We start from the raw sequence: 43,176 nt of genomic DNA, 5'->3' as shown, positions 1-43,176 counted from the left end.
GTTGGTTGGTTGGTTGGTTGGTTGGTTGGTTGGTTGGTTGGTCGGGAGAGGAGGGGGGGAGTGATAAGTTGCAGATAAAAAAAAGCCCGCGCAGTGCGCGGGCTTGGTATCTCAGTCAGATGAGATTACTTGGATTTTTTCTTGCTTTCAGCTTTGGCTTCAACCGGGGCAGCTACAGGAGCAGCGGCGCCTTCGGTGAACGGACGGCCGTAGTAGGTGTCCATCAGGATGGCTTTCAGCTCGCTGATCAGCGGGTAGCGCGGGTTGGCGCCGGTGCACTGGTCATCAAAGGCTTCAATAGCCAGCTGGTCAACCTTGGCCAGGAAGTCAGCTTCAGACACGCCAGCTTCACGGATGGAAGCTGGGATGCCCAGAGTTGATTTCAGTTCGTCCAGCCAGGTCAGCAGCTTCTCGATCTTGGCGGCGGTACGGTCACCGGCAGCAGTCAGACCCAGGTGGTCAGCCACTTCGGCGTAACGACGGCGAGCTTGCGGACGGTCGTACTGGGAGAACGCAGTCTGCTTGGTCGGGTTGTCGTTGGCGTTGTAGCGGATCACGTTGCTGATCAGCAGGGCGTTGGCCAGACCGTGCGGAATGTGGAATTCAGCACCCAGTTTGTGAGCCATGGAGTGGCACACACCCAGGAAGGCGTTGGCAAACGCGATACCGGCGATGGTAGCAGCGTTGTGTACTTTCTCGCGAGCAACCGGGTCGTTGGCACCGTTCAGGTAGCTGGACGGCAGGTACTCTTTCAGCATTTTCAGGGCTTGCAGCGCCTGACCGTCGGAGTACTCGTTGGCCAGTACGGAAACGTAGGCTTCCATGGCGTGAGTCACGGCATCGATACCACCGAAGGCACACAGGGACTTCGGCATACCCATGACCAGGTTGGCATCAACGATAGCCATGTTCGGGGTCAGCTCGTAGTCAGCCAGCGGATACTTCTGACCAGTCACTTCATCGGTTACGACCGCAAACGGAGTCACTTCAGAGCCGGTACCGGAAGTGGTGGTGATACAGACCAGTTCGGCCTTCACGCCCATTTTCGGGAACTTGTAGATACGCTTGCGGATGTCCATGAAGCGCATGGCCAGATCTTCGAACGCAGTGTTCGGATGCTCGTACATCACCCACATGATCTTGGCAGCATCCATCGGTGAACCACCGCCCAGCGCCAGGATAACGTCCGGTTTGAAGGAGTTGGCCATCTCGGCACCCTTGCGAACGACAGCCAGGGTCGGATCAGCTTCTACTTCGTAGAACACTTCCACTTCCATATTCTGTGCTTTCAGCAGACGGACCAGCTCATCGGCGTAGCCGTTGTTGAACAGGAAGCGGTCGGTCACGATCATGGCACGCTTTTTACCTTCCAGGTCGCTCAGAGCGATCGGCAGGGAACCACGACGGAAGTAGATGGATTTCGGAAGTTTGTGCCACAGCATGTTTTCTGCCCGTTTTGCGACTGTCTTCTTGTTGATCAGGTGCTTCGGACCCACGTTCTCGGAGATAGAGTTACCACTCCAGGAACCGCAACCCAGGGTCAGGGACGGTGCCATTGCGAAGTTGTACAGGTCACCGATACCGCCTTGGGTAGACGGAGTGTTGATCAGGATACGCGCAGTCTTCATCTTGTCGCCGAAGTACTTGATGCGGTCAGCGTTGCGGTCCTGGTCGGTATAGAGACCTGAGGTGTGGCCGATACCACCGATGTTGACCATGTCACAGGCCATCTCAACGGCGTTTTCGAAGCTGCTTGCACGGAACATACCGAGCAGCGGGGACAATTTCTCGTGAGCAAACTCATCTTCTGCACACAGCTTGGCGCCTTCACCGATCAGGATCTTGGTATCAGCCGGTACAGTCACGCCTGCCATCTCGGCAATCTTGGTGGCTGGTTGGCCAACGATGTTGGCATTCAGGGCACCGTTGATCAGGATGACTTTACGTACCTTGTCAGCATCTTCTTTGGAGAGCACGTGGCCCTTGTGGGATGCAAAGCGCTCTTTAACCTGGTCGTAAATGGCATCAACAACGATGACGGCCTGCTCGGAAGCACAGACAACGCCGTTATCGAAAGTCTTGGACATCAGCACGGACGCAACAGCACGCTTCACGTCGGCGGTCTCGTCGATAACGATAGGCACGTTACCGGCACCCACACCGATAGCAGGCTTACCAGAAGAGTAGGCTGCTTTCACCATGCCCGGGCCACCGGTGGCCAGGATCAGGTTGATGTCTTCATGCTTCATCAGGGCGTTGGAGAGTTCAACAGACGGTTGGTCGATCCAGCCGATGATGTCTTTCGGTGCACCGGCGGCAACAGCTGCATCCAGTACCAGCTTGGCTGCGGTATTGGTGGAGTTCTTGGCACGGGGGTGCGGGGAGAAGATGATGGCGTTGCGGGTCTTGAGTGCGATCATGGATTTGAAGATCGCAGTAGAGGTCGGGTTGGTGGTCGGAACGATACCACAGATGATACCTACCGGCTCGGCGATGGTGATGGTGCCCATCTGAGAATCTTCGCTCAGAATGCCGCAGGTCTTCTCTTCTTTGTACTTGTTGTAGATGTATTCGGAGGCGAAGTGGTTCTTGATAACCTTGTCTTCGATGATACCCATACCGGACTCTTCCACGGCCATTTGGGCCAGGGGGATACGGGCGTTGTTGGCGGCCAGGGCGGCGGCACGGAAGATCTTGTCTACCTGCTCTTGTGAGAAGCTGGCGAATTCACGCTGGGCTTCTTTAACGCGGGCGACCAGTGCATCCAGTTCAGCCAAATTGGTTACTGCCATGTTTATCTCCTGATTATTTGAAAACTGTTTAGTAAGACGTTGGCAATGCCCGGCAATTATAGTCGCCCTGTCAAGACGGTATCGTTGCAACAGCTTTTTCACATGCCTTACTAAATCGCTTTCTGAGTCGATTATAGAGCGGGGCTGACTCAGAAAAACTTGATCTGGATCATGTGTAACAAAAGAACAAAAGAAATTTTATTTCACAATCCTTGTTTGACTGATGTTACCGGAATGTGCTTCCAAACGAAAGGCGAGATGTTTGTTAGAAGAAGGTAATAAACCACATTTATCAAATGGTTAATTGGCCGTATGGGCAGATTTACGGGGCTGTTTGAGTGGTAATGGTTAGCAAATATGAGTGAATTGGTTTCAGAATCACCGACAAGAGCACGTTATTCCAGCATTTGTTGCAAAAATGATTGTTGTTTTAATTCATGACTAATTCGATTTATGGCCCGAGAAGGCCATTTATGCCATATCCCCACTCTATTCTGGTGGTGGGGCATTGCTTCGGGTGGTGTGGCGGACATGCCAACTGCTCCCTCGATCTCGCGCCTGGCCGCGCATGATGGGTTCTCTGTCGGTGATCGTCAGCAATGATGACCGTGATGGCGCCCGAGTGTCCAACGCTCATGTGTCATAACGGTTGCCATGATTGAGGGCGGATTGGGATTTGGTACAGGTTTATGCCAGTCAGGGACGATGCATTAGATGAACTAACTAAAAACCCCTCAAAACAGTGAGATTATTTGATTGGTGCCCGCTCTGGCTATGAGGTAAATTTACGCACGAAATTACTGGACTGGCCCGGTGGGCCCGAAACTCTTTTGGAAGGCGCCTATGGCAGCAATTGACGTCTCGTTGTATCTGAAGTTTTTTGTCGGTTTGTTCGCAATCATCAACCCGCTCGGTTTGCTGCCTGTCTTTGTCAGCCTGACCAGCCACCATACCCAGGCCGAACGGATGAAGACCAACACTACCGCCAATATTGCGGTGATGGTGATCCTGCTGGTCTCCATGTATATGGGGCAGCTGATCCTCGATGGTTTTGGCATCTCACTGGCGTCGTTTCGCATCGCCGGTGGCTCGCTGATTACCCTGATCGCCTGGTCGATGCTGCAGGGCAAGTTGGGCGAGGTAAAGCACAACAAGCAGGAGAAAGGTGAGCTGGCGGTTCGCGAGTCCATCGCCGTGGTGCCGCTGGCGCTGCCACTGATGGCGGGCCCCGGTGCCATCTCCTCGGTCATCGTTTATGCCAGCCAGAGCCATTGGCAGCAACTGCTCGGCATGTCGGTGGTGGTGGTACTCTTCTCGTTCTGCTCCTGGCTTATCTTCCGTGCCGCGCCCTTGCTGTTCAAAATCATGGGCAATACCGGCATCAACGTGGTAACCCGTATCATGGGTCTTATCATGATGTCCCTCGGTATCGAGATCATGGTGGCAGGGATCAAGGGGGTTTTCCCCAGCCTGATGTGAGCCAGGTCTGTTTTATGAAAGCCGGTCCTCGTGACCGGCTTTTTATTGGTTGCTTTTTACCCGGTCTTTTCTAGAATCGGTCGTTTGTATAAAAAGCGAGCGTGACGGTGGTGTTTTCACATTGAAAAATGTCGCCAATGCTGATTATTTGACCAGAAAAGGCCGCTCTCCCTGATAATATCTGTTGCATTATCAGAATTGGCAGGGAATTATGCTGGGAGCGGGTTTCAACCCCGTCACTTTAAAAAACGCATGGAATGTTCTTGTTGGAGTAGGGAAATGACTCATAAAAAAACAATGATTAACACATTGCTGATGGCTGCACTGTTTGGTGGCGTCAACGTAGCACAGGCTGCTGATGTCCCGGCGGGAACCAAGCTGGCGGATGTCCAGCAATTGGTAAAAGGTAATGGCTCGGAGCCAGCAACCTTGGACCCGCAGAAAGTTGAAGGTACGCCTGAGTCTGCAATCTTGCGTGATCTGTTTGAAGGTCTCGTGACTTCCGGTTCGAAAGGGGAAGTTGTTCCGGGTGTCGCCGAATCTTGGGAAACCAAGGATAACAAACACTTCATCTTCCACCTGCGCAAAGATGCCAAGTGGTCCAACGGTGAGCCGGTCACCGCTCATGACTTTGTATTTGCCTTCCAACGTGCGGTGGATCCGAAAACCGCCTCTCCTTACTCCTGGTATCTGGAGATGCCGACCATCGCCAATGCCACAGAGATCATTGCCGGCAAGAAGCCGTCCGATACTCTGGGTGTGAAGGCGACTGATGATTACACCTTCGAAGTACAGCTTGAGAAGGCCATCCCTTATTTCGTCACCATGCTCTCTCACACCACTACCTACCCGGTGCCGAAGAAGGTGATCGAGAAGTATGGGGAAAAATGGACCCAGCCGGGCAATATGGTCGGTAATGGTGCCTACGTATTGAAGGAGTGGGTTGTTAATGAGCGCATTGGTTTGGAGCGCAACAAAAACTATTGGAATGATGCGAAAACGGTGATCAATAAGGTTACCTATCTTCCGATCCAATCTACCAACGCTGAGTTGAATCGCTTCCTGGCTGGCGAAGTCGACATGACATGGAACGTGCCAATCGAACGCTTCAAGCAACTCAAAAAAGATTATCCGGCTGATCTGAAAGTTGAAGGGCTTGTTTCGACTTATTACTACCAGTTCAACATCAAGAAGAAGCCGTTTGATGATGTCCGGGTACGGACAGCACTCTCTTATGCCGTCAATCGCGACGTGATTGCCGACAAGGTCATGGGTCAAGGGCAAAGGCCTGCATACGGATTGACCCCTGACTATGTTGATGGCTTCAAGCCGGTTGCCCCCGAGTGGTCAAAAATGACCCAGGCCGAGCGTGATGCCAAGGCCAAGGCGCTGCTGGAAGAGGCCGGTTTCGATGCCAGCAAGCCGCTGAAGTTTGAACTGCTCTACAACACTGATGACAACCACAAGAAAGTGGCTGTTGCTGTCGCTTCCATGTGGAAAAAACTGGGCGCAGAAGTCAGTTTGGTGAACCAGGAGTGGAAAACCTATCTGGAAACCAAAAAGCAGGGCCAGTTTGATGTGGGTCGTGCCGGCTGGAGTGCTGACTACAACGAAGCCTCTTCCATGCTGGATCTGATGCAGACTACCCATGGCAACAACGACGGCAAATACTCCAATTTGGCATTTGACAAGTTGATGACTGACTCCCGCGATCAGGTCGATGCAGAAGCACGCAACAAACTCTATGTTCAGGCCGAAGCCATTTTGGCCAAAGACATGCCGATTATCCCCATCTACCAATATGTTCAACCTCGGATGGTCAAATCTTACGTGGGTGGTTACCCGAGCAATCCGCTGGATAACCTCTACAGCAAAGATATGTACATCATTGCTCACTGATTTAAAGCAACAAGTCGCATAACAAGCAGGGCCCGCCAGACGGCGGGCCTTTATTACAACCGCGACCATTTGGAAGCAGTTCAGGACAGGTAATGTCTATGTTGAAATTCATTTTTAAACGGCTATTGGAAGCGATCCCGACTCTGCTGGTCTTGATCACCGTCTCTTTCTTCATGATGCGTTTCGCCCCGGGTAACCCCTTTAGCAGCGAGCGCACACTGCCCCCCGAGGTTATCGCCAACATCGAGGCCAAATACGGGCTCGACAAACCCATTGGCATGCAATATCTCACCTACCTGGGCAACCTGGTACAGGGGGATTTGGGGCCCTCTTTCAAATACAAGGATTTCACCGTCAATGATCTGGTGAGTCAGGCATTGCCTGTTTCCGCCAAGATCGGGACCTCGGCCTTCTTCTTCGCCGTGCTGCTGGGGGTCACTTTCGGCACCATAGCGGCCTTGAAACAGAACACCATCATCGACTATCTGCTGATGTCGTCGGCCATGGCCGGGGTAGTGATACCGGGCTTTGTGCTGGCGCCCTTGCTGGTACTCTTTTTCAGTATCCATCTGGGTTGGTTCCCGGCCGGTGGCTGGCAGGGGGGCGGCATCCAGTTTATGGTGCTGCCGGTGTTCGGCATGATGATGTACTACATCTCTGCCATCTCGCGGATCATGCGGGGCAGCATGATCGAGACCATGAACTCCAACTTCATCCGTACCGCCCGTGCCAAGGGCTTGCCGCTGCGCCACATCATCCTGAAACACGCGCTGCGTCCGGCTATGCTGCCGGTGGTCTCCTATCTGGGCCCGGCCTTTGTCGGCATCATCACGGGTTCCGTGGTGATCGAGACCATCTTCGGTCTGCCGGGGATCGGCCAGCTGTTCGTCAACGGTGCCCTTAACCGTGATTACTCCATGGTGCTCGGTCTGACCATTCTGGTCGGCGCCCTGACCATCACCTTTAACGCTGTGGTCGATATTCTCTACGCCTTTATCGATCCCAAGATCCGTTACTAATTCGGGAGTTCATCATGGTTGTTTCAACTGAAAAACGCGATGCCGTCGAGGCGTTCGCGCAAAAAGTGGAAGTGGTGGAGGGTCGCTCCCTGTGGAAGGATGCCCGTCGCCGTTTCCTGCGCAACAAGGCTGCACTGACCAGCCTGATCATTCTGACCATCATCGGTCTGGCGGTCATTGTCGGCCCCCATCTGTCCCAATACACCTTTGACGATCCGGACTGGGGTGCCATGCAGTCGCCGCCGGATATGGAAGCGGGTCACTACTTCGGTACTGACAGTCTGGGGCGCGATCTGTTCGTGCGCACCCTGTTGGGCGGCCGTATCTCGCTGATGGTCGGCATCATGGGTGCTATGGTGGCGGTCATCATCGGTACCCTCTATGGCGCAGCCTCCGGCTTTATCGGCGGGCGGGTCGACAGCCTGATGATGCGGGTACTGGAGATCCTCAACGCCTTCCCCTTCATGTTTTTCGTCATCATGCTGGTCACCTTCTTTGGCCGTAATCTGGCGCTCATCTTTATCGCCATCGGGGCGGTGAGCTGGCTCGACATGGCGCGTATCGTGCGCGGCCAGACCCTGAGCCTCAAGAGCAAGGAGTTTATCGAGGCGGCCCACGTCTGTGGCGTCTCCAAGTGGAAGATCATTACTCGTCACATCGTACCGAACGTACTCGGTATCGTGGCCGTCTACGCCACCTTGCTGGTGCCGGGCATGATCATGTTTGAATCCTTCTTGAGTTTCCTGGGCCTTGGGGTTCAGGAACCGATGACCAGCTGGGGTGCCCTGCTGGATGAAGGCTCCAAGTCGATGGAAGTGGCCATCTGGCAACTGCTGTTCCCCGCCTGCTTTATGGTGGTGACCCTGTTTTGCTTCAACTTCCTCGGGGATGGTCTGCGTGACGCCCTCGATCCGAAAGATCGTTAATCGAGCATCGGATCGACAGAAAAGCATCACACAAGATCGATAAGGAGTTTTTATATGAAGTTACTGGATGTGAAAGATCTGCGGGTCGAGTTCAAGACCCCGGACGGCAATGTGGTGGCGGTCAACGACCTCAACTTCTCCCTCGCTGCGGGCGAGACCCTGGGGATCGTGGGTGAATCCGGCTCCGGCAAGTCCCAGACTGCCTTTGCCATCATGGGCCTGCTGGCCAAAAACGGCATTATTACGGGCTCTGCCAAGTTTCAGGGGGAGGAGATCCTCAACCTGCCGGAGTCCAAGCTCAACAAGATCCGCTCCGAGAAGATCGCCATGATCTTCCAGGATCCCATGACCTCGCTGAACCCCTACATGAAGGTGAAGGATCAGCTGATGGAAGTGCTGATGCTGCACAAAGGGGTGAGCAAGGCGGAAGCGTTCGAAGAGTCGGTGCGGATGCTCGATGCGGTGAAGATCCCCGAAGCGCGCAAGCGGATGGGGATGTATCCCCACGAGTTCTCCGGCGGCATGCGTCAGCGGGTAATGATCGCCATGGCGCTGCTCTGTCGGCCGCAACTGCTGATCGCCGATGAGCCGACCACCGCGCTCGACGTGACCGTGCAGGCCCAGATCATGACCCTGATGAACGAGCTCAAACGCGAGTTCAACACCGCCATCATCATGATCACCCACGACCTTGGCGTGGTCGCCGGTATCTGCAACAAGGTGCTGGTGATGTATGCCGGTCGTACCATGGAGTACGGCAAGGTAGACGATATCTTCTATCGCCCGAGTCACCCCTATACCGAAGGCTTGCTGCGCGCCATTCCCCGTCTCGATACCGAAGGGGAAGTGCTGCCCACCATCCCGGGTAATCCGCCCAACCTGCTGCGTCTGCCGACCGGCTGCCCCTTCCAGGAGCGTTGCCACCGGGTCAGCGAGATTTGCGGCCAGCAATCACCGATCCTCACGCCGTTCAACGACGGCCGCGAGCGGGCTTGCCACTGGGTTTCGGATGCCATCAACAAGGGGGCCAACTAAATGGGTGCCGACAAAAAATTGCTGTTGGAAGTGTCTGACCTCAAGGTCCACTTCAGTATCAAGAGTGGCAAGGCGTGGCCCTGGGCCAAGCCGTCTGACCTCAAGGCGGTCGACGGTGTGACCATGCGTCTCTACGAAGGGGAGACCCTCGGCGTGGTGGGGGAGTCCGGCTGCGGCAAATCGACCTTTGCCCGTGCCATCATCGGTCTGGTACCGGCCACCGATGGCAAGGTGGTGTGGCTCGGCGACGACCTTACCAAGCTTGACCAGAATGCCCTGCGGGAGAAGCGCAAAGAGATCCAGATGATCTTCCAGGACCCGCTGGCCTCTTTGAACCCGCGCATGACCATCGGCGACATCATCGCCGAGCCGCTCATCACCTTCTATCCCAACCTGCCACGGGAAGAGGTGAAGGAGAAGGTGCGCGCCATGATGAGCAAGGTGGGGCTCTTGCCCAACCTGGTCAACCGCTATCCTCACGAGTTTTCCGGTGGCCAGTGCCAGCGGATCGGGATTGCCCGGGCGCTGATCCTCGAGCCCAAGATGATCATCTGCGACGAGCCGGTGTCGGCGCTGGATGTCTCCATTCAGGCGCAGGTGGTTAACCTGCTCAAAGCCCTGCAAAAGGAGATGGGGCTGTCGCTCATCTTCATCGCCCACGATCTGTCGGTGGTCAAGCATATCTCCGATCGGGTGCTGGTGATGTATCTGGGCAACGCCGTGGAGCTGGGGACCCGCAAGGAGATCTTCGCCAACCCGTTGCACCCCTACACCAAGGCGCTGATGTCAGCGGTGCCGATCCCGGACCCGGAGCTGGAGCGCAACAAGGTGATCCAGATCCTGGAGGGGGACTTGCCCTCACCGATGAATCCGCCGTCCGGTTGCGTGTTCCGCACCCGCTGCCCGGTGGCAGGCCCCGAGTGTGCCAAGACCCGGCCCCAGTTGGAAGGCAACTTCGATCACGCGGTCTCCTGCCTCAAGGTCGACCCGCTCTGATGGCGATGTGTTGAATGGATTTACGGGGTGTCCAGGTGGCACCCCGATTAATTTTGGCCACAGATGAAGATGTCTCTTGGCGTTATCTTTTTCCGCTGTTAATATCCGCGCAACAAGGGGAGTAACTTCTCGCCGGTTTGTCGTCATTACGGTGCATCCATTGAGGTGTACCCGGCAGCCGGGCAGCTGATGCAAATCAGCTGTAAGTGAGACCTTGCCGAGAGGCAAGGTGTATCTGCTCTAAACGCAAACCCACGCCTCTCGGACGTGGGTTTTGTCGTTTTTGGGAGAAGTGAATATGGGTGAATGGTGGATGTGGACCGGTTTCTTCAGCATAGTGCTGGTCCTGTTATGGATAGACATACGCTTTGTCGGTGGCGGCAAGTCACACAAGGTATCTCTCAAAGAGGCGGGTGTCTGGTCCCTCATCTGGATCAGTGTGGCCCTGCTCTTCAACCTGGCTATCTGGCTCTGGCTGGATCACAGCGCTGGCCGTGAAATTGCCAACCAGAAGGGGTTGGAGTTCCTCACCGGCTACCTCATCGAGAAAGCGCTGGCGGTGGACAACGTCTTCGTCTGGCTGATGCTGTTTGGCTACTTTGCCATTCCGGCCGAGCTGCAGCGTCGGGTGCTGCTCTACGGGGTACTGGGTGCCATCGTGATGCGTGCCGGTATGGTGTTCGCGGGTAGCTGGCTCATCGAGCAGTTCCACTGGATCCTCTACCTGTTTGGCGCCTTCTTGCTGCTGACCGGTGCCAAGATGCTGTGGGCGGCCGACAAGGAGCCAGACCTCGCCAACAACCCGCTGCTGGGCTGGATGCGCCGTCGCTTCAAGGTGACCGAGACCCTGGAAGGGGAGAACTTCTTCGTCTGGCGTGACGGTGTGCGCTATGCCACCCCGCTGCTGCTCATTCTGGTGCTGGTGGAGGTGAGCGATCTCATCTTCGCGGTGGACAGTATCCCGGCCATCTTTGCGGTGACCACGGATCCCTTCATCGTGCTGACCTCCAACATCTTCGCCATCATGGGTCTGCGCGCCATGTACTTCCTGCTGGCTGGGGTGGCTGATCGCTTCGCCCTGCTGAAGTATGGTCTGGCGCTGATCCTGATGTTTATCGGGGTCAAGATGCTGCTGCTGGATATCTTCAAGATCCCGACCGGCATCGCATTGGGCGTCGTCGCGCTGATCCTGCTGGCCTCTATGGGGCTGAGTCTGTTTGTGACCCGTAAAAAAGCCGCTTAAACGCAACATCATTTAATACCAAACAACAAGGGCTCCCGCGGGAGCCCTTTTTCATAGCAGAGATTTGCTTAGCGCTTGATCTTCTTGGGATTGGTGTAGCCCCAGATGGTGTACATATCCGCCAGCAGGGCGCCGTTGTACTCCTCCAGATCGGCCTGCTTCACCTCGGCCTCACCCTGACGGCCAAACAGCACCACCTCGTCACCGGGTTTCACCCCTTTAAGGTCGGTCACGTCCACCATGATGGTGTTCATGGAGGTCTTGCCGACCACCGGCACCTTCTGACCCTGGATCAGCACATAAGCCTTGTTGCTCAGCGCCCGGCGGTAGCCATCGGAGTAACCGAGCGGCAGGTTGGCGAGCCAGGAGTCACGCTTGAGGGTAAAGGTGCGGTCATAACCGACGGTGTTGCCCGCCGGATAGTGGTTGACCGAGGCGACCTGGGTCTTGAACGCCATTACCCGCTTGTATTCGGTGTAGGAGGGGATGGAGTCGCCGTAGAGCAGGCCGCCCGGGCGCACCATGTCGAAGTAGGCGTCCGGCACTTCCAGGGTGGCGAAGGAGTTGGCGGCGTGGATGGTGATCTTGCTGCGATCCAGCTTGCCCGCTTCCAGCAGCCACTGGGAGTCCAGCTTGAACTGGGCCAGCCCCATCTTGACGTCCTCTTTCTCCTCAACCGGGAAGTGGGTCATGATGCCGACCGGTGTGATCCCCTTGAGCTTGAGCATGGCCAGCGCATCCTGCTTGGAATCGGCCAGCCGCAGGTCGATGCCGTTACGGCTCATGCCGGCGGAGTTGAGGGCGATATGCACCGGGATGTTGGTATGGTGGCGCTGGGCAATATCGGCGATGCCCCGGGCACTCACCAGACTGCCGATCAGCTCTTCCATCTTGTAGGGCAGGGCCTGCTCCACCTCATCCGGCGTGGCGGCCCGTACCCGCATCAGACGGCCGGTAAAGCCTTTCTCGCGGGCAACCCGCGCCTCTTCGTTGCTGGCGATGCCGATGCAGGGAATGTTGGCCTTGACCACGGAGGGGACCAGCAGATCGATGCCATGACCGTAGGCGTCGGCCTTCATGATGGCGCAGATCTGCGGACCCTTGTCACCGAGGCGATCCTTGAGGGTCTGGATATTGTGTTCAAAGGCACCGAGATCAACTTCCAGCCAGGCATTGCTGGCGGTCTGCTCCTGACCGTTGCGATGGTCCGTCGCAAGGGGCAGGTAGGGGGCTGCAACGGCTTGGCCTGCGAGCAGGCCGAAGATCAGGGTAGCCAGCAGAGTTTTCTTGTGCATGGAGATTCCTTTCGGTTATTGGCATGGGATAGTTTGTAGTATATCGGCCACATCGGCTGTGGATTAATTATAAACTATTGTTATTATTTTGGTTTTTCAACTTTTTGGCGCTTTCCCGGTGCGGCTCTGCCGCAACAGGGCGTCGGCCGACACTTGTCAGGGGCAGAAAATGGTCAATCTGGAGTTGCGTGTACCGCCACCGCTGATCTTCATGCTGTGTGCCGGTAGCATGTGGTGGTTGAGGGGGACGGGTGAGCTTGGGGGGTGGGCAATAGTGCTGCTTGCCGTACTGATCCTGGTGGGGGCCATCATGGGCTTTGGCGCCTTGCTCCGTTTTCGCCGCCATCAGACCACGGTCAGCCCGACCCGTCCACACCATACCCGCCATCTGGTGACCGGCGGCGTCTATCGCGTCAGCCGTAATCCCATGTATCTGGGGCTGCTCTGCTGGCTGGCTGCCTGGGGTTGTTATCTGGGGGGAGTGTGGGTCTGGGCTGGGCCGATTGTGCTGGTGGCCTGGTTGACCCGTTTCCAGATCTTGCCGGAGGAGCGGCTGCTGCGGGCCCGTTTTGGCGAGGAGTACGCCCGCTACTGTCAGCAGGTTCGCCGCTGGTGCTGAAGGCACAGTAAGCTGCGCGGGTTGATAAGCTGGATCGGCAGAGCAAGAGACGCAGAACCCCGAGCTGGCTCGGGGTTCTCGATAGTGGCAGGTTAGAAGAGATCGCCCTTCTCGTCCTTGGTGGGTTCGAGGCTCCAGCCGGTGGCATCGCTGCTGCTGGCAATCTGCCCCTTCTCTTTCCACAGCTTGATCTTGAGGCGCAGGTTGTTGGCCGAGTCGGCGTTCTTCACTGCTTCTTCCTCTTCGATCACCCCTTCCACCACCAGATCAAACAGGGCGCTGTCGAAGGTGACCATGCCGAGGGCTTTGGATTTCTCCATCACCTCTTTGAGACCACCAAATTCGCCGCGTTTGATCATGTCGCGGATGGTGTGGGTGCCGAGCATGATCTCCACCGCCGCGCGGCGACCGCCATCGGTGGTTTTTACCAGCCGCTGGGAGACAAACGCCTTGAGGTTGTTGCCCAGATCGTTGAGCAGTTGCGGACGGCGCTCTTCCGGGAAGAAGTTGATGATGCGATCCAGCGCCTGGTTGGCGTTGTTGGCGTGCAGGGTGGAGATGGCGAGGTGGCCGGTTTCGGAGAAGGCCAGCGCATGCTCCATGGTTTCGCGATCGCGGATCTCGCCGATAAGGATGACGTCCGGCGCCTGACGCAGGGTGTTTTTCAGGGCGGCGTGGAAGCTGCGGGTATCGACCCCCACCTCCCGCTGATTGATGATGCTCTTGCGGTGGCGATGGACGAACTCCACCGGATCCTCGATGGTGATGATGTGGCCGCCGCTGTTGCGGTTGCGGTGGTCGATAAGCGCCGCCAGCGAGGTGGATTTACCCGAGCCGGTGCCGCCGACAAACAGCACCAGACCCCGTTTCTCCATGATGGTGTCGAGCAACACCGGCGGGAGCTTGAGATCTTCAAAACGGGGGATTTCTGTCTTGATGTTGCGGGCCACCAGCGACACTTCGTTGCGCTGCTTGAAGATGTTGACCCGAAAGCGGCCGACCTGGGGCAGGGAGATGGCGAGGTTCATCTCCAGATCTTTTTCGAACTGCTGCTTCTGCTCGCCATCCATGATCTCGGCGGCGATCCGCGCCACTTCCCCCGGCTCCAGCGGTGTTTCGTTGAGGGGGCGCAGGCCGCCGTTGAACTTGGCGCAGGGGGGGGCGCCGGTCGACAGATAGAGGTCTGAGCCATCCTGCTTGGCCAGGATCTGTAACATGTCTCGCAATTCCATTTTTTTGCCTCGTCGATCAATGAGATGCCATGAGCGGGATGATATTGAGTGTACAGTGTCAGGCGCCGGTCAGTTTCTCGCGAAAGACAAAAAAGACCGCACCGAGAATACAGAGCCCTGCCCAGAGGTAGTCCCATTTCAGATCTTCTTTGAGATAGAAGATAGAGAAGGGGACGAATACGGTGAGGGTGATCACTTCTTGCAAGATTTTCAGCTGCCCCACGCTCAGCACAGTGTGGCCGATGCGGTTGGCGGGCACTTGCAGCAGGTATTCGAACAGGGCGATCCCCCAGCTCACCAGCGCGGCAATGATCCAGGGTTTGTGGTTCATGCTTTTGAGGTGGGCGTACCAGGCGAAGGTCATAAAGACGTTGCTGCAAAGCAGCAGACCGATACTGGCGAAAATCGGGTTCATAGGGTTCTCCTTGAAAATCCGGCGCATTTTATCCCTGAACCACGGGTTTTCATACGTGGTGCGGGAGGGTATTTTTAACCAACGGGATCAGGCCGTGCGAGGTATGCGACGGGATGGGCAAGTCAAGCGGGATAGTGTTGTTACTGTTATTTGCCATGCCGGTGTGGGCGACCCCGACGCTGACCGTGGCCACCGATCTCTGGCCGCCGTTTCGCATTTTGCAGCCGGATGGTCAGCTGCAGGGGATCGATATCGAGATCCTGTACCGGTTGCAACAGGCGAGCGGCATTGAGTTGCAAGTGCGGCGGATGCCGTGGGGCAGGGCGCTCAAGCAGATGCAGACCGGTCAGGTCGATCTGATGATTGGGCTCGCCTATACCGCCGAGCGGGCGCAGTTCATCGACTATCTGCAGCCTGCCTACTACCAGTGCTGGCCAGCTTTTTATGGTCAGCCGGCCAATGTGGCCCGGATCCACCAATACCGCGATCTGCAAGGGGTGAAGGTGGGCTATGTGCTCAACTCCGCTTACTTTGAGCCCTTCAACTCTGACCGTCACCTCGACAAGCATGGGGTACCCACCGAGGAGCAGTTGCTGCGCATGGTGCAGCGCGGTCACCTGCCGCTGATGATCGGTTCCGATTGCCAGGTGGACTATGCCCTGAGTCAAAGGAGTGGGAACCGGGTACACAAGGCGGACTATCGCCCTGACACGCCGGTGACCCTCTATCTGGGGATGAGCAAGCACTCACCCCACCAGTCGTTGCGCCAACCCTTGCTGGTAGCGCTGCAAAATCTGGTGGCCAGCGGCGAGATAAGCGGGATGGCCAAGCGTTACCAGCCTTGACCTTGGGTGGCAAGCCGCTGTTATCATGCCCCTTTCCTGCTTCCCCCGGCGCTGCGACAGGGCTGGGGACGAAGCCTAGTTATTGTCGGGGATCATCCTTGTACCTCTCCCTTATCGCCCGCCAGCGGCGCTGGCAGCGACGCTGGCTCTCTGGCCTGACGTTGCTGACGCTGCTGCTGTTTCTCTTCTCCCTCGTCTGGGGGGAGTTTGTGCTGCTGCCCTGGCAGCCCCTTGGCGATCTCGAACAGCGCATCCTGCTGGAACTGCGTCTGCCGCGTGCCTTGCTGGCCCTCTTGGCTGGCGCAGCCCTTGCCTGTGGTGGCGCCGTATTGCAGGTGATGCTGCACAATCCGGTGGCGGAGCCCGGGCTGCTTGGTGTCTCGAGCGGAGCGGGGCTGGCTGCCATGGTGGCGATGGCGGTGGCCAAATCCCTCGGCCTCTATCTGCCCGGTTGGGGGCTGTCGCTGGCAGCCTTCGGTGGTGCGTTGCTGGTGACCATGCTGCTCATTCGGCTGGCTCGCCGCGCGCGTCTCGGCCATGCCCGCTTGCTGCTGTTTGGCGTCGCCATCGGGATTCTCACCAATGCCGCCATGACCTGGCTGATGTACTTTGCCGACGACGGTTCCTTGCGTGAATTCATGTTCTGGATGATGGGCAGCCTCTCTTACGGCAGCCAGCAGTTCGCCTGGTGGTGGTTGGTGCTGCCGCTCACCCTGGGCTGGCTCTGCTGGCAGGGCAAGGCGCTGCAACAACTGTTGCTGGGGGAGACCCAGGCCCGCCTGATGGGAATGGATGTGGACAAGATGTGGGTGCGGCTGGTGCTGGCGGTCTGCCTGCTCACCGGTATCGCAGTGTCGCTGTGTGGCGTGATCGGCTTTGTCGGGCTGGTGGTGCCCCATCTGCTGCGGCTCTGTGGCGGCAGCGATCAGCGCTTCCTGCTGCCTGCGTCGGCACTCGGCGGCGGGGCCCTGCTGCTGGCGGCCGATCTGGTTGCCCGCTCAGCGTTAAGTGCCGGTGAGCTGCCTATCGGGGTGATTACCGCCTCGGTGGGGGCACCGCTCTTTATCTATCTGCTATTGAGGCAAACAGCTGATGGCTCTGCATGATTTGGTCGGGTCGCGCACTCTCCTTATTTACCCGTTGTTGAGGCAAGATGCCGATGTCGCCCGTTGATCCCATCTCTGTCGCTTCTCTTGCTGCTGCGCCGCTGCTGGAGGCGCGTGCACTCGCGATTGCCGGACGGCTCTCTCCCCTCTATATCCGCTGGCATGGCGGCCAGCTGGTGGCGCTGCTCGGCCCCAATGGCAGCGGCAAGTCGACCCTGCTCGGCGCGCTGGCGGGGATCTTGCCCGCCGAGGGCTCTGTGCTGCTGGGGGGGGAAGTGCTCACTGACCTGAGTTGGCCCGAGCTTGCCAAACGGCGCGCCATGCTGCCCCAACGCCAGCCCCAGCTGTTCCATATTCCGGTGTTTCAGGTGTTGAGCCTGGGGCTCGAACAGGGGGTTGAGCCCGCCACACAGAACGAGGCGATCAGGGCGCTGTGCGAGGCGCTGGAGCTGGATGCTTTGCTGGCCCGCGACTTCAGTCGGCTGTCGGGGGGCGAGCAGCAGCGGGTACTGATTGCCCGCACCTTGCTGCAGGTGTGGCCGAGCCTCAATCCGACCGGCAAGGTGCTGCTGCTGGATGAACCGCTGGCGGGGCTCGACCTGCATCATCAGCTGGCGCTGTTGCGTTTGCTGAAAAAACTGGCCGGTCAGGGGTTGTTGGTGGTGCTCGCTATCCACGATATCAATCTGGCCATCGACTGGGCCGACCGCATTCTCTGCCTGCAACAGGGGGCGGTGGTGCGCGAAGGGGGCGTCGAGTTGGTGGATGAGGCGCTGCTGGAGCAGGTGTTCCAGATCCGCACCGAGCGCATCGAAGCGGCAGGGCGGGTCTGGTTTATGCCCACGCTGTGAGTGACAGAGGCGCCGACAAGGGCGCCTCTGTTGTTGATCTTCTCTGTTTGCCTGCACAGCCCTGTTGCATGGCCTCCCTGCTTCACGATTTCCCACCTTATGCCGGTTGCCAATTCATCCCCTTGATCGGAGGGGGTTCTCTGCCTGAACGTTGTGACCAAGCGTGAGCTGCCAGAGTGGTCAATCGCTCGGTATAAGTAAAAGTGGGGTCATGTAGGGAAAATCCATAAATTCAATTTATGCATATCGTGTTGGCTGCGAGTCGGCCTTTTGCTGGCGGTGACGGGCCGTGTGAGCGGGTTGCCCGATCTGACGAGAGGGATTGTGCGAACGGATAAGAGTGGCCAGGCAAAAAGAAGGGCCGGATATCACGGATATCCGGCCCTTTCTGCATCTTGGGTAACGCGGGGCTAGCGAGCTGTTTGCTCAGGCGTACCTGAGCGGCCTCGGCCAGCATGGCCAGCAGGGTTTCGGTGTCACTCCACGCAAGATAGACAGGCATCGGTGATGCTCTGGCCAAAGCGTGATGCCGCAGCCGTTACCGCAGTTTTGCTTTGTTCAACCGTACCTGAGCGGCTTCTGCCAGCATGGCCAGCAGGGTTTCGGTGCCGCTCCATGCTCCACGCAAGATAGACAGGCATTGGTGATGCTCTGGCCAAAGCGTGATGCCGCAGCTGTTACCGCAGTTTTGCTTTGTTCAACCGTACCTGAGCGGCTTCTGCCAGCATGGCCAGCAGGGTTTCGGTGTCGCTCCATGACAGGCAGGCATCGGTGATGCTCTGGCCGAAGGTGGCGGCGCAGCCGTTCTCCACATCCTGACGCCCTTCCACCAGGAAGCTCTCGGCCATGATACCGGCGATACCGGTACGGCCGCGGCGCAGCTGATCGCAGATGTCTTGCGCCACCAGCAGCTGACGACGGTGATCCTTCATGCTGTTGCCGTGGCTGAAATCGACCACCAGCCGCTCGGGCAGGCCCACATCGGCCAGCGTTTCGCACGCTTCGTCGACACTGGCGGTGTCGTAGTTGGGACGGTGGCCGCCACGCAGGATCACATGACCAAAGGGGTTACCGGCGGTGCGGTAGATGGTCATCTTGCCGTCCTTGTCCGGCGAATAGAAGATGTGGCTGTGACGGGCGGCGCGCACCGCATCGATGGCGATGCGGGTGTTGCCGTCGGTGCCGTTCTTGAAGCCGACCGGGCAGGAGAGGGCGGAGGCCATTTCGCGGTGCACCTGGGATTCGGTAGTGCGTGCGCCGATGGCGCCCCAGGTGATGAGATCGCTAATGTACTGGCCGGTCACCATATCGAGGAATTCGGTGGCGGTGGGCATGCCGATCTCGTTGATGTCGACCAGCAGTTTGCGCGCCAGTTTCAGCCCTTCGTTGACGTCGAAGCTGCCATCGAGGCGGGGATCGTTGATGAGCCCTTTCCAGCCGACGATGGTGCGCGGCTTCTCGAAGTAGGTGCGCATCACGATGCAGAGGCTCTCTTTGTACTGCTCGCGCAGGGCATTGAGGCGCTGGGCATATTCGCGGGCGGCCGCAGGATCGTGGATGGAGCAGGGGCCGACGATGACCAGCAGGCGCTGATCCTCTCCGGCCAGAATGGTTTCCACTTCGCGACGGGCATCCAGCAGATTCTGGGCAATGGTATCGGTGATCGGAAACGCGTGGGCAAGCTCGCTCGGAGTGATCAGTGACTCCAGGCGACGGGTGCGCAATTCATCTGTGTGAATGGACATACAACTCAAGTCTCGAGTGGGTGGTGTCAGCCGCAAGGGGCGAAAAAGCAAAGAGATAAAATAAAGCAAAAGTCCACCGATTGAAACCTTGGGGGGCTCTGATAGGATGTGAAGCCAAAATTGATTTCAAATGAGGTAGATAGCGTGGCAAAGCCAGGGGCAACCGGGGTCACCCGCATCATCAACGCAACCGGTTACAGCATGAAGGGGCTCAAGTCAGCCTGGATCAACGAGGCGGCGTTTCGTCAGGAGCTGATGCTGATCCTGTTGCTGATGCCGCTGGCGTTCTGGATTGGCGACTCCCTCAACCAGATCCTGCTGCTCATCACCATCAGCTGGCTGGTGGTGATCGTCGAGATCCTCAACTCTGCCGTCGAGGCGGTGGTCGACCGCATCGGCTCCGAGCATCACGAGCTCTCCGGCCGCGCCAAGGATTTGGGCTCTGCCGCTGTCTTTATCGCGCTGGCCCTGAACGCCCTGGTATGGGGCGCGCTGGCAGGCCGCAATCTGCTGGGTTGGTGGTAAGTCAGATCTGGTTTTCTATCGCCTATTTTCCCTCTCCCTCTGGGAGAGGGCAGGGTGAGGGTGGTATTTTTTCGCCCCTCATCCCCAGCCCTTCTCCCGCGAGGGGAGGAGGGGGCAAAGGAGCAAAAACGCAGACGTGCGTTGAGCATCGCAGCATGAAAAAGCCCGTCATCACGACGGGCTTTTTGCTGCGCAGATAAGGGTTTATCAGTGGAGGATGCGGGCGCGGATGGTGCCGTTGATCTCCTTGAGCTTGGCGAGCGCCTTCTCGCTGTGCTCGGTCTCCACGTCGATCACCACGTAGCCGATATGGCTGCTGGTCTGCAGGTATTGACCGGCGATGTTGATCCCCTCTTCGGCGAAGATCTGGTTGATCTGGTTCATCACCCCCGGCTGGTTGCGGTGAATGTGCAGCAGGCGACTGGAGCCCTTGTGGCCCGGCAGCGACACTTCCGGGAAGTTGACGGCGGAGAGAGTGGAGCCGTTGTCGGAGTATTTGACCAGCTTGTTGGCCACTTCCAGCCCGATGTTCTCCTGCGCTTCATGGGTGGTGCCACCGATGTGCGGGGTCAGGATGACGTTCTCCAACCCACGCAGCGGGCTTTGGAACTCTTCGTCGTTGGACTTGGGCTCGACCGGGAAGACGTCGATGGCGGCACCGGCGATATGGCCGCTCTTGATGACGTCAGCCAATGCGTCGATATCCACCACGGTACCGCGGGCGGCGTTGATGAAGATGGCGCCCGGTTTCATCATCCGCAGCTGCTCGGCACCGATCATGTTCTTGGTGGAGGCGGTCTCCGGCACATGCAGGCTGATGACGTCAGACATATTGAGCAGCTCGACCATGCTCGGCACCTGAATGGCGTTACCCAGCGAGAGCTTGTTCTCGATGTCGTAGTAATAGACCTTCATGCCGATGCTCTCGGCGATGATGCCAAGCTGGGTACCGATATGGCCGTAGCCGATGATGCCGAGCTTCTTGCCGCGCGCTTCTACCGAGCGATTGGCCAGTTTTTCCCACACGCCGCGATGGCACTTGGCGTTCTTCTCGGGGATGCCGCGCAGCAGCAGCAGGATCTCACCCAGTACCAGCTCGGCCACCGAACGGGTGTTGGAGAAGGGGGCGTTGAAGACCGGAATGCCGCGGATCTGGGCCGCTTCCAGCTCAACCTGGTTGGTACCGATGCAGAAGCAGCCGATGGCGACCAGCTTGCTGGCGGCATCGAGCACCTTCTCGGTGATCTGGGTGCGGGAGCGCAGCCCGATGAAATGGACGTCGCGGATCTGCTCGATCAGCTCCTCTTCGGAAAGAGAGGTCTTGAGATACTCCACACTGGTGTAACCTGCGGCACGAAAGGTCTCTACGGTGTTGGGATGGACTCCCTCCAGCAGCAGCACCTTGATTTTATCCTTGTCCAACGAAAACTTGGCAGTCATGACGATCCCTCTGTATGTGCAAACGTAAGTGCAGATTTGGTGTGCGAAGAAAACCGTAAAGTAGCAAAAACGTTTGGGAGAGGGAATATTTGTGACGAAAGTCAAATTCTTTGAAGTTATCAACGATTGTTGTAAACATCCGTTTGCAACTTGTTGAGGCATAAATAAAAACGGCGCCATCAGGCGCCGTCATTTATTCACTGTGCAATTCTCGGGTTTGTATCCCATCCCGGGGACCAATCAACGTCGCTGCTGCGCCAGGGCAGGCAGTGTGGCGATGGCGGGCGAGGGGAGACACAGTTGCACCTTGTTGCCCGGGTCGGGATTACTGGGTAACCACGCCGTCCGGCGTACCGATCAGGACCACATCGGCGCCGCGTGCTGCGAACAGGCCGTTGGTGACCACGCCGACGATGGCATTGAGCTGAATTTCCAGCGCCTTGGCGTCGGTAATGGCCATCCCTTTCACATCCAGAATGTGGTTGCCGTTGTCGGTGACCACACCTTCACGCCACACCGGGTTGCCGCCCAGTTTGCGGATTTCGCGGGCCACGTATTCGCGGGCCATCGGGATCACTTCCACCGGCAGCGGGAACTGGCCCAGCACCTCGACGGTCTTGGTGTTGTCGATGATGCAGATGAACTTGTCAGCGACGGCGGCAACGATCTTCTCGCGGGTCAGGGCTGCGCCACCGCCCTTGATCATGTCGCGGGTTGCGTTGATCTCGTCGGCGCCATCCACATAGACGGAGAGGGCGTCGATCTCGTTGAGATCATATACGGTGATGCCGAAGCCCTTGAGGCGCTCGGTAGAGGCCACGGAGCTGGATACCGCCCCCTTGATCTCGTCCTTCATGGTCGCCAGCGCGTCGATAAAGTGGTTGACGGTAGAGCCGGTGCCCACCCCGACGATGGTGCCGGGAACCACATACTTGAGCGCAGCCCAACCGGCCGCCTTCTTCATTTCATCTTGAGTCATGATCGTTCCTTAAGAAAAAAGCGGGCGCATTATATCCAACCCGGTACCCCGTCGCGACCTTGTTGCTCACGTTCCGGGGCAAAAAGGGGTGACGGGTAAATCGTTTGCTTGTTTATTCTGCGTTTGCGCGCACAAACCGCGATGCGCTGATCCAACACCGCCTATTCAAAGCGCCAGCAGTGGCTCGGGGTGATGATCTGGGGCAGCGGTACGTCCCACTCCTCTTGCGGGACCACATCCACCTGTTGGCAGTCGTGGGCAATACCTAGCGGCTTGGGCCCCAGCTTGTGCTCATGCCAGATGGCGAGGGTGCGATCGTAGTAGCCGCCCCCCATGCCAAGGCGATTGCCCTGGGCATCGAAGGCAACCAGCGGGGTGCAAATCAGGTCGAGGGTGCTGTGGGGCACCACCTGCAGGACATCCAGCTCCGGCTCTTCGATGCCGTAGCGGTTGCGCACCATGGGGCTGGTGGCGGTGTAGCGCAAAAAGAGCAGGTGACCCGGGGTAAAGGGGTGGAGCACCGGCAGGTAGACCTCTTTGTGCTGGGCCCACAGCCAGTGGATGGTGGGCAGGGGATTGATCTCCCCGTCGTTGGCCAGGTAGAGGGCAATGCGTTTGGCGGCGAGGATCTCGGGGTGCTGCTTGAACTGGGCCAGCAGCTGTTGGGCCGCCGCTTGCTGCTCGGCCGGACTCAGATTTTTGCGGCGTTGACGAACCAGTTGGCGCAGGGATTGACGTTCGGGTTGGGACTCATGCATGGGGAACCTCTGGTATAGCTGCGCATCGATGGCTTGAACGCGCTCTACCTTAGCACATTCACTCTGGACATTAAGGGGGGGCAGGGGAAAACCGACCCGGATGGCTGATGCCCGGGGTGGTGGGATAAACGCTGGCGCATCCAATACTGGATCAACAGGGGCTGCGGTGTGCCCCTGTTGATGGGATATCGGCGTGCCAGCGTCAGATGTTATTGCTTGTCAGCCTTGCCGCGCATCTGGTGTTTCACGAACACGGCAATCAGTGCCGCTACAGCCAGCGCCATCGGGTAGAAACTCATGCTCACCACCGCCAGCGGCGAGAGGGCGAAGATGGAGCCCAGCAGCAGCGCCTGTGCGCCCCAGGGGATGAGACCCTGGATCACGCAGGAGAAGATATCCAGCATGGAGGCGGCGCGGCGCGGGGTGACGCCGTGATGCTCTGCCAGATCCCGGGCCACCTTGCTGGCGACGATAATGGCCACCGTGTTGTTGGCGGTGCAGAGGTTGGTGAGGCTCACTACCCCGGCGATACCCAGCTCGGCCGCTTTCTCGTTCTGTTCGCCGTTGTGTTCGCGGGTGAAACGGGCAATCAGGGCGCTGATGCGCTCACTGATCCAGGCCAGCCCACCCTGACGCTCCATCAGGGCGCCGAGGCCGCCGATCAGCATGGAGAGCAGGAAGATCTCCTGCATGCCGGTAAAGCCCTGATAGATATCCTTGCTGAACTGACCGATGGCGTAGCCGTTGACCATGCCCACCGCACCTGCGGCCAGAATGCCGATCCCCAGCACCACGAACACATTCACCCCGGCGAGCGCCAGCCCCAGAATGAGCAGATAGGGCATCACCTTGAACAGCTCGATGGCGTTGCCGTTGGCAGGAGATTCACCCACTGACCCCAGGGTCAGATAGAGCAGGATCACCGTGATGGCGGCAGGGGCGGCAATCTTGAAGTTTTCGCGGAACTTGTCCTTCATCTCGCAGCCCTGACTGCGGGTGGCCGCAATGGTGGTGTCGGAGATGATGGAGAGGTTATCGCCAAACATGGCGCCGGAGAGAATGGTACCCGCCATCAGCACCGGATCGATACCGGCCGCCTGCGCCACGCCAAGGGCCACGGGGGCTACGGCACCAATGGTGCCCATGGAGGTTCCCATGGCGGTGGCAATAAAGGCAGAGATCAGGAACAGCCCTGGCAGCAGACACCAGCCGGGGATGAGCGAGAGGCCGAGCGCCACGGTGGCATCGACGCCCCCGGTGGCCTTGGCCACGCTGGCAAAGGCCCCTGCCAGCAGATAGATGAGGCACATCGCCATGATGTTGTTGTGGCCGACCCCTTTGAAGAAGGTCTCCAGATTGCTGTTGAAGCCCTCCTTGCCAAGCAGCAGGGCCAGCATCACGGCAGGCAGGGCAGCCACGGGAGCGGGCAGCTGATAGAAGGCGAACTCGACCCCCTGCAGGGTCAGCCAGGTACCGGTACCGATAAAGAGTGCGAGAAAAACCAGAAGTGGCAGCAAGGCCCTGGCACTGGGTTGAGTCTGGATCATGTGTTCCTCTGAAATTGAACAATGACCTCCTGTCATGAACTGCTTTGTGCCTTTATCGGATAGGGATAGGGGGAAAACAGGGCGGGCATCCTGCCGCATTGGGGTGCCCACAGTAGTGAGTCAACCCCGCCCGGTCAAGATAGACGTCCAGATGGATAGCTGTTTTTGTTTGTCGATTTGGTTGCCGTGATTAAATCCGTTAAATGTTCGGATTAAATGAAATATCTCGTTGATTTGTCGGTGTGCTCTGCGGGCTCACAGTAGGCTTTTCAAAGCTGGCGCAGGCTGGTAAAACGGTCTCTTTCCATAATAAAGAGATGAGAGGGTGGAGATGGACAATCCGATCCGTGTGGCCGTGATGGGCTGTAATGGTCGTATGGGCAAGGTGCTGCTGGAGGCCATCACCCATGCCGATGGCGTGGTGGTCGGTGCGGCGCTGGAGCGGCCGGGCTCTGCGGTGATCGGTCTCGATGCCGGTGAGCTCAACGGTCTGGGCCATCTGGGTGTGGCGATCAGCGACAGCCTCGACAAGGTGCGTGACGAGTTTGATCTCATCATCGACTTCACCCGTCCCGAGGTGACCCTGGCCAATCTGGCCTTTGCGCTGGCACACCACAAGCAGATGGTGATCGGCACCACCGGCTTTGACGAGGCAGGCAAGGCCGCCCTTAAAGAGGCCGGCAAGCAGATTGGCATCGTGTTCGCCTCCAACTACTCGGTCGGGGTCAACCTGGTGTTCAAACTGCTGGAGCAGGCCGCCAAGGTGATGGGGGATTACACCGATATCGAGATCATCGAAGGGCACCACAGACACAAGGTGGATGCGCCGTCCGGCACCGCCCTCTCCATGGGGGAGGTGGTGGCCAAGACGCTCGGACGTGAGTTGAAAGAGTGCGCCGTCTATGGCCGTGAGGGGATCACTGGCGAGCGGGATCGCAACACCATCGGCTTTGCCACCATCCGCGCCGGCGATCTGGTGGGGGAGCACACCGTCATGTTTGCCGACATCGGCGAGCGGGTGGAGATCAGCCACAAGGCCTCCAGCCGTCTGACCTTCGCCAACGGTGCGGTACGGGCGGGCAAATGGCTTGGCCAGCAGGGTGCCGGTCTTTATGACATGCAGGACGTGCTCAATCTCAAGTGATGCCTCTGTGCGGCACGGTTGTGCAAATTGTACCCAGTGAAAAACCCCGGCTTGCCGGGGTTTTTGCTGTTCGGGATCTTGTTTGTGTATAAAAAACCGATCTGTCGACAATTTTCACCGGAATGCCTTATAAATCACACTATTGCTTTATCTCCCTGATTGCCCCCTCTTGAATGTCATCACCAGGTAACAGATTTGAGCGCGTTTATGGCGCGCACAGCCATTTATTTACAAAGACCATAAAAGACTAAAAATTCAAACAGTGAAAAACGTTTTCTATTTTTTACGTTCAATCTTGTTGTCAATAAAGCGAAAAATTCACCATTAATGGTTTTTATGTTGAAATATATTTCATTGTTTTTATTGTGATTTTTTGTGGTTTCTGTCGGTATTGCTGGCTTGGCGGCATCTTTTGGTGGTGGTTTTTTATTTTCTTTCGCGAGAGGGGGTTGCAAAGCAGTTGAGTGCATAGATAATGGGTAATGTTGCTTTTTTATTGAATTTAGATGCATTTCATCTGAGAAAAGACGTTGAAATGCCACTTTTTTTAAGTAGAATGCGCCCAATTTGCCAGAAATCTGCCGGGTTCGAGTCCTGTCCAAGACCGGAACCGAGCCCGCAACACCCAGGTAAATTGCTGAATTTAAAGCTAAATAACTGGAGGTTGTCTTGAATCACACTGCATTGCTAGTGCTGGAAGATGGAACTGTGTTCAAAGGCGTGTCGATAGGCGCCGAGGGATGTTCCGTTGGTGAAGTGGTTTTCAATACGTCGATGACGGGCTATCAGGAAATCCTCACCGATCCCTCTTATTCCCGTCAGATTGTCACCCTCACTTACCCCCATATAGGCAACACCGGCACCAACAGCGAAGATGAAGAGTCCAGTCAAATCCATGCTCAGGGATTGATCATCCGGGACCTTCCGATACTTGCCTCCAATTTCCGCAATCAGCAATCCCTCTCCGAATACCTCAAGTCTCACAACATCGTTGGCATCGCCGACATCGACACCCGCAAACTGACCCGCATCCTGCGCGAAAAAGGCGCTCAGGCTGGCTGCATTCTGGCCGGGAAACAGGTCGATGAAGCCTATGCTCTCGAACAGGCCCGCGCCTTCCCCGGTCTGAAGGGGATGGATCTGGCCAAAGAGGTCACGGTTAATGAAGCGTACAACTGGACCGAAGGGAGCTGGCAGCTTGGCAAGGGGCACGTCACCCCGGATGCCGACCAGCTCAAATACCACGTGGTGGCCTATGACTTTGGCGTCAAGCGCAACATTCTGCGGATGCTGGTTGACCGTGGTTGCCGCCTGACTGTGGTACCCGCCAAGACCCCGGCTGCCGAGGTACTGGCAATGAACCCGGATGGCATCTTCCTCTCCAACGGCCCCGGTGACCCCGAGCCGTGCGACTACGCCATCGAGGCCATCAAGGCTTTCCTCAATACCAACACCCCGGTATTTGGCATCTGTCTGGGTCACCAGCTGCTGGGTCTGGCCTCCGGTGCCAAGACCGTCAAGATGAAGTTCGGCCACCACGGTGCCAACCACCCGGTGAAGAGCCTCGATGACAACACCGTAATGATCACCGCCCAGAACCACGGTTTTGCGGTAGACGAGAACAGCCTGCCGGATTGCCTGCGCGCCACCCACGTCTCCCTGTTCGATGGCTCCCTGCAAGGCATCCATCGCACCGACCGTCCGGCCTTCAGCTTCCAGGGTCACCCTGAAGCGAGCCCGGGCCCGCACGATTGTGCCGGTCTCTTTGACCACTTTATTGAATTGATTAAGCAGTATCGCGCCTAAGGAATAGAGGAAAGAGCTTCATGCCAAAACGTAACGACCTTCAGAGCATCCTGATCCTCGGCGCCGGCCCCATCGTCATCGGCCAGGCCTGCGAATTTGACTACTCCGGCGCCCAGGCGTGCAAAGCCCTGCGCGAGGAGGGTTACCGCGTCATTCTGGTGAACTCCAACCCGGCCACCATCATGACCGACCCGGAGATGGCGGACGCCACCTATATCGAGCCCATCACCTGGGAAGTGGTGCGCGAAATCATCAAGAAAGAGCGCCCGGACGCCATCCTGCCCACCATGGGCGGCCAGACGGCGCTCAACTGCGCGCTGGATCTGGAGAAGCACGGCGTGCTGGCCGAGTTCGGTGTCGAGATGATCGGTGCCACTGCCGATGCCATCGACAAGGCCGAAGATCGCTCCCGCTTTGACAAGGCGATGCGCAGCATCGGCCTCGAGTGCCCGCGCGCCGGTATCGCCCACAACATGGAAGAGGCGTGGGGTGTGCAGCAGATGGTCGGTTTCCCCTGCATCATCCGCCCCTCCTTTACCATGGGCGGCTCCGGTGGCGGCATCGCCTACAACACCGAAGAGTTCGTCGAGATCTGCGAGCGCGGTCTGGACTTGTCGCCGACCAAAGAGCTGCTCATCGACGAGTCGCTGATCGGCTGGAAAGAGTACGAGATGGAGGTGGTGCGGGATCGCAACGACAACTGCATCATCGTCTGCGCCATCGAAAACTTCGACCCCATGGGTATCCATACCGGTGACTCCATCACGGTCGCCCCAGCCCAGACGCTGACCGACAAGGAGTACCAGATCATGCGCAACGCCTCCATGGCGGTGCTGCGCGAGATCGGCGTCGAGACCGGCGGCTCCAACGTCCAGTTCGGCATCAACCCGAAAGATGGCCGCATGGTCATCATCGAGATGAACCCGCGGGTGTCGCGCTCCTCCGCGCTGGCCTCCAAGGCGACCGGCTTCCCCATCGCCAAGATCGCTGCCAAGCTCGCTATCGGTTACACCCTCGACGAGCTGATGAACGACATCACCGGCGGCCGTACTCCGGCCTCCTTCGAGCCGGCCATCGACTACGTGGTCACCAAGGTGCCGCGCTTCAACTTTGAAAAGTTCGCCGGTGCCAACGACCGTCTGACCACCCAGATGAAATCCGTCGGCGAAGTGATGGCCATCGGCCGCAACTTCCAGGAGTCCCTGCACAAGGCGCTGCGCAGCCTCGAGACCGGTAAAACCGGCTTCGACCCCATGGTTGACCTTAATGCGCCGGACTCTCTGACCCGTATCCGTCACGAGCTGCAGGATGCCGGTTGCGACCGTATCTGGTACATCGCCGATGCGTTCCGCGCTGGTCTCTCCATGGATGGCATCTTCAAGCTGACCAAGATTGATCCCTGGTTCCTGGTGCAGATTGAGGATCTGGTGAAGCTGGAAGAAGAGGTGAAAGAGCGCGGCATGGCCGGTCTCGATGCCGACTTCCTGCGCGCCCTCAAGCGTAAAGGCTTTGCCGATGCGCGTCTGGCCAAGATCCTCGGCGTGGCCGAAGGCGAAGTGCGCAAACTGCGTGCCCGCCACAACATCTTCCCGGTCTACAAGCGGGTCGATACCTGCGCCGCCGAGTTCGCCACCAACACCGCCTACATGTACTCCAGCTATGACGAGGAGTGTGAAGCGGCCCCGAGCAACCGCGACAAGATCATGATCATCGGCGGCGGCCCGAACCGTATCGGTCAGGGTATCGAGTTCGACTACTGCTGCGTGCACGCGGCGCTGGCCCTGCGCGAAGACGGTTACGAGACCATCATGGTCAACTGCAACCCGGAGACCGTCTCCACCGATTACGACACCTCGGATCGCCTCTACTTCGAGCCGGTGACACTGGAAGATGTGCTGGAAATCGTGCGCATCGAAAAACCCAAGGGCGTTATCGTCCAGTACGGTGGCCAGACCCCGCTGAAACTGGCCCGCGCCCTGGAAGCCAACGGCGTGCCGATCATCGGTACCAGCCCGGATGCCATCGACCGTGCCGAAGACCGCGAGCGCTTCCAGTCGGCCGTTGAGCGCCTCGGCCTCAAGCAGCCGGAAAACGGCACCGTCACCGCGCTGGAACAGGCCGTGCTGACCGCCGAGCGCATCACCTATCCGCTGGTGGTTCGCCCCTCCTACGTGCTGGGTGGCCGCGCCATGGAAATCGTCTATGACGAGCAGGATCTGCGTCGCTACTTCGCCGAGGCGGTGAGCGTCTCCAATGAGTCGCCGGTACTGCTGGACCGCTTCCTGGACGACGCCACCGAGCTGGACGTGGATGCCATCTGCGACGGCACCGATGTGGTTATCGGCGGCATCATGGAGCACATCGAGCAGGCCGGTATCCACTCCGGTGACTCCGGCTGCTCCCTGCCTCCCTACACCTTGTCCAAGAAGATTCAGGACGAGATCCGCGAGCAGGTACGCAAGCTGGCGCTGGAGCTTGGCGTAATCGGCCTGATGAACGTGCAGTTCGCGGTCAAGGGCGATGACATCTACCTCATCGAAGTGAACCCGCGCGCCGCCCGTACCGTGCCGTTCGTCTCCAAGGCGACCGGTGCCCCGCTGGCCAAGATTGCCGCCCGCGTGATGGCCGGTCAGTCGCTGCAACAACAGGGCTTCACCAAAGAGATCATCCCGCCCTACTACTCGGTGAAAGAGGTCGTACTGCCGTTCGCCAAGTTCCCGGGTGTTGACCCGCTGCTGGGGCCAGAGATGCGCTCTACCGGTGAAGTGATGGGGGTGGGCAGCAGCTTTGCCGAGGCCTATGCCAAGGCGCAGCTGGGTGCCAACCACGCCGTACCGAAAGAGGGTCGCGCCCTCTTGTCAGTGCGTCACAGTGACAAGGCGCAAGTGGTCGATTTGGCCGCCAAGCTGCTGGAGCTGGGCTACGAGCTGGATGCCACTCACGGCACCGCCGTCGCACTGGGTGAAGCGAGCATCAACCCGCGTCTGGTCAACAAGGTGCACGAAGGTCGCCCACACATTCTCGACCGCATCAAGAATGGCGAGTACACCTACATCGTCAACACCGCCGAAGGGCGGGTGGCGATCCAGGACTCCAAGCAGCTGCGTCGCGCCGCCTTGCAGAACAAGGTGGCGTATACCACCACCATGAATGAGGCATTCGCCACCTGCATGGCCATCAGCGTGGATGCCACCGCCAACGTCAACTCGGTGCAGGAGCTGCATCAGCGCGTGAATAACCGCTAATCACTCCGCGAGCGAGCCAGACTCGTACCGCATAGATGACAAGCCCCCCGCCAGCGATGGCGGGGGGCTTTTTTATGACGACGGGTTTGACGTTGCGGGGACCAGAGTCATGTGGGTGAAGAACGGGGCTACCGTAAATCCGGCTGTGGCTTGCGGCTGCGAGGTCGGGGCAGGGCGTGCCACAGCTTGCGGGCTGTGACCAGAAAGGGGCGCAGGATCAGCGCGCTCAGGCGGCTGTAGCGCACATTGTCTTTCGGGCCGACCCCGAAGGTGAGGGGCTCTGGCTGGTGGCCAGTCACGTAGAGGGTGCCGAACCACCAGTCCCACAGCGACAGGTTGATAGCGAAGTTGTGGTTGAAGTGGCGGGGATCCCGGCTGTGGTGGATCTGGTGCTGGGCCGGGCTGTTGAAGATATGTTCCAGCCGCGGGCCAAACGACAGCCAGATATGGCTATGGCGCAAGTTGGCCGCCAGCGCGTTGAAGATCAGCACCAGATAGCCCACCCCAAACAGGGTGTAGGGGCGCACTGTGCCGCCGCACAGCCAGTAAAAGGCGCCGGAGTAGAGGGCAAGAGCGCTCCCCTTGACCAGGATTTCAGAGAGCTTTTCCACCAGATGAATGCGGCTGGCGGTCGGCGGCACCAGCACGGTGGCGCTGTGGTGCACCTTGTGAAACTCCCACAGCCAGCGACTGTGAAATACACGGTGCAGCCAGTAGTGGACGAAATCGCTGACCAGAAATATCCCGAGACCATAAAGCATCATCAGCCAGCTCGCTTCGGCCAGTCGGGGCCGCTCGCCCCACAGACGGGTGAGTGCGGAGGTAATATCTTGCGCCTCCAGCAGCCAGGGATTGAGCAGAGTCAGGATGGGCACGATCAGGGCCACATGCAGCAGGGCGCGTACCAGATAGTACTGATAATCGAGCAGGGCCGAGGGGTGCAGCCAGATGGCCCGGCCGCCAAGAAACCCGGCAAACGAGCCTGCCACCGGGTCTCCCTGCTGCCGACGCATGCGATAGAGGAGGTAGGCGATAAGGCTCGATATCAGCAGGAAAGGGGCACCAAGCCGCCCGTTGAGGTCAAACAGCCCGGTCAGACAGTGCCAGATCGGGGTGAGCAGCCACTGCTGCACGTAAGCAAAGAGATGGGAGAGTGTATCCATAGGGTCCATACCGTGAGCGTCCTGGCGGCGGCATTCTAAATGTAAACAACTCTCGACAAAAGCCCATGGTCAGAGTTGACGTTCGCTGTTGGTGACCGTGTTGCAGCCGCCTCTGCCAGGCTTGGCAGAAGGTCGAGGCGATGGACCTTGGCCTTGTGGATCAATTCTCTACAATGAGCCATCATGTGTGCGCCCGCCGTTGGGCGGTTTGTCTCCAGCCTCAGTACCGGATATCCGATGACGCTCTCTCTCTTTTCTGTTTCCCCTGCCATGCGCGCACTGGCGCTATTGATCCCGCTGCTGCTGGCCGGTTGTGCCAGCGATCCGGCTTCTGCTCCTAGGCCGAGCGACGCAGCGGGCACCACCACGCCAGCCCAAAAAGCGACACCGCCAGCCATGCAGCCGCGCAAACCGGCGGACATGAAGAGCCGCATCGTGAGGTTTTTGCCCCGCCATGTGGTCGACAAGCAGGGGTGGGCCAACGACGTGGTGACGGCGCTCACCACCCAGGGGGTGACGGTCAATGATCACAACGTCTGCACCGTGCTGGCGGTGGCAGAGCAGGAGGCCACCTATCAGGCCGACCCCGTGGTGCCGGGCCTTGGCAAGATCGCCTGGAAGGAGATCAACGCGCGGGCGGCCAAGCTGCTGATCCCCGAATTTATGGTGCGGGCCGCGCTCTCTATCAACTCGCCGACCGGCAAGAGCTATGCCGAGCGCATCGACAAGTTGCGCACCGAGCGGGAGATGAGCGAGATCTTCGAGGACATGATCAGCATGCTGCCGATGGGCAAGACCCTGTTTGGCAACATGAACCCGGTGCATACCGGTGGCCCGATGCAGGTGAGCATCGACTTTGCCGAGGCCAATGCCCGTGGCTACCCCTATCCCGTCAAGGACTCCATTCGCCACGAGGTCTTTACCCGCCGTGGCGGCATCTGGTTTGGCACCAAGCATATCTTTGGCTATGAGGCGGAGTACCCCGATACCCTCTATCGCTTTGCCGACTTCAACGCCGGTTGGTACGCCAGTCGCAACGCCGCTTTTCAGGCGGCCGTCAGCCGTTTGAGTGGCAAAACCCTGGCGCTGGACGGGGATCTGATCCGCTATGACTCGGATCTGCCGGGTAACACCGAGCTGGCCGTTTACACCCTCGCTAGCCGAGTCAATATGAGCCAGCAGGCGATCCACCAGAGCCTCAAACTCGGTGACACCGCCGAGTTTGGCCAGAGCGACCTCTACCATCGCGTCTTTACCCTGGCCGACAAACAAGCGGGCAAGCGGCTGCCCCGCGCCATCCTGCCCGGCATTCAGCTAAAGAGCCCCAAGATCACCCGCAACCTCACCACCGCCTGGTTTGCCAAGCGGGTGGATGACAGGGAGCAGCGCTGCGTGCGGCAGATGGCGACGATTCGCTAGAACAAACAACAAGGGCGGCCAATTGGCCGCCCTTGTCTACTGTGCTTTGATTACCTTGCTGGTCAGGGTCGGTAGATGCCAGGTTCCCCCCAGTGCAATCATGCGGCAGCTTCCGGTAGTGCTTTGCTCACTCTGCACGAAGGTTTTGCCATCCCACACCCAGCTTTCGAAAGAAAAACAATCTCCTATCCCTCTTCCTTTATGTGAGGCACTCAGTTCACCCATTCCATAACCGTTTGCATCAGTACTGATGAGGGTCGCACTGGCGGTATCAAGATTCGTGTCAATCACAATGAAGGCGGAACCGTCGTTGTAAGCTGCGAGCCAGCAGGGTAGCTGAACCAAGGCTCGTTCTTGGTTCAGGGGATAAAGCATGCCACCCTCTGAATTTTCGTCGACCATGGGACAGGTGTCTTTATCGACTTGCAGCTTCAGCCACTTGCCAATGCTCTGTTGTTCCGGCTTGGTGAGCGGGCGGGAGAGGTTGCCTGCGGCTACGGCGCCAGCGTGGATCACGGGAGCCGTCAAGGCAGGAGGAATGGATGTGGTGGGTAATGGGCCCTGTTTGGTCAGGGCTGTACTGGTATTGAGGCGGCCTTGGAAATCATCCATTTTGAGAAAAACGGCATAGGCTCCGGCGCCGGATAGCTGTTCCTGATGCTTGCTCCATTCAAATACCACTTTGCCAGTCCCCTTGATCGCTCGGACGAGTGCTGCGATTTGGGGCTGGCTGAACGGAGTCCGCTCTTTTACGGTGCCAAGCACTTCACCATTGATGCGCAGTGTGATCAAACCATCAGCGGGGGCTCCCGGTGCCTGTCCATCAACTTCTGCGATGGCAAGCTCTGCATGCAATGTGCCTTTGGCGCCAGCCTCTCGGGTGAGCAAAACCGAGAGTCCCCCTGATTCTGCGCTATAACCTGCGGCCCTGCAGGTCCGAGTATTGTCGCAGGCGATCTCCCAGTCTTTATGGGCAAAATATAGGGCTTCGGGTTGTGTGGCCAGGATGGTGGCCAAGAGGGTAGATATAAGCATCGATGGATTCCAGTGAGAACTTTAAAGAGCATACCATGGCTCTTGCATTGCTTTGACCGCCATCTGGACTGTATCCGTCTGTCTGCGCTGTGTTGTGCGTGATGACAATGAAGGTCATCAAGGCGTGGTAGACCTTCAGGGGATTATTGTTGCTTGTTCACAACCCCTCCTTAATGACCTCAGTTTGAGGCCCCTGGAGTGTTGAGGAACGTAGGGGCGATTGAGGTGGCAATCAACAGCAGGGGCAGCAGATACCAGAGCTGGCCCAGCAGAACCGTAATAACGGGTGTGAAGTCCATTTCAACTCGCTTTGTAACGGGGCCATGGGGTGCCAAACTGAGCCATTTCAACAACTCCGTCAAAAGGAATATGTGACTGATTGCACTAACTGTGTGACGAGACGGGATTTTTGCGGAGGAAGAGATGGCCGCAAGGGGGGCGGCCATCGGTTAAACGGGAGGGTTATAACCAGCCTTCGGCCAGATAGATCAGTTTGAGCTGGCTGGGGGCACCGCACGCCTTGAGGGCCTCCAGCTGGGGCTGGCTGAGGTTGGGACTCTTCTCCTGATAGACGGTGCGATTGTCAAACTCGAGGGGCACTTTGTAGGCCAGCTTGCTGTTGAGGTCTTCCCCCGTGCCCTTGTCGAGACTGCGCACGGCAGGCAGTAGCCAGTTGTAATCCTCGGCCAGCAGCTTTTTGAACACCTCATGGCTCAGCTTGAGCTCCGCTGTGGGGGCGTTCTCGTCAGGTTGGCCCGGCAGCAGCTGTTCATCGGCCGGTGAACCGAGTTGGGCCTTGAGGGCCAATCTGGCCTGCTCCATCTCCCTGAGAGCGGTCGGTGCATCGCTGCCGAGCAGGCTCTCATCCGCCCTGGGCCCGAGATAGGTGAGCATGGCGCGCACTGACGCTTCCTCAAGCATGCTGAAACTGAACTCCCCCTTGTCATTGCTCACTTCAAGGCGCGGCAGCACGTTGGAAAGCGGGGTCTCTTGTGGCCGGTCGCTGGCCTGCTGATTGATAAGGTAGGAGGCCCCCATTTTGGTGGCGGTTGGCAGTCCTGACATCAATACCTTGTTGGCGGTGGCGGTGGCGGGCAGCGCCTTGGCGGCGATGGATGCCACGCCGGTGTTGATACCGGCAACCCCGAAGTTGCTTAGCCCCGCCAACGCGACCCCCAGCGTCATGTTGGTCGCGCCCTCGACGGCCATGCTGGCATGGCCCTGACTCAAGACCTGTTGGCTGATATGGGCGAGCCGACTGGCGCGACCGGGCAGCAGGCCGATCTGGGCAACCTGATGGTGATAGCTCTCATGGTCACAGTGTTGTGCCACTCGATAACCTTCCCGCCCGGCGGCGATCAGGGTGCCTATGCCCGGCAGCAACAGGCTGATGGCGAGATTGACCGCTGTGGTGCTGGCAAATGCCTTGCCTTTATGTAGCAGCTCCTGGCCCAGACCGTCCATCTTGCCCGGGTATTGCTGCTCCAGACAGACCTGCAGCCGCGGGTCACGGCTGATCTGGTCAAACAGCTGCTTGAGCTGGCGATAACTGGCGGGATCAACCTTGAGCTCCGCCAGCAGGGAGGTTACCTCCATCATCTTTTCTCGGGTCAGTGGCTCGCCCCGATAAGCGGCCGGGCTCAGCAGCGAGAAGGCTTGCAGGGCGATCTCCTGCGGCGCGGCATTTTTCAGCGCCTCCTTGAGATCGAGGTGGGTCTTGATGTTCTCCTGCTTGAAGCGGCTCGTTTCGCTGTGCAGCAGATGCTGGTTGAGCAGCTCATATTTGTGGCCCCGGTGAAACAGGGGGGCAGGGTTCACGTCCCCTCGTTTACTGAGGAGCCGCGTGTCGTCCGGGGCTGCGTTGGCTGCGAAGCGGGCAAGGTCGGGCACTGGAGCGCCCGTGATGCTACTGATTGTCATGGGGCCTCCTAGATGCGAATGGCGTCATGCTGTGATGGCAGGGGGCTGATCGGGGCCAGTTGTTCTGGCAGCAGGGCAAAGCGGGCCTGCCACTCTAGGGCCTGTCGGGTCAGCAGTGTCAACCATTCGGCCAGATCTTGCGGTGTGAGGGAGGCCAGGGGGCGCAGCCCGAACAGCACCAGCTGGCGGCCATCAGGGGCCAGCGCCAGGGTATGGCCAGTATCGGCGCCTGCACTGTAGTTGGCGCGAGCAAGCAGCTCGAGGCTCTGTTGGCGTTGGGTGCCCGCTGCGGCCAGCAAGCCGATGGTAGCGCTCAGCATCAGGGTCGGTTCTGCCGGTTCACGCCGGAGGGGATGAGCCAGCAGTGAGAGGGGGAGTTTGTCGTCGATCAGTAGTTGGCAGGTTCCCTCATCATCGAGTTGCAGCGGGGGAAAGCCATGTTGTTCGCTAAAGGCATCGAGCAGTGCTTGCAGGTGGATCATAGGCCACTCCTTATTGGTTATGACTCTATTGAAAACCTTCCTTGCTCAGGCCGCTGTCATTAGTGACCGGTTTTTTATCAACAATCGGGCGGTATGGGGTGATATGGGAGCCAGAACCTGAAAAAAAGCCCCTTGACGGGGCTTGGTATCTGGCAACGCGTGGGGGGCGATTATCAATCGAACAGGATGCGGCCGCTGGTGTCGGCATCGCTGTCTTTCCAGCTGGCGCCGCTTTTGCGCAGGGTGTAAGTGATGGTCTCCTGCTTGAATTTCAGGTAGTCACTGCCGCTGTGGCTCGGCTTGACCTGAGTGCCATCGATATAGGTCTCCCCTGTGGTATCGACGTGAATTTCGGCCACGGTGCGGCCATCGTCAGTGACTGCTTTATAGTTGCCTGCCCACGGGCTCTCGTCCCCATACTGTACGGCCCCTTCCTGAGCGTGCTCTTGGGCATGGGTCTTGTGGCCATGATGGGTTTTGGCCACGGCGCAGCCGGAGATACCGACCGCCAGCAGGCAACCGAGGGCGACATTGAGCAGAGTCTGTTTGGATTTCATCTTCATATACCTGTATCAAATGATTGCAATGGATAATGGGTGGGGCCCCCACAGCACGGTGCAGGCCCCGTTGAGCCGTGGTGCGAAATCAGTCTTGGTTGATGCCGGAAATATGGCCGCGGGAGTCGGTGAGGCAGTGCCAGAGCCGGTCATGGGGACCCTTGATATCGATCATCATCCCCGCCTGGGAGTCGGCCACATAGTCGAGGGTCAGCTTGCTGCGGCTGACGCCCGCTTTTCTGGCGACGGCGTTCATGCAGGCGTTCTCGGCAACTTTGGTTTGCGCAGTGCTGCCGTTGTAGGCACTGCTGCTGGCGCTCTCATCATCGCCGTCGTCATCGTTCTCATCGTCATTGCGCTGGCAGGCGCCGCTGTCGCCATTTTTGACAAAATAGCTGATGCCCCAGTCGCCATTTTTCACCATGGAGAGGGTGGTGCGCCCCTTGCTTGCCTCGTAGAAATTTGAATTCACTTTTTTAAGCGGAACCTGCTGGTTATTGATATAGGCCATGCCATCTTCGATGCGCACATTAATATGCCCCGGGCAGCTGGCCGATAAATCAGGCACTCCTGCATGTGCGGTTCCGGCCATGACCAATACAGAGAGAGCAAGCAGCGTTTTTTTCATCAGATAACCCCAAATCAACAAGAGTCAGCAAGTGTGATGTCGTCAAAAATAACGGTTGTTATGGCTGAACATTATTTCTGTGCCCATTGCACACCTGTTATTGGCATCCCGCAGTCCGTCGCTTTAGTGCGCCTGGCCCTGCTTGGATGACGCCAAATTTAGCAGCCGGGTGAGCTATGTAAAATAAAACAGGATTAATTGACTTCATAAAAAATGAAAAACTATAAATGATTAAAAACAATGACTTACTTGTCTACCTGGCCTGCTGCCAAGCAGGCGGGTACGCCATGCGACTGGTTTCTTATGGGCTCGTGTCAAGGGGAGTATTGTGCAGTGATGTCAGGGGGCGGGTATTTTCCCCTTGTGAACATGCTCTGGCCGCAGCCATCACAATAAAAGTCAGGTGTGCTCGCAACAAATATGCTCACAAATACACCAAGGATCAGCGTGCGATCTCGATGTGGTAATGCCAGATGGCCAAACAGGTGAATTGTTCTTTGCCAGATATGATGTTAACGGTGCGTGATAAATATGGATGGTGGTGGGCTAATACATAAAACGTTCGTCAATGTGGGCGTGATTATCTGGATTGTCGCTGCAATATCGCTGACGGTTAGCCACGTTTGGTGGTGTTAAATAATGGCTCAGAAACTCATGGCCAGCCCGATGGAATAACCGTTGGTGTTGTGGCTGAACATATAGCGGGCGACCAGACGGGTGCGGCTGACGATGATGTCGTATTTGCTGCTGTCGAGCTCCAGCCCGAGACCAAGGGAGTTGAGGGAGTTGAAACCGAGCAGGCCGCGCTGCTCGCCGAGGTATTCGGTGCGCGCCCCCTCCATCACATAGCGCAGTGGACGATCGAGCAGTCTCCAGTCAAACACCGGGGCCCGGCGGCGCAGGTAGAAGCCGAGGTTCTCCGCCTCGGCACTGCCCCGCACACTCTCCGAGGTATTGCCAAAGCTCTGCAGGTGCTGATAGGAGTAGCGCACCTCGGCATCGATATCCTGCGTTCTGGAAAAGAGCTCGTAGTCCAGCATCAGGGCGCCCCCCAGTCCGTACATATTGAGCTGGCCGTTATCGAGAAAGTCGAGGGAGTAGCCCGTGGCGCGATCGAGCAGCCAGTTGCCGATCCGCAGATCGCTGGCCATGGTGCCCAGCGAGATGTTGGCAATGGGGCGCACTATCCAGCGACCGCCTCGCTGGTCTTGGTGGAGGGCGATATCCCAGCCGACCCCACCCGAGGCGGTCAGGCTGTTCCATTTGGTTGGAATAGTGCGACTCTCGGTGCCGTTGCTCACCACGAACTGGGGATCGTAGCGGCTCAAGCCGAGCGTCCCTTCCAGATAGATGGGCACGGCCTCGCTCATGGTGGCGCCACCACCGAGCTGGGTCATGTTGAGGGCGGCGGATTGGTTGGTGCCGCTGCCAATATTGAGGTTGCTGGCGGTGATGTCGGGCACCACGGTGAAGGTCATCAGCGAGAGCACTGCGTTGGCGCGATCTTGCGCCCACTCCTGATCCTGGCTGGCAGCCTGAAGTGGGCCGCTCGAGAGCGCCAGCAGGGCCAATAGCAAAAGGGGAGGGGGAGCCGTCATTCGTTGTTTCATCCCTGATAATCCATGACACCTTGTCACATGGCTTCAATGTAGCGATTTTCTCTTTCGCTGGCGCGAATGAATTGGCACAACTTGGGTCTGCTTCGCATTTTACCGACTCACCGGAACAGGGGGATGGCGCCCCCGGCATGAAGAGAGTGCTCCCCGCACGGTTTGTCGCTAAAGCTTGGCGCCTTGCCGCCGATATCTCTTGTGAGATCGTGTGGAGGGCAAGCAATTGAACGCTTGGTTGTTAGGGTTGGTCAGCATATCCGTGAGTATGCAGTTACAGGCTGGGGTCACCGAATTCGGTGCCGGTCTGGATCAATCCGTCTGGCGTTTGACCTCCGATACCCAGATTGAGTGTCGCCTCGAGCACCCCATTCCCAACTGGGGTACGGGGGCGTTTGTCAGCCGCGCCGGGCGCAAGATCAACCTCGACTTCGAGCTCAAGGGCAAGCGGCCGCAGGCCAGAACCGAGACGGTGAGCCTTGGCATCATGCCGCCGGTATGGCGCCCCGGCATCGCGGGGCGAGAAGTGAGCCAGCTGCGCTTCTATCAGCAGTTCGATGGTCTGGTGGAGGGGCAAACCGCCTGGACCATGCTCGACGAGCTGGAAGGGGGGCGGATGCCGACCTTCCAGTATCGGGACTGGTATCGCCAGAATCGCGCGGTGCGGGTGTCGCTCTCATCAGTCAACTTTCGGGTCAAATATCAGGCCTTTATCGACTGTCTGAGCGGACTGTTGCCCTACAGCTTCAACGATATCGCCTTTAGCGTGCTCACCTATGACAAGAACAGCGATCAGCTCTCCATCGCCTCCAAGCGGCGGCTGGCGATGATCAGCGAGTTTATCAAGGCGGACAAGAGCATCGATGTGGTGGTGATCGACGCCTACAGCGACAGCTACGGCGGTCGCTGGCCGAACCAGAAGCTCTCCGAGAAGCGGGCCGATGCCATCAAGAAGGTGTTTGTCGATCTGGGGCTGGAGCCCGGCAAGATCTCGGTAGAGGGGCATGGCGAGAAGCAGCATGTCGCCTCCAACGAAACCGAGCAGGGGCGAGCCAAGAACCGGCGGGTGGTGATCAGCATGGGGCGTAACGGCGAGATCTAGCGCCGCCATCGGCAGCCGGGCATAAAAAAGAGCGCATCTGCGCTCTTTTTTGATCCTGCCATCCGGCAGCGGGAATCGGGCTGTTTAGACGCTGTCGCCCAGACCAGTACCGGCATCTTTCTTGGCGATCAGTTCAATCTTGTAACCGTCCGGATCTTCGACGAAGGCGATCACGGTAGTGCCGCCCTTGACCGGGCCCGGCTCGCGGGTGATTTTGGCACCGGCAGCGCGCAAGGCGTCGCAGGTGGCATAGATGTCGTCCGCTTCCAGTGCGATATGGCCATAGGCAGAGCCCAGTTCGTACTCGCTCACCCCCCAGTTGTAGGTCAGCTCGATCACCGCATCATCTTTCTCGTCACCGTAGCCGACGAAGGCCAGGGTGTACTTGTACTCGCTGTTCTCGCTCTTGCGCAGCAGCTTCATGCCGAGCACGCGGGTGTAGAAGTCGATGGAGCGTTGCAGATCGCCGACACGCAGCATGGTATGCAGAATTCTCATTGCTCAGTTCTCCGGGTTGGTGATGTGTACTGCTTTCAATCTCGGTTGCGAGGCTATCAGATCTCGGGATAGACCTTCTCTTTGTATTCGCACAAGTCCTCGATGATACAGGAACCACAACGGGGCTTGCGAGCCAGACAGGTGTAACGCCCGTGCAGGATGAGCCAGTGGTGGACATCCAGCTTGAACTCGGCGGGCACCACTTTAAGCAGCTTCTCCTCCACCTGATCCACGTTCTTGCCTACCGCAAAGCCGGTGCGGTTCGATACCCGGAAGATATGGGTATCAACGGCAATGGTGGGCCAGCCAAAGGCGGTGTTGAGCACCACGTTGGCGGTCTTGCGGCCGACACCGGGCAGGGCTTCCAGCGCTTCGCGGTTTTCCGGCACCTCGCCGCCATGGCGCTCCAGCAGGATGGCGCAGGTCTTGATGACGTTCTCGGCCTTGGTGTTGAAGAGGCCAATGGTCTTGATGTACTCCTTGAGCCCGTCCACCCCGAGATCCAGCATTGCTTGCGGGGTGTTGGCCACCGGATAGAGTTTATCGGTCGCCTTGTTGACGCTGACATCGGTCGCCTGCGCCGAGAGCAGCACGGCAATCAGCAGCTCGAATGGCGAGTTGAAGTTGAGTTCTGTGGTGGGGTGGGGATTGTTTTCCCGCAGCCGCTCCAGGATCTCTCTGCGTTTCTGGTTGTTCATGCCTTGCGTCCGGTTATAGCTCGGTCGCCCGGACGCGGGCCGGGGCAACGTTGCAGTGGGCCACGGTGGAGGCCTGCTTGCGATCTCGCCAGTCGTTGATGGCGTTCTTGGCGGCGATCAGCAGCCCCAGCCCGATAAAGCCGCCCGGCGGCAGAATGGCCAGCAGCAGGCTGGCATCGGCGTGGAACAACTCGATGCGCAGGGACTTGGCCCACTCGCCCAGCAGCAGCTCGGCGCCATCAAACAGGGTGCCCATGCCGATGATCTCGCGCATGGTGCCAAGCACCAGCAGTACCAGAGTAAAGCCAAGGCCCATCATCAGGCCGTCGAGGGCCGCCAGCAGCGGCGGGTTCTTGGAGGCATACGCCTCGGCGCGGCCGATGATGATGCAGTTGGTGACGATCAGGGCGATAAAGATGCCGAGCGCCTGATAGAGGCCATAGGTGTAGGCGTTCATCAGCAGCTGCACGCTGGTCACCAGCGAGGCGATGATCATCACGTAGACCGGGATGCGAATATCCTTCGGCACCCAGTTGCGCACCAGCGAGACGGCAAGGTTGGAGCAGACCAGCACCGCCATGGTGGCAAGGCCCAGCCCCAGCGCATTGGTAAAGGTGGAGGAGACGGCGAGGGTCGGGCAGAGCCCCAGCACCTGCACCAGCGAGGGGTTGTTCTTCCACAGCCCCTGACTCATCAGCTCCTTGAGCTCGCCCTTGCGGCTTTCCAGCTCGGCAATCGGGGCTGCACCCGTTTCAATCTGTTCCATCTGGTTCATGATGGCTCGACTCCGTTAGTTCGCCGCCGGACAAGCCGGGGCGTTGCTGAGCAGTTCGGGTTGCTCCTGCTGCAGTTTCAGCAGGTTCTTCACCGCCTTGACCACGGCGCGCGGGGTGATGGTGGCGCCGGTAAAGGCATCGTACTCACCGCCATCCTTCTTCACCGCCCACTGGGGCTCGTTGTCATGGGTCAGGAATTTTCCGGCAAAGCTGTTGATCCAGTCCGATTTTTTCAGCTCGATCTTGTCACCAAGGCCAGGGGTCTCGTTGTGAGCGAGCACGCGCACGGCGGTGATGGTGCCCTTGGCATCAAAACCCGCCACGATGCGGATCGCCCCGCTGTAGCC

The 43,176-nt window shown here is 58.4% G+C and carries 38 protein-coding genes; 17 read left to right on the top strand and 21 right to left on the bottom strand.

The window, feature by feature from the left end; all coding sequences use genetic code 11:
- Positions 1-125: 125 nt before the first annotated feature.
- Positions 126-2,792, bottom strand: a complete 2,667-nt coding sequence (gene adhE, locus LD28_RS0116365) for a bifunctional acetaldehyde-CoA/alcohol dehydrogenase (RefSeq protein WP_033138003.1) — start codon at positions 2,790-2,792, stop codon at positions 126-128.
- Between the two features lie 843 nt (positions 2,793-3,635).
- On the opposite strand from adhE, the gene LD28_RS0116360 reads away from it, so the two are divergent.
- From LD28_RS0116360 to LD28_RS0116330, 7 genes are all read left to right on the top strand, one after another.
- Positions 3,636-4,271: a YchE family NAAT transporter gene (locus tag LD28_RS0116360; RefSeq protein WP_033138002.1), complete on the top strand. Its 636-nt coding sequence runs from the start codon at positions 3,636-3,638 to the stop codon at positions 4,269-4,271.
- A gap of 279 nt (positions 4,272-4,550) precedes the next feature.
- A complete protein-coding gene (locus tag LD28_RS0116355; RefSeq protein ID WP_033138001.1) occupies positions 4,551-6,170 on the top strand; it encodes an ABC transporter substrate-binding protein in 1,620 nt (539 codons plus the stop codon).
- A gap of 98 nt (positions 6,171-6,268) precedes the next feature.
- Entirely contained in the window at positions 6,269-7,189 is a 921-nt protein-coding gene (gene oppB, locus LD28_RS0116350; RefSeq protein ID WP_033138000.1) for an oligopeptide ABC transporter permease OppB, read from the top strand.
- Positions 7,190-7,203: 14 nt separating this feature from the next.
- Positions 7,204-8,115 (top strand): oligopeptide ABC transporter permease OppC, encoded by a 912-nt coding sequence (gene oppC, locus LD28_RS0116345; RefSeq protein WP_033137999.1) that lies wholly within the window; start codon positions 7,204-7,206, stop codon positions 8,113-8,115.
- A gap of 54 nt (positions 8,116-8,169) precedes the next feature.
- Positions 8,170-9,150, top strand: coding sequence for an ABC transporter ATP-binding protein (gene oppD / locus LD28_RS0116340; RefSeq protein ID WP_033137998.1), 981 nt, complete (start codon positions 8,170-8,172; stop codon positions 9,148-9,150).
- Complete coding sequence (gene oppF, locus LD28_RS0116335; protein ID WP_033137997.1) at positions 9,151-10,146, top strand: murein tripeptide/oligopeptide ABC transporter ATP binding protein OppF; 996 nt, start codon at positions 9,151-9,153, stop codon at positions 10,144-10,146. It abuts the gene before it with no gap.
- A 298-nt stretch (positions 10,147-10,444) separates the two neighbouring features.
- Positions 10,445-11,389: a TerC family protein gene (locus tag LD28_RS0116330; protein WP_033137996.1), complete on the top strand. Its 945-nt coding sequence runs from the start codon at positions 10,445-10,447 to the stop codon at positions 11,387-11,389.
- A 68-nt stretch (positions 11,390-11,457) separates the two neighbouring features.
- On the opposite strand, the gene alr is transcribed toward LD28_RS0116330, so the two are convergent.
- On the bottom strand, positions 11,458-12,684 hold the full coding sequence (gene alr, locus LD28_RS0116325) for an alanine racemase (RefSeq protein WP_033137995.1): 1,227 nt from the start codon (positions 12,682-12,684) through the stop codon (positions 11,458-11,460).
- A gap of 169 nt (positions 12,685-12,853) precedes the next feature.
- Between alr and LD28_RS0116320 the strand changes: the two genes are divergently transcribed.
- The gene (locus LD28_RS0116320; protein WP_033137994.1) at positions 12,854-13,303 is read left to right on the top strand and encodes a methyltransferase family protein; all 450 of its coding nucleotides are present in this window, start codon (positions 12,854-12,856) and stop codon (positions 13,301-13,303) included.
- Between the two features lie 92 nt (positions 13,304-13,395).
- On the opposite strand, the gene tapW is transcribed toward LD28_RS0116320, so the two are convergent.
- Both tapW and LD28_RS0116310 read right to left on the bottom strand, forming a co-directional pair.
- Positions 13,396-14,535: a type IVa pilus ATPase TapW gene (tapW, locus tag LD28_RS0116315; RefSeq protein ID WP_033137993.1), complete on the bottom strand. Its 1,140-nt coding sequence runs from the start codon at positions 14,533-14,535 to the stop codon at positions 13,396-13,398.
- A gap of 58 nt (positions 14,536-14,593) precedes the next feature.
- Positions 14,594-14,950 carry a DMT family protein gene (locus LD28_RS0116310; RefSeq protein ID WP_033137992.1) on the bottom strand — a complete coding sequence of 119 codons (357 nt, stop codon included), beginning with the start codon at positions 14,948-14,950 and terminating at the stop codon, positions 14,594-14,596.
- A gap of 113 nt (positions 14,951-15,063) precedes the next feature.
- On the opposite strand from LD28_RS0116310, the gene LD28_RS0116305 reads away from it, so the two are divergent.
- From LD28_RS0116305 to LD28_RS0116295, 3 genes are all read left to right on the top strand, one after another.
- Entirely contained in the window at positions 15,064-15,795 is a 732-nt protein-coding gene (locus LD28_RS0116305; protein WP_033137991.1) for a substrate-binding periplasmic protein, read from the top strand.
- 98 nt (positions 15,796-15,893) lie between these two features.
- Positions 15,894-16,901 carry a vitamin B12 ABC transporter permease BtuC gene (gene btuC / locus LD28_RS0116300; protein WP_033137990.1) on the top strand — a complete coding sequence of 336 codons (1,008 nt, stop codon included), beginning with the start codon at positions 15,894-15,896 and terminating at the stop codon, positions 16,899-16,901.
- 53 nt (positions 16,902-16,954) lie between these two features.
- Positions 16,955-17,752: an ATP-binding cassette domain-containing protein gene (locus LD28_RS0116295; protein WP_050514353.1), complete on the top strand. Its 798-nt coding sequence runs from the start codon at positions 16,955-16,957 to the stop codon at positions 17,750-17,752.
- A gap of 677 nt (positions 17,753-18,429) precedes the next feature.
- Here the strand turns inward: LD28_RS0116295 and LD28_RS0116290 are convergent.
- A complete protein-coding gene (locus LD28_RS0116290; protein WP_033137989.1) occupies positions 18,430-19,497 on the bottom strand; it encodes a 3-deoxy-7-phosphoheptulonate synthase in 1,068 nt (355 codons plus the stop codon).
- 144 nt (positions 19,498-19,641) lie between these two features.
- Between LD28_RS0116290 and LD28_RS0116285 the strand changes: the two genes are divergently transcribed.
- Positions 19,642-20,022 carry a diacylglycerol kinase gene (locus LD28_RS0116285; RefSeq protein WP_033137988.1) on the top strand — a complete coding sequence of 127 codons (381 nt, stop codon included), beginning with the start codon at positions 19,642-19,644 and terminating at the stop codon, positions 20,020-20,022.
- 207 nt (positions 20,023-20,229) lie between these two features.
- On the opposite strand, the gene serA is transcribed toward LD28_RS0116285, so the two are convergent.
- The 4 genes from serA to LD28_RS0116265 form a co-directional block, all read right to left on the bottom strand.
- Positions 20,230-21,462, bottom strand: a complete 1,233-nt coding sequence (serA, locus tag LD28_RS0116280; protein WP_033137987.1) for a phosphoglycerate dehydrogenase — start codon at positions 21,460-21,462, stop codon at positions 20,230-20,232.
- A 325-nt stretch (positions 21,463-21,787) separates the two neighbouring features.
- Positions 21,788-22,441 (bottom strand): ribose-5-phosphate isomerase RpiA, encoded by a 654-nt coding sequence (gene rpiA, locus LD28_RS0116275; protein ID WP_033137986.1) that lies wholly within the window; start codon positions 22,439-22,441, stop codon positions 21,788-21,790.
- A gap of 161 nt (positions 22,442-22,602) precedes the next feature.
- Positions 22,603-23,199, bottom strand: a complete 597-nt coding sequence (locus tag LD28_RS0116270; protein WP_033137985.1) for a 5-formyltetrahydrofolate cyclo-ligase — start codon at positions 23,197-23,199, stop codon at positions 22,603-22,605.
- 209 nt (positions 23,200-23,408) lie between these two features.
- Positions 23,409-24,746 carry a Na+/H+ antiporter NhaC family protein gene (locus LD28_RS0116265; RefSeq protein ID WP_033137984.1) on the bottom strand — a complete coding sequence of 446 codons (1,338 nt, stop codon included), beginning with the start codon at positions 24,744-24,746 and terminating at the stop codon, positions 23,409-23,411.
- Positions 24,747-25,077: 331 nt separating this feature from the next.
- On the opposite strand from LD28_RS0116265, the gene dapB reads away from it, so the two are divergent.
- Complete coding sequence (gene dapB, locus LD28_RS0116260) at positions 25,078-25,890, top strand: 4-hydroxy-tetrahydrodipicolinate reductase (RefSeq protein ID WP_033138007.1); 813 nt, start codon at positions 25,078-25,080, stop codon at positions 25,888-25,890.
- 224 nt (positions 25,891-26,114) lie between these two features.
- On the opposite strand, the gene LD28_RS23155 is transcribed toward dapB, so the two are convergent.
- Entirely contained in the window at positions 26,115-26,492 is a 378-nt protein-coding gene (locus LD28_RS23155) for a hypothetical protein (RefSeq protein ID WP_156120273.1), read from the bottom strand.
- A 67-nt stretch (positions 26,493-26,559) separates the two neighbouring features.
- Here LD28_RS23155 and carA point away from each other — a divergent pair, with 67 nt between their 5' ends.
- Both carA and carB read left to right on the top strand, forming a co-directional pair.
- Entirely contained in the window at positions 26,560-27,696 is a 1,137-nt protein-coding gene (gene carA / locus LD28_RS0116255) for a glutamine-hydrolyzing carbamoyl-phosphate synthase small subunit (protein ID WP_033137983.1), read from the top strand.
- A gap of 20 nt (positions 27,697-27,716) precedes the next feature.
- Positions 27,717-30,941 (top strand): carbamoyl-phosphate synthase large subunit, encoded by a 3,225-nt coding sequence (gene carB, locus LD28_RS0116250; protein WP_033137982.1) that lies wholly within the window; start codon positions 27,717-27,719, stop codon positions 30,939-30,941.
- Positions 30,942-31,069: 128 nt separating this feature from the next.
- Here carB and LD28_RS0116245 read toward each other — a convergent pair whose 3' ends face one another.
- A complete protein-coding gene (locus tag LD28_RS0116245) occupies positions 31,070-32,104 on the bottom strand; it encodes a sterol desaturase family protein (RefSeq protein WP_033138006.1) in 1,035 nt (344 codons plus the stop codon).
- Between the two features lie 237 nt (positions 32,105-32,341).
- Between LD28_RS0116245 and LD28_RS0116240 the strand changes: the two genes are divergently transcribed.
- Complete coding sequence (locus tag LD28_RS0116240) at positions 32,342-33,523, top strand: DUF1615 domain-containing protein (protein ID WP_081959596.1); 1,182 nt, start codon at positions 32,342-32,344, stop codon at positions 33,521-33,523.
- A 36-nt stretch (positions 33,524-33,559) separates the two neighbouring features.
- On the opposite strand, the gene LD28_RS0116235 is transcribed toward LD28_RS0116240, so the two are convergent.
- The 6 genes from LD28_RS0116235 to LD28_RS0116210 all read right to left on the bottom strand — a co-directional run bounded on the left by LD28_RS0116235 (position 33,560) and on the right by LD28_RS0116210 (position 39,755).
- Positions 33,560-34,558 carry a DUF1176 domain-containing protein gene (locus tag LD28_RS0116235; RefSeq protein ID WP_033137981.1) on the bottom strand — a complete coding sequence of 333 codons (999 nt, stop codon included), beginning with the start codon at positions 34,556-34,558 and terminating at the stop codon, positions 33,560-33,562.
- A 462-nt stretch (positions 34,559-35,020) separates the two neighbouring features.
- Complete coding sequence (locus LD28_RS0116230) at positions 35,021-36,376, bottom strand: hypothetical protein (RefSeq protein WP_241462307.1); 1,356 nt, start codon at positions 36,374-36,376, stop codon at positions 35,021-35,023.
- A 110-nt stretch (positions 36,377-36,486) separates the two neighbouring features.
- Positions 36,487-36,960: a CesT family type III secretion system chaperone gene (locus LD28_RS0116225; RefSeq protein WP_033137979.1), complete on the bottom strand. Its 474-nt coding sequence runs from the start codon at positions 36,958-36,960 to the stop codon at positions 36,487-36,489.
- 173 nt (positions 36,961-37,133) lie between these two features.
- The gene (locus LD28_RS0116220; RefSeq protein WP_033137978.1) at positions 37,134-37,517 is read right to left on the bottom strand and encodes a hypothetical protein; all 384 of its coding nucleotides are present in this window, start codon (positions 37,515-37,517) and stop codon (positions 37,134-37,136) included.
- Positions 37,518-37,605: 88 nt separating this feature from the next.
- Complete coding sequence (locus tag LD28_RS0116215) at positions 37,606-38,028, bottom strand: hypothetical protein (RefSeq protein ID WP_241462306.1); 423 nt, start codon at positions 38,026-38,028, stop codon at positions 37,606-37,608.
- A 761-nt stretch (positions 38,029-38,789) separates the two neighbouring features.
- Positions 38,790-39,755 carry an autotransporter domain-containing protein gene (locus LD28_RS0116210; protein WP_033137976.1) on the bottom strand — a complete coding sequence of 322 codons (966 nt, stop codon included), beginning with the start codon at positions 39,753-39,755 and terminating at the stop codon, positions 38,790-38,792.
- 226 nt (positions 39,756-39,981) lie between these two features.
- On the opposite strand from LD28_RS0116210, the gene LD28_RS0116205 reads away from it, so the two are divergent.
- Positions 39,982-40,857, top strand: a complete 876-nt coding sequence (locus LD28_RS0116205) for an OmpA family protein (RefSeq protein ID WP_033137975.1) — start codon at positions 39,982-39,984, stop codon at positions 40,855-40,857.
- An 84-nt stretch (positions 40,858-40,941) separates the two neighbouring features.
- Here the strand turns inward: LD28_RS0116205 and gloA are convergent, their stop codons facing one another.
- The 4 genes from gloA to LD28_RS0116185 form a co-directional block, all read right to left on the bottom strand.
- The gene (gene gloA, locus LD28_RS0116200) at positions 40,942-41,355 is read right to left on the bottom strand and encodes a lactoylglutathione lyase (protein WP_033137974.1); all 414 of its coding nucleotides are present in this window, start codon (positions 41,353-41,355) and stop codon (positions 40,942-40,944) included.
- A 56-nt stretch (positions 41,356-41,411) separates the two neighbouring features.
- Positions 41,412-42,053: an endonuclease III gene (gene nth / locus LD28_RS0116195; RefSeq protein WP_033137973.1), complete on the bottom strand. Its 642-nt coding sequence runs from the start codon at positions 42,051-42,053 to the stop codon at positions 41,412-41,414.
- 13 nt (positions 42,054-42,066) lie between these two features.
- A complete protein-coding gene (locus tag LD28_RS0116190; protein WP_420911717.1) occupies positions 42,067-42,828 on the bottom strand; it encodes an electron transport complex subunit E in 762 nt (253 codons plus the stop codon).
- 15 nt (positions 42,829-42,843) lie between these two features.
- Positions 42,844-43,176, bottom strand: a 333-nt coding sequence (locus tag LD28_RS0116185; protein WP_033137972.1) for an RnfABCDGE type electron transport complex subunit G, incomplete at its 5' end; no start/stop codon positions are given.

Origin of the sequence: Aeromonas finlandensis (assembly GCF_000764645.1) — a bacterium.
GTDB classification, from domain to species: domain Bacteria; phylum Pseudomonadota; class Gammaproteobacteria; order Enterobacterales; family Aeromonadaceae; genus Aeromonas; species Aeromonas finlandensis.
The sequence above is the reverse complement of the archived record's forward strand: the minus strand, read 5'-3'. Positions and strand labels throughout refer to the sequence as shown.

Excerpts from the sequence above, each read along its gene's own strand:
- LD28_RS0116295 (WP_050514353.1), top strand. The coding sequence starts at position 16,955 with ATGTCGCCCGTTGATCCCATCTCTGTCGCTTCTCTTGCTGCTGCGCCG.
- LD28_RS0116310 (WP_033137992.1), bottom strand. The coding sequence starts at position 14,950 with ATGAACCCGATTTTCGCCAGTATCGGTCTGCTGCTTTGCAGCAACGTC.
- nth (WP_033137973.1), bottom strand. The coding sequence starts at position 42,053 with ATGAACAACCAGAAACGCAGAGAGATCCTGGAGCGGCTGCGGGAAAAC.
- LD28_RS0116235 (WP_033137981.1), bottom strand. The coding sequence starts at position 34,558 with ATGCTTATATCTACCCTCTTGGCCACCATCCTGGCCACACAACCCGAA.
- carB (WP_033137982.1), top strand. The coding sequence starts at position 27,717 with ATGCCAAAACGTAACGACCTTCAGAGCATCCTGATCCTCGGCGCCGGC.
- adhE (WP_033138003.1), bottom strand. The coding sequence starts at position 2,792 with ATGGCAGTAACCAATTTGGCTGAACTGGATGCACTGGTCGCCCGCGTT.
- LD28_RS0116270 (WP_033137985.1), bottom strand. The coding sequence starts at position 23,199 with ATGCATGAGTCCCAACCCGAACGTCAATCCCTGCGCCAACTGGTTCGT.
- LD28_RS0116210 (WP_033137976.1), bottom strand. The coding sequence starts at position 39,755 with ATGAAACAACGAATGACGGCTCCCCCTCCCCTTTTGCTATTGGCCCTG.
- oppB (WP_033138000.1), top strand. The coding sequence starts at position 6,269 with ATGTTGAAATTCATTTTTAAACGGCTATTGGAAGCGATCCCGACTCTG.
- LD28_RS0116330 (WP_033137996.1), top strand. The coding sequence starts at position 10,445 with ATGGGTGAATGGTGGATGTGGACCGGTTTCTTCAGCATAGTGCTGGTC.
- rpiA (WP_033137986.1), bottom strand. The coding sequence starts at position 22,441 with ATGACTCAAGATGAAATGAAGAAGGCGGCCGGTTGGGCTGCGCTCAAG.
- LD28_RS0116220 (WP_033137978.1), bottom strand. The coding sequence starts at position 37,517 with ATGAAATCCAAACAGACTCTGCTCAATGTCGCCCTCGGTTGCCTGCTG.
- oppC (WP_033137999.1), top strand. The coding sequence starts at position 7,204 with ATGGTTGTTTCAACTGAAAAACGCGATGCCGTCGAGGCGTTCGCGCAA.
- LD28_RS0116355 (WP_033138001.1), top strand. The coding sequence starts at position 4,551 with ATGACTCATAAAAAAACAATGATTAACACATTGCTGATGGCTGCACTG.
- gloA (WP_033137974.1), bottom strand. The coding sequence starts at position 41,355 with ATGAGAATTCTGCATACCATGCTGCGTGTCGGCGATCTGCAACGCTCC.
- LD28_RS0116360 (WP_033138002.1), top strand. The coding sequence starts at position 3,636 with ATGGCAGCAATTGACGTCTCGTTGTATCTGAAGTTTTTTGTCGGTTTG.
- LD28_RS0116305 (WP_033137991.1), top strand. The coding sequence starts at position 15,064 with ATGGGCAAGTCAAGCGGGATAGTGTTGTTACTGTTATTTGCCATGCCG.
- oppD (WP_033137998.1), top strand. The coding sequence starts at position 8,170 with ATGAAGTTACTGGATGTGAAAGATCTGCGGGTCGAGTTCAAGACCCCG.
- tapW (WP_033137993.1), bottom strand. The coding sequence starts at position 14,535 with ATGGAATTGCGAGACATGTTACAGATCCTGGCCAAGCAGGATGGCTCA.
- serA (WP_033137987.1), bottom strand. The coding sequence starts at position 21,462 with ATGACTGCCAAGTTTTCGTTGGACAAGGATAAAATCAAGGTGCTGCTG.
- LD28_RS0116240 (WP_081959596.1), top strand. The coding sequence starts at position 32,342 with ATGACGCTCTCTCTCTTTTCTGTTTCCCCTGCCATGCGCGCACTGGCG.
- dapB (WP_033138007.1), top strand. The coding sequence starts at position 25,078 with ATGGACAATCCGATCCGTGTGGCCGTGATGGGCTGTAATGGTCGTATG.
- oppF (WP_033137997.1), top strand. The coding sequence starts at position 9,151 with ATGGGTGCCGACAAAAAATTGCTGTTGGAAGTGTCTGACCTCAAGGTC.
- LD28_RS0116320 (WP_033137994.1), top strand. The coding sequence starts at position 12,854 with ATGGTCAATCTGGAGTTGCGTGTACCGCCACCGCTGATCTTCATGCTG.
- LD28_RS0116225 (WP_033137979.1), bottom strand. The coding sequence starts at position 36,960 with ATGATCCACCTGCAAGCACTGCTCGATGCCTTTAGCGAACAACATGGC.
- LD28_RS0116290 (WP_033137989.1), bottom strand. The coding sequence starts at position 19,497 with ATGTCCATTCACACAGATGAATTGCGCACCCGTCGCCTGGAGTCACTG.
- LD28_RS0116245 (WP_033138006.1), bottom strand. The coding sequence starts at position 32,104 with ATGGATACACTCTCCCATCTCTTTGCTTACGTGCAGCAGTGGCTGCTC.
- LD28_RS0116190 (WP_420911717.1), bottom strand. The coding sequence starts at position 42,828 with ATGAACCAGATGGAACAGATTGAAACGGGTGCAGCCCCGATTGCCGAG.
- LD28_RS0116215 (WP_241462306.1), bottom strand. The coding sequence starts at position 38,028 with ATGGCCTATATCAATAACCAGCAGGTTCCGCTTAAAAAAGTGAATTCA.
- alr (WP_033137995.1), bottom strand. The coding sequence starts at position 12,684 with ATGCACAAGAAAACTCTGCTGGCTACCCTGATCTTCGGCCTGCTCGCA.
- LD28_RS0116265 (WP_033137984.1), bottom strand. The coding sequence starts at position 24,746 with ATGATCCAGACTCAACCCAGTGCCAGGGCCTTGCTGCCACTTCTGGTT.